At 40.7% G+C, this 44,179-nt stretch carries 34 protein-coding genes and 1 pseudogene; 21 read left to right on the top strand and 14 right to left on the bottom strand.

Annotation, left to right across the window (positions count from 1 at the left end):
- Positions 1–114: 114 nt before the first annotated feature.
- The 5 genes from JMY09_RS12310 to kdpF form a co-directional block, all read right to left on the bottom strand.
- Positions 115–990 (bottom strand): histidine kinase, encoded by an 876-nt coding sequence (locus JMY09_RS12310; RefSeq protein WP_265088022.1) that lies wholly within the window; start codon positions 988–990, stop codon positions 115–117.
- Positions 991–1,239: 249 nt separating this feature from the next.
- On the bottom strand, positions 1,240–1,902 hold the full coding sequence (gene kdpC, locus JMY09_RS12305; RefSeq protein ID WP_201623951.1) for a potassium-transporting ATPase subunit KdpC: 663 nt from the start codon (positions 1,900–1,902) through the stop codon (positions 1,240–1,242).
- 21 nt (positions 1,903–1,923) lie between these two features.
- Positions 1,924–4,062, bottom strand: a complete 2,139-nt coding sequence (gene kdpB, locus JMY09_RS12300) for a potassium-transporting ATPase subunit KdpB (RefSeq protein ID WP_227677310.1) — start codon at positions 4,060–4,062, stop codon at positions 1,924–1,926.
- Between the two features lie 99 nt (positions 4,063–4,161).
- A complete protein-coding gene (gene kdpA / locus JMY09_RS12295) occupies positions 4,162–5,868 on the bottom strand; it encodes a potassium-transporting ATPase subunit KdpA (RefSeq protein WP_265088021.1) in 1,707 nt (568 codons plus the stop codon).
- A 5-nt stretch (positions 5,869–5,873) separates the two neighbouring features.
- Positions 5,874–5,954, bottom strand: coding sequence for a K(+)-transporting ATPase subunit F (gene kdpF, locus JMY09_RS14830; RefSeq protein WP_193032053.1), 81 nt, complete (start codon positions 5,952–5,954; stop codon positions 5,874–5,876).
- Positions 5,955–6,584: 630 nt separating this feature from the next.
- On the opposite strand from kdpF, the gene JMY09_RS12285 reads away from it, so the two are divergent.
- The 7 genes from JMY09_RS12285 to JMY09_RS12255 all read left to right on the top strand — a co-directional run bounded on the left by JMY09_RS12285 (position 6,585) and on the right by JMY09_RS12255 (position 15,838).
- Complete coding sequence (locus JMY09_RS12285; protein WP_201623947.1) at positions 6,585–6,755, top strand: hypothetical protein; 171 nt, start codon at positions 6,585–6,587, stop codon at positions 6,753–6,755.
- Between the two features lie 741 nt (positions 6,756–7,496).
- A complete protein-coding gene (locus tag JMY09_RS12280; protein WP_201623945.1) occupies positions 7,497–7,916 on the top strand; it encodes an arginase family protein in 420 nt (139 codons plus the stop codon).
- A 237-nt stretch (positions 7,917–8,153) separates the two neighbouring features.
- Positions 8,154–9,410: a Zn-dependent hydrolase gene (locus JMY09_RS12275; RefSeq protein ID WP_201623944.1), complete on the top strand. Its 1,257-nt coding sequence runs from the start codon at positions 8,154–8,156 to the stop codon at positions 9,408–9,410.
- A 125-nt stretch (positions 9,411–9,535) separates the two neighbouring features.
- Entirely contained in the window at positions 9,536–10,558 is a 1,023-nt protein-coding gene (locus JMY09_RS12270) for a histone deacetylase family protein (protein ID WP_201623942.1), read from the top strand.
- An 83-nt stretch (positions 10,559–10,641) separates the two neighbouring features.
- A complete protein-coding gene (locus JMY09_RS12265; protein ID WP_201623940.1) occupies positions 10,642–12,069 on the top strand; it encodes a sodium:solute symporter family protein in 1,428 nt (475 codons plus the stop codon).
- Positions 12,070–12,242: 173 nt separating this feature from the next.
- Positions 12,243–13,898 (top strand): thiamine pyrophosphate-binding protein, encoded by a 1,656-nt coding sequence (locus JMY09_RS12260; protein WP_201623939.1) that lies wholly within the window; start codon positions 12,243–12,245, stop codon positions 13,896–13,898.
- Between the two features lie 998 nt (positions 13,899–14,896).
- The gene (locus JMY09_RS12255; protein ID WP_201623937.1) at positions 14,897–15,838 is read left to right on the top strand and encodes a LysR family transcriptional regulator; all 942 of its coding nucleotides are present in this window, start codon (positions 14,897–14,899) and stop codon (positions 15,836–15,838) included.
- A gap of 460 nt (positions 15,839–16,298) precedes the next feature.
- On the opposite strand, the gene JMY09_RS12250 is transcribed toward JMY09_RS12255, so the two are convergent.
- The 3 genes from JMY09_RS12250 to JMY09_RS12240 all read right to left on the bottom strand — a co-directional run bounded on the left by JMY09_RS12250 (position 16,299) and on the right by JMY09_RS12240 (position 19,865).
- The gene (locus JMY09_RS12250; protein WP_201623935.1) at positions 16,299–17,144 is read right to left on the bottom strand and encodes an IclR family transcriptional regulator; all 846 of its coding nucleotides are present in this window, start codon (positions 17,142–17,144) and stop codon (positions 16,299–16,301) included.
- A 191-nt stretch (positions 17,145–17,335) separates the two neighbouring features.
- Positions 17,336–18,601 (bottom strand): MFS transporter, encoded by a 1,266-nt coding sequence (locus JMY09_RS12245; RefSeq protein WP_201623933.1) that lies wholly within the window; start codon positions 18,599–18,601, stop codon positions 17,336–17,338.
- A 109-nt stretch (positions 18,602–18,710) separates the two neighbouring features.
- Complete coding sequence (locus JMY09_RS12240) at positions 18,711–19,865, bottom strand: acyl-CoA dehydrogenase family protein (protein WP_201623931.1); 1,155 nt, start codon at positions 19,863–19,865, stop codon at positions 18,711–18,713.
- A gap of 313 nt (positions 19,866–20,178) precedes the next feature.
- On the opposite strand from JMY09_RS12240, the gene JMY09_RS12235 reads away from it, so the two are divergent.
- From JMY09_RS12235 to JMY09_RS12210, 6 genes are all read left to right on the top strand, one after another.
- The gene (locus JMY09_RS12235) at positions 20,179–20,955 is read left to right on the top strand and encodes an enoyl-CoA hydratase (protein WP_201623929.1); all 777 of its coding nucleotides are present in this window, start codon (positions 20,179–20,181) and stop codon (positions 20,953–20,955) included.
- 89 nt (positions 20,956–21,044) lie between these two features.
- Positions 21,045–22,646: a 3-hydroxyacyl-CoA dehydrogenase gene (locus JMY09_RS12230; protein WP_201623955.1), complete on the top strand. Its 1,602-nt coding sequence runs from the start codon at positions 21,045–21,047 to the stop codon at positions 22,644–22,646.
- Between the two features lie 77 nt (positions 22,647–22,723).
- Positions 22,724–23,926, top strand: coding sequence for a 3-oxoadipyl-CoA thiolase (locus JMY09_RS12225; protein WP_201623927.1), 1,203 nt, complete (start codon positions 22,724–22,726; stop codon positions 23,924–23,926).
- 47 nt (positions 23,927–23,973) lie between these two features.
- The gene (locus JMY09_RS12220; RefSeq protein ID WP_201623925.1) at positions 23,974–25,668 is read left to right on the top strand and encodes a fatty acid--CoA ligase; all 1,695 of its coding nucleotides are present in this window, start codon (positions 23,974–23,976) and stop codon (positions 25,666–25,668) included.
- A 113-nt stretch (positions 25,669–25,781) separates the two neighbouring features.
- On the top strand, positions 25,782–26,252 hold the full coding sequence (locus JMY09_RS12215) for an acyl-CoA thioesterase (protein ID WP_201623923.1): 471 nt from the start codon (positions 25,782–25,784) through the stop codon (positions 26,250–26,252).
- 126 nt (positions 26,253–26,378) lie between these two features.
- Entirely contained in the window at positions 26,379–27,410 is a 1,032-nt protein-coding gene (locus JMY09_RS12210; RefSeq protein ID WP_201623921.1) for a hypothetical protein, read from the top strand.
- 243 nt (positions 27,411–27,653) lie between these two features.
- On the opposite strand, the gene maiA is transcribed toward JMY09_RS12210, so the two are convergent.
- Positions 27,654–28,298: a maleylacetoacetate isomerase gene (maiA, locus tag JMY09_RS12205; protein WP_201623953.1), complete on the bottom strand. Its 645-nt coding sequence runs from the start codon at positions 28,296–28,298 to the stop codon at positions 27,654–27,656.
- A 250-nt stretch (positions 28,299–28,548) separates the two neighbouring features.
- Here maiA and JMY09_RS12200 point away from each other — a divergent pair, with 250 nt between their 5' ends.
- Positions 28,549–29,403: an IclR family transcriptional regulator gene (locus JMY09_RS12200; protein ID WP_201623919.1), complete on the top strand. Its 855-nt coding sequence runs from the start codon at positions 28,549–28,551 to the stop codon at positions 29,401–29,403.
- Positions 29,404–29,461: 58 nt separating this feature from the next.
- Here JMY09_RS12200 and JMY09_RS12195 read toward each other — a convergent pair whose 3' ends face one another.
- The 4 genes from JMY09_RS12195 to JMY09_RS12180 form a co-directional block, all read right to left on the bottom strand.
- Positions 29,462–30,037 carry a VOC family protein gene (locus tag JMY09_RS12195; protein WP_201623917.1) on the bottom strand — a complete coding sequence of 192 codons (576 nt, stop codon included), beginning with the start codon at positions 30,035–30,037 and terminating at the stop codon, positions 29,462–29,464.
- A 160-nt stretch (positions 30,038–30,197) separates the two neighbouring features.
- Complete coding sequence (gene fahA, locus JMY09_RS12190) at positions 30,198–31,487, bottom strand: fumarylacetoacetase (RefSeq protein ID WP_201623915.1); 1,290 nt, start codon at positions 31,485–31,487, stop codon at positions 30,198–30,200.
- Positions 31,488–32,166: 679 nt separating this feature from the next.
- Positions 32,167–34,224: an autotransporter domain-containing protein gene (locus JMY09_RS12185; protein ID WP_201623913.1), complete on the bottom strand. Its 2,058-nt coding sequence runs from the start codon at positions 34,222–34,224 to the stop codon at positions 32,167–32,169.
- A gap of 330 nt (positions 34,225–34,554) precedes the next feature.
- The gene (locus tag JMY09_RS12180) at positions 34,555–34,986 is read right to left on the bottom strand and encodes an Lrp/AsnC family transcriptional regulator (protein WP_201623911.1); all 432 of its coding nucleotides are present in this window, start codon (positions 34,984–34,986) and stop codon (positions 34,555–34,557) included.
- A 163-nt stretch (positions 34,987–35,149) separates the two neighbouring features.
- Between JMY09_RS12180 and JMY09_RS12175 the strand changes: the two genes are divergently transcribed.
- From JMY09_RS12175 to JMY09_RS12165, 3 genes are all read left to right on the top strand, one after another.
- Complete coding sequence (locus JMY09_RS12175; protein WP_201623909.1) at positions 35,150–36,232, top strand: ornithine cyclodeaminase; 1,083 nt, start codon at positions 35,150–35,152, stop codon at positions 36,230–36,232.
- Positions 36,233–36,307: 75 nt separating this feature from the next.
- Complete coding sequence (locus JMY09_RS12170) at positions 36,308–37,267, top strand: arginase (RefSeq protein ID WP_201623907.1); 960 nt, start codon at positions 36,308–36,310, stop codon at positions 37,265–37,267.
- 94 nt (positions 37,268–37,361) lie between these two features.
- Positions 37,362–38,774 carry a YjiH family protein gene (locus tag JMY09_RS12165; protein ID WP_201623905.1) on the top strand — a complete coding sequence of 471 codons (1,413 nt, stop codon included), beginning with the start codon at positions 37,362–37,364 and terminating at the stop codon, positions 38,772–38,774.
- Positions 38,775–39,257: 483 nt separating this feature from the next.
- On the opposite strand, the gene JMY09_RS12160 is transcribed toward JMY09_RS12165, so the two are convergent.
- Positions 39,258–40,187 (bottom strand): LysR family transcriptional regulator, encoded by a 930-nt coding sequence (locus tag JMY09_RS12160; protein ID WP_201623903.1) that lies wholly within the window; start codon positions 40,185–40,187, stop codon positions 39,258–39,260.
- 159 nt (positions 40,188–40,346) lie between these two features.
- On the opposite strand from JMY09_RS12160, the gene hppD reads away from it, so the two are divergent.
- From hppD to JMY09_RS12140, 4 genes and pseudogenes are all read left to right on the top strand, one after another.
- Positions 40,347–41,450 carry a 4-hydroxyphenylpyruvate dioxygenase gene (hppD, locus tag JMY09_RS12155; RefSeq protein WP_201623901.1) on the top strand — a complete coding sequence of 368 codons (1,104 nt, stop codon included), beginning with the start codon at positions 40,347–40,349 and terminating at the stop codon, positions 41,448–41,450.
- 300 nt (positions 41,451–41,750) lie between these two features.
- On the top strand, positions 41,751–42,650 hold the full coding sequence (gene phhA, locus JMY09_RS12150; protein WP_201623899.1) for a phenylalanine 4-monooxygenase: 900 nt from the start codon (positions 41,751–41,753) through the stop codon (positions 42,648–42,650).
- 93 nt (positions 42,651–42,743) lie between these two features.
- A complete protein-coding gene (locus tag JMY09_RS12145; RefSeq protein WP_201623897.1) occupies positions 42,744–43,085 on the top strand; it encodes a 4a-hydroxytetrahydrobiopterin dehydratase in 342 nt (113 codons plus the stop codon).
- Between the two features lie 58 nt (positions 43,086–43,143).
- A pseudogene (locus JMY09_RS12140) lies at positions 43,144–44,052 on the top strand (Na+/H+ antiporter NhaC family protein); the annotation flags it as partial.
- Between the last annotated feature and the right edge of the window lie 127 nt (positions 44,053–44,179).

Genomic DNA, 44,179 nt, shown 5'->3' with positions numbered 1-44,179 from the left:
ACAACTAAGCTAATCGCTTCTAATTTAAATTCTCGGGTATATTGATTGCGTTTGTTGGTCATACTATTTTCCTTCTTTGGGTTAGTATAACCTCTTAGCAGCTGTCCAATTTTATTATGCCACTACAACATGCACCACATACCACTGCGAATGTAAGCTGCTGGCGAGTCTGGCGGCATGACGAATAAGACGTTCACTGTGATCTCTAGTGCTAATGCCGACCAATAACTGATCGGCTGTATTCCAGATCGGTGCGATGCGGGACTGATTGCGATAATCTTGCATGTCAGCGTCGACTAAGTCTGCGGTTCTACGCAATGCCAGCTCACGCAGGGCCATCAGATTGCCCTTACGAAAGAAGTTTTTGATCGCATGTTTAGCTTGGCTTGGGATATATACTTTGCCTTCGTGAAGCCGAGCTAATAGCTCCTCTGCTGGCAAGTCAACTAACACCACCTCATTGGCCTGATCAAAGAACCAATCGGGTAAGGTTTCTTGAACCACTACGCCAGTAATTTGGTTAACCACATCGTTTAAGCTTTCTAGGTGCTGAACATTCAAAGTAGTATAGACCGTAATACCCGCTTTTAGCAGCTCTTCGACATCGTGCCAGCGCTTGGGATGGCGAGACCCTGAGACGTTACTATGCGCTAACTCGTCCACCAGTAAAATGTCCGGATGAATAGCCAACGCCGCATCGATATCGAACTCTTCTAAAATCTTGCCTCTATACTCAATCTTCTGCAAAGGCAGTAAGGTAAGCCCTTCTAGTAGCGCTGCTGTTTCACTACGGCCATGAGTTTCTACAATACCTACTAATACATTGAGCCCATGAGCCTGCGCTTGATGAGCGGAGGACAGCATGTCATAAGTCTTACCTACGCCGGCAGATGAGCCAAAAAATATTTTTAATTTGCCTCTACTAAGAGCATTTTCTTGCTGCTTTATTTGCTGCAATAACTGTTCTGGAGTAGGCCGAATATCATGCATAGCAACCCTCATCAATGACGGATTTAAAGCGTCAATGTCTAATTAGTAATGTGCTCTAGTCATTGCATTGCAAAAACCATACAGCGAGATTGAGAGCCGTTTTTTGTAGCCTCTGTCGGCATCGGCACAGCAAGCCCAAAAGATTTAATCCAGTCTCGCGTCATAAAGCGGTTGATAGTATTTTACTTAGCGTCAACTTTACTTAGCGTCAACTTTACTTAGCGTCAACTTTACTTAGCGTCGATCCTGTTATTCAGCTGAGGCAGCTGAGATCTCATCTAAGGCTAAGTTCACCGACAAGACATTCACCCGTGATTCTCCAAACAACTTAAACTGCTTACCTTCAGTATGATCGTCGATAGCGGTCTGTACTTGTTCAGTACTTAGTCCCCGTACGCGCGCCACTCGGTTCACTTGCCATTGTGCTGCTGCAGGCGAGATATGGGGGTCTAGGCCACTGGCAGACATAGTCACTAAGTCGAGGGGAATAGGGGCTTGATTCTGTGGATCAGCAGCTTTTAGTTTTTGTACTTGTGCGGTGACAGAAGTCGCCAGCTCAGGATTTAAAGGCCCTAGATTGCTACCTGAAGATTGAGTAGCATCATAGCCTTCACCAGCGGCAGAAGGACGAGTCCATAGGTATTGCGCTTCATCAAACTGTTGTCCGATAAGTGCCGAGCCAATCAAGGTGCCGTTTTTTTCTATTAAGCTACCATTAGCCTGGTTTGGCATAGCCACTTGGGCAATAGCGGTCATAACTAAGGGATAGCATAATCCCAAAATGATGCTGAGCAGGATAAACAATAATATAGCAGGTTTAAGCATGGGCATATCAGTAGCAACATTATTTAATGGGTCTGTAGACTCAGTATCTGCCGCTGGCTGGTTATCTAGATAAGAATGGGTTTTCATAGCAGTATTCCTTAGAAATGATTATGCCAAGTGCATTAAATTAATGAGCATATCGATAAGTTTGATACCTATAAAGGGTAGGATTAGACCCCCTAAGCCGTATATCATTAGGTTTCGGCGCAACAGGTTAATAGCAGAGTCTGGTCGATAGGTGACCCCTCGTAGCGCTAATGGAATTAAGAACACGATGATCAAGGCATTAAAAATAACCGCTGATAAAATAGCGCTCTTTGGACTACCTAATTGCATAATATTTAGAACGTTAAGCGCAGGGTAAGTCCCGGCAAAGGCCGCAGGAATAATGGCGAAATACTTAGCAACGTCATTGGCTAAACTAAAAGTGGTCAGGGCACCACGTGTCATCAGCATCTGCTTACCGGTTTGCACCACTTCAATAAGCTTAGTTGGATTGGAGTCTAAGTCCACCATATTGGCCGCTTCTTTAGCCGCTTGCGTGCCACTATTCATAGCGACGGCCACATCAGCTTGGGCAAGTGCTGGCGCGTCATTGGTTCCATCGCCAGTCATGGCAACTAGCTTACCTTGGCGTTGGTAACTACGGATCAGCTCAAGCTTTTGTTCTGGTGTGGCTTCTGCCATGAAATCATCAACCCCAGCTTCAGCAGCGATAGCAGCAGCCGTCAAGGGATTGTCACCAGTGATCATTACTGTGGTGATGCCGATTTTACGCAGTTCAGCAAAGCGCTCCTTGATACCTGACTTAACCACGTCTTTGAGCTCAATAACGCCTAGTATTTGCTGACCTTCTGCGACCAGAAGCGGGGTGCTGCCACGGCGTGCTACATCTTCTACTTGTTGCTCTAAATTACTAGGGAGGCTGCCTCCTTGTTGTTGTACCCATTTTACAATAGCGTCAAAAGCCCCTTTGCGAATATGGCGTTGATCAATATCAGTGCCACTCATCCGAGTTTGTGCAGTAAATTCGATAGTCTCGAACGGCTTTGATTTCCAAACATTCTCATCTATCTCAAAACGGCTTTGCGCTAACTTGACGATACTACGACCTTCTGGGGTCTCATCGGTTAATGAGCTGATAAGCGCTACTTGCGCTAGCAAGCTCTCGCTAATACCGTTAGACGGCAGGAACAAGGAGGCTTGACGGTTACCATAAGTAATAGTGCCGGTCTTATCGAGTAATAGCACATCGACATCACCAGCGGCTTCTACGGCCCGCCCAGAGGTTGCAATCACATTGGCTTGCATCATGCGACTCATGCCAGCTACGCCTATTGCCGATAATAAGCCGCCGATGGTGGTAGGTATCAGACACACCAATAAGGCCACTAAAATGACTATAGAGATGGGTTCGCCCTGATTAGATACCAGCACTGCAAACTGGGAGAATGGCATCAAGGTTACGCATACTATTAAGAATATTAGCGTTAGCGCAACTAGCAAAATAGTCAGGGCAATCTCATTAGGCGTTTTGGTACGTTTAGCACCTTCTACTAAGGCGATCATCCGATCCAAAAATCCTTGACCAGGCGCTTGCGTGATACGGATTATCAACCAGTCAGACAGCACTTTGGTACCACCAGTGACCGCATTAAAATCGCCACCGCTTTCACGAATAACAGGCGCTGACTCCCCAGTAATGGCTGATTCATCGACCGAAGCAAGGCCTTCTATCACTTCGCCATCTGCTGGAATAGTTTCACCCATTTGTACTAAAACAATATCATCTTGATTGAGCTCAGTAGCTTGAACCATAGTAGCCGCTGATAGTTTATCGCTACTAGCAAGCCTACGCGCTTGCACCTCTTGACGAGCCTGTTTTAAGCTCGATGCTTGGGCTTTACTGCGTCCTTCTGCCAAAGCTTCGGCAAAATTTGCGAACAGCAAGGTGAACCAAAGCCAAAAGGCAATCGCTAAAGTAAAGCCAACCCCAGATTGTCCCTCAATTATCATATTGATGGCCAATATGCTCGTCAGCCATGACCCAATATAGACCACGAACATTACCGGATTGCGCCACTGCACTCGTGGATCAAGCTTAAGTAAGGCATCTTTTAGTGCCGGTTTTACTAGCGCAGGATCAAGAATGCCTTGAACCGGTTTTTTTGGTAAATCAGATTGATTAGGGTCTTGTTGCGGTGGCAAACTTATAGTCTGAGTATTAGAATCTAGTGAAATGCTCATGGTCTGTTTTCCTAACATAATCATAAAATTGGGTGCATTCACCCTTAGTTAGGGGAATGCTCGCTTGCCTAGCTCGTTAAACATAAAGCCACTAAGCCCCTAGCTTCCTAACATCCAAATCTGCTCTATGATAGGTCCAAGAGCTAATGCTGGAATAAAAGTCAAGGCGCCAATAATCAGCACTGTGCCCACTAATAGGCCCACAAACAGCGGTGTCGTCGTTGGTAAAGTGCCGTTATTGACTTCAAGTCTTGGCTTATTAGCCAATGACCCTGCTAAAGCCAGTACTGGAATGATCACCCCAAAGCGTCCAAATATCATGGCCAACCCAAGCATAGAGTTATAAAACACTGAATCGCCCGCCAATCCTGCAAAAGCGGAGCCGTTGTTGTTAGCCGCTGAGCTAAAGGCATACAGCACTTCACTAAAGCCATGCGCGCTAGGATTGAATATTCCTGCTTGACCGCTACTAGTCATGACACTAATAGCTGTGCCTAATAACACCGTCATCGGGCCTGCAAGCAAGCCTAGTACTACCATTTTTATCTCGAATGGCTCGATCTTTTTACCCAAATATTCTGGAGTGCGTCCAATCATTAGTCCTGAGACAAATACCGCCAATATGGCAAATAAAAGCATACCGTAAAGACCTGCTCCGACACCTCCAAACACTACTTCACCTAACTGCATCTGCAACATCAACCCAAAGCTACCCATAGGCGTGAATGAATCATGCATAGCATTTACAGCACCACAAGAGGCGGCAGTAGTAATAGTGGCAAACAACGAGGAGGCCACGATACCAAAGCGCACTTCTTTGCCTTCCATATTGCCACTGACATCAGCAGCAGTTAAGCCCGAAACTTGTGAGGTTAACCAAAGGTTGCCAGCAAGTTCGCTACTCACAGTTAACGAGTACATACCTATGAATAACAAGCTCATAGCCGCTAATATTGCCAACCCTTGTTTGAGGTTACCGCTTATTTTACCCAGACAAAAACACAGCGAAGTTGGAATAAGAAAAATAGCTAACATTTGAATTAGATTAGAAAAAGGGGTGGGGTTCTCAAAGGGGTGCGCAGAGTTAGCGTTAAAGAAGCCGCCGCCATTTGTACCTAACATCTTGATGGCTTCTTGTGATGCGACTGGTCCTAAAGCGATAGTCTGAGTATCACCTTGTAGGGTTTGCACATCGATATAGGCTGATAGGGTTTGTACTACCCCTTGGCTCATTAATAACAGCGCAATCACTGTGGCTATCGGTAGTAGGATATAGAGGTTACAACGCCATAAATCTATCCAAGCATTACCGATATGAGCACTTTTTTTGGCTATCAGGCCACGCATTAGTGCAAAAGCGACGGCAATCCCAGTGGCTGCTGATAAAAAGTTTTGTAGAGACATGCCCATCATCTGAGTCAAGTAGCTCATCGTGCTCTCACCACCATAAGCCTGCCAGTTGGTATTGGTCATAAAACTAATGGCAGTGTTCATAGCCAAATCCCAACTAACTGCGCTCATGTTAGCGGGGTTTAGCGGTAGATTGCCTTGCATAAGCTGCAATACAAACAATGCCAAAAAACCAATGATATTAAAAAGTACGATAGCAAGAGCATACTGTTTCCAAGTCATACCCTCAGCACGGTTACCTTGAGCATTACGCCCAAGCATACCCAGCGCCCCAAAAATTCGCGATTCAAAACGCGATATGGGCGCCTGCATTTTTTGCATGATATACCCTGATAAAAAATAGCCTAGGGTGAATAAAATCAGCAGATAAATGATCAGTTGTGATGCGGCGTACATGGTCATCAGAAGGCCTCCGGTTTAATCAATACATATAGCAAATACACGAACAAACCGAGGGCAATAAACCCTGCAAACACTTCCATAGCACACTCCTAAAATCATAGTAGAGATCAGCTAATAGCTAGTTAGCAGGCAGCAACTATCAGGATCATAACTGGGCTAAAGATTAAGATAACTTTTTAGCTTATTAACGGCTTATGAGGGCCCACTGATAGATGCTACAAGCTCACTAAAACCTTGCTGCTTAGTGATTAATTTAAGCGCTTAGTATGCTCACAGAGGTATAAAAGTGTTGTCAAGATGATCAAGCAGGATATAAAGAAAGTATAAAGATGAGGATGGAGGTCATTGGCAAGAAAAAATATTTGAGAAATTGTATACTTCTAGTCATCATCTAGCTTAGAAGCATTTTTGACGAAATATGTGACGAAATAAGCCAAGCGGCGAGTAACAAAGTTGTTTTTGACTTACTAGGCGATGATATAAGAACACAGAGGCTCGACTATACTGGATAGTACGACAGGTCATCTTGCAAGCTTAGAGTTAGCTACGGTGCTTTGGGCTTTTATTGACTTGAAGAGCGTAAGCTATATAAGGTTAAGAATAGAAAATACCATTTCATGATTTCACTCGTTCACTAGGCCACTAAACGGCTCCAGCGAGCTTTAGTGTTAGCAGCATGTTTTCTTCATAATAGTTATAAGGAATATTTTATGTCAAAAAAAGTAGTAGTGTTTGAATACGAGAAAGAAACTAAGAATAGTGTTCGCTACAAGGAAGTGCCTGATGAAGGTACGGCACCTATCGTAGGCACTCTATATGTTCAGAAGTGGTTTGCTGGAGATAGTAAATCTATTGAAATAACCATAGATAAAAAAGACTAGCTAAGCGACTTATTAGCCTCGTATTTTTTAGTTTATTCCATGGTTTTGATCAAGCTATACGGATTTTCTAGAAGCGCCAAAATTGCTATTTTCTCGTTTTATAATGCCTTCACGTAATGGTGCTGATGAATCAGTGAAGAACGCAAAAATTTCGGTAAACACTTGAAATTATTATGCTTTAACAACTAAATAGCTTTAACCTAGTAATGGCTATATATATTACTAACAATATATATAGTCGATCCAAAATGACATTAATACCTCTCATATTATGGAATAGTTTTTCAAATTATTCTTTATCCAGCCGCGGCGCAGGAATTTTGCCTGTGCCCACTTCTTCTATACTCAAATATAGCTTTTTGTCCTGTATTTCAGGCAAGTATCTACGGCACCTTTGCTTATCCTCGTTCTGGATTCAGATCACGAAGGTAAGGGGCAGCCATAGGATGAGATGACTCTGTCTATTAATTCTTTTTGCCTTTTACTGTAATTAAGAGATAGCTCTAAATAACTTTAAAGAAGAATAAACCTCTAGATATTAGCTGTGCTTATAACTCCTATTAATTTATAACGTTTGACTGAAATTATCGGGCCACCTATATTATAGATAAGCCAGTAAACGTAATGGATTAAAGGGTATTGGTAGCTTATAGCTAGATATTTATTATCTAAGCTATTAGTATTTTTAATAATTATTACTAGTCTTTAAGAGTTATTTCTAGAAGCAAGGGAATGTAACAAATGAAAATATACAGTCATGAAAAGCAAAAACTACATCATCCTAAAAGTTACTTCTCTCGCGGGCAAATGCGTGAACCACAAGAGAAGCCTGAGCGCTTGGTTGAGCTTTTAAAAGCACCAGAAGCTTTAGGTTTAACAGTCATTACCGCTAAAGATATAGGTATTGAGCCGATTGTAGCGGTGCATGATCTGGATTATGTTGATTTCTTAAAACATATCTATGATCAATGGATGGCGGTAGATGAAGAAATGGGAGAAGAAGTTCAAACGACCATTTATATGGCAAATAATAATGATGGTCTTGGTATTTTGGCAAAAGCGGCTAAATATCAAGCTGATGGTAGTGCTCCAATCGGCAAGCACTCATGGACTTCTATCTACTGGTCCGCTCAAACCGCACTCAATGCGGCTGATCTTTGAGTTTACTGCAGACAAAATCATCATTGATAAATGATATCTGTCAAAAGCAGTTTAATGGATAAGAAAATATAAGAAGCTAAGTATGTATATTCGATTCCTTATATAAGTTATTACTAACTCTTTTAGATGAATTATCCATAGAAGGCTTAGCGATTATTAAAGAGTCGCTATAGTCAGTGATTGATTGTTGATTAAGCTATCTAGCGAAATTAGAACCTAATTAAAGGTGGGACTAAAATGATTAAAACTATTGATATTACTGCCAACGAGAGTCGCCTATGGGCATCTTTGATGGATATGGCGAAGGTTGGTCCAGGTATTGCTGGTGGCAGCAATAGACAGGCACTAACAGATGAGGATAGTCAAGGTCGCACCCTTTTCAAAAATTGGTGTGAAACTGAAAATATGGTCGTAAAAATTGATGAACTTGGTTCTATGTTTGCTTTTAGAAAGGGTGTTGATCCAAATGCACTACCCGTTATGATAGGTTCTCATCTCGATACGCAACCTACGGGCGGTAGATATGATGGTATTTTAGGCGTTTTAGCTGGATTAGAAGTTGTGCGTTCACTTAATGAGCATAATATTAAAACTAAGCATCCAATCGTCGTCGCAAACTGGACAAATGAAGAAGGTTCACGATTTGCACCATCCATGATTGCATCAGGCGTCTATGCTGGTAAATATGATCTCGAATACGCATACAGTTGCACAGATCCAGAAGGCGTTAGCATAAAAGATGAGTTAATACGTACAGGTTGGCTCGGCGATATGCCCGTAGGAAAACCCAAAATACATGCTTATTATGAATATCATATTGAACAAGGTCCCATCTTAGAGGCAGAAGGTAAGTTGATAGGGGTAGTGACGCATGGTCAAGGTTTGGCTGCTCTTGAAGTGACATTGATAGGTAAGGCTGCACATACTGGCTCGACACCAATGACGATGAGGTCAAACGCTTCTCTAGCAATGGGTAAAATTATTCATGTCACCCATGATTTGGTCATGGGCAATCAACCTAATACCGCAGTTTCAGTTGGTAAGATTGACGTTTCTCCAAACTCTCGTAATGTTATTCCAAGTAAAGTGGTATTTACTATAGATATCAGGGCAGCTTCGCAAGATAAATTTGATGAGTTATGTAATCAGATAAAAGCTAGAGTTTATCAAATATCATCAGAGCTTGATGTAGGTTGTTCAATTGAAATAGTAGGGCACAAAGATCCTGTAGTCTTTGACAGTAAATTAGTGAATATAATTCGGGATTCAGCTAATAAGTTGAGTTACTCGAACATTAATATTTGCTCTGGTGCTGGACATGATGCTTTTTGGATAGCAGATATAGCGCCTTCTGCGATGATTATGTGCCCTTGTGTAGATGGTATATCGCATAATGAAAATGAAGAGATTTCCTCTGAATGGGCAGTCGCAGGCACTAATGTGTTGTTACATGCTGTTTTAGAGACAGCTATCGTAGACACTAGTGATAACTAAAATATTCAAGCTATTAGCAATAGTATGATGTTTATAGACAACTATTGTTTGTTTAATAAATTAACTTAGTATGTTGATTTATGCACTAATGAAACGAGTATAAACAATACAAGGGAATGTAAGAAATGAAAATATACAGTCATGAAAAGCAAAAACTACATCATCCTAAAAGTTACTTCTCTCGCGGGCAAATGCGTGAACCACAAGAGAAGCCTGAGCGCTTGGTTGAGCTTTTAAAAGCACCAGAAGCTTTAGGTTTAACAGTCATCACCGCTAAAGATATAGGTATTGAGCCGATTCTAGCGGTGCATGATCTGGATTATGTTGATTTCTTAAAACATAGCTATGATCAATGGATGGCGGTAGATGAAGAAATGGGAGAAGAAGTTCAAACGACCATTTATATGGCAAATAATAATGATGGTCTTGGTATTTTGGCAAAAGCGGCTAAATATCAAGCTGATGGTAGTGCTCCAATCGGCAAGCACTCATGGACTTCTATCTACTGGTCCGCTCAAACCGCACTCAATGCGGCGGACTCGCTATTAAACGATGAGGATGATCAAAATAATATCCAAATATGTCTGACTAGACCTGCAGGTCATCATGCTCGTAAGAACGCAGCAGGTGGCTTTTGCTACTTAAACAACGCAGCAATCATCGCTCAGCATCTTCGTCAGAAATTCAAAAAAATCGCTATTATCGATACTGATATGCATCATGGTCAGGGTATTCAAGAAATATTCTACGACCGTAAAGATGTACTTTACACGTCAGTTCATGGCAGCCCTATTGATTTTTATCCGGTTGTAGCAGGTCACGAACATGAAAGGGGTACAGGTGAAGGTTATGGTTATAACGTCAACTTTCCTATGCCCCATGGTACCGATGAAGTAGGTTTCTTTCATTATGTCGATCAATCTATCGAAACTTTAAAATTATTTAACCCAGATGTTATCGTCCATGTATTAGGCTTTGATGTTTATAAAGACGACCCACAGGCCAAATGTCATGTCAGTACCGAAGGTTTTCAGGTTTTAGCACAAAAGCTAAAAGAATTAAATAAGCCACTGATTGTTTTAGTTGAAGGTGGCTATTGTATTGAAAAACTTAATGATAATTTTCAATCCTTTTTATCAGGTTTATAGGAGTTTTATTACACTCCGTTATTACTAGTTTTTTTTGTTGAAAGCTGTTTTATTACGATCAAAATATTCCAAGGAGGGACATTATGTACGATTCAGGAGAAAGACTGATATTAGGGTCTTTGGTTATTATTTACTTTATCTTTTTATTTGGTATTTCCTTTTACATTAATAAAAAAAGTATTAAGACTTACGACGATTATAACGTCGCTGGTAGATCAGTCAAACTATTCCCACTTATCTTAACCTTTACAGGTACTGCTGTCGGTGGTGCAATCCTTTTAGGTTATATGGAGCAAGGTTTTATACGTGGCATGGGGCCACAATGGCTAAACTTTGGTATATTTCTAGCTGGTATTTGTATACTGGCATTTTATCTAAAGCGTGTTCGAGCATTAGGTGAAAAATATAATATGGTGACCATTGCAGATTTCACAGTATTAAGGTTTGGAGAAGGGGCAAGAATTCCTACAGTGGTAAGTCTATTGGTAGCGTATAGCGCTATTACCGGTATGCAGTTTGTAGCAATTGCGACAATCCTTAACTTGACTTTGGGTACCAGTATTACTACAGGCGTTATAGTGAGCGGCTTATTGATCACGTTAAAGACTTATTTTGGTGGTATGAAGTCTGTTATTTGGCAAGATGCATTTCATGGCACTATACAAACCGTAGGTATCTTCGTATTATTTTGTACTGTTCTCATCGCAGCTGGTGGTCTTGAGGGAGTACAGACACAAGTTGAACTGTCTGGCGAAAGCGATTTTTTAAGTTTTTTCAATATTCCAGCGTCTGAAGTTATGGTTTATGTACTAACCATAGGCGGTTATCAATTTGTGCGACAGGATTTATGGCAGAGATTTTGGGCAGCAGATAGTGCCAAAACAGCACAAACTGGGTTCTGGATCGCTATTGTTCTGGCATTTTTAACAGGATTTGTTGTTATCCTAATCGGCATTATGGGTCGTTTTGGTCTCAATCTACCGATAGAAGATGCCTCTTTAACCTATTTTGCTATTATTGGCGATGTGTTTAGCTTCCCGATGATTGTTGTAATGGTGCTTGCACTTCTAGCTACCGTTATTTCTACAGCAGATTCATTTTTTATGGCAGGTGCGTCATCGATTATTAATGACATTATCAAACCAAGATTAAAACCTTCAGAAGATATTGATCAACGCCTTTTAAAGTACAGTCGTTACTCAGTTCTTGGCGTAGCGGTTATCGCCTTGATGTTAGCCATTTTTATTCCACACTTAATTGTATTGTGGGTAATGGGCTCCGCTATGCTGGTATCGAGCCTATTGGCCCCCATTACTGCAGGGTTGTTTTGGAAGAGAGCGACACGTTTAGGTGGTACTGTAGCAATGTGGGTCGGACTTTTGATTGCAGTAATTTGGCAGGTTCTTGGTCATCCTTTTGGTGTGCATCCAATATTTATTGGCTTACCAGTTTCAATATTTTTAGTGATAGTTGTCTCATTAATGACTAGAGACAATAGTAGTAACATTTAGTAACTGTAACACTCTCTGCTCAAGTAGAGTTTAATAATCAAAAACGATAACTAGTATTTGAAGTGGCTGTCCTATGATTATGCTAATAAGGAATGTCATAGGATAATCAGACAATTCATTATTTCCATAATGGTAGTACGGCTAACATTTTTAAAATAATTTAGGAGTAAATGATGAGCGATTTAAAACATGGCGGTCAAGCCATTGTAGATAGCCTTAAGCAACACGGAGTAGATCGAGTTTTTATAGTACCAGGTGAAAGCTATTTAGCAGTACTTGATGGCCTTTATAACTCTGATATTCAAACTATTGTTTGTCGTCACGAAGCTGCGTGCACTTATATGGCTGATGCACATGGTAAATTTACGGGTAAACCAGGTATTGCTATGGTGACCCGTGGTCCAGGCGCAGCGCAAGCTTATACTGGCATTCATACGGCTTGGCAAGACGGTGTGCCGTTGATACTATTTGTCGGACTTATACCGATTGCTGATAGGCAGCGTGAGTCATTCCAAGAGTTTGATCCGATACAGTGGTTCGGTAGTCAATGTAAACAAGTCTTCATTCTTGACGAAGTCTCTAGGGCCTCAGAAATTGTTGCCAAAGCATTTCATGCCGCTTTAGAAGGTCGGCCAGGACCTGTTGTAATTGGATTGCCTGAAGATATTATTCAGCAGCAGTTTGAAGGTAAAAAGCACCCTGTTATTCCTGTCGCTCAAGGCGCAGTTACACAATCGGAGTTGCAATCAATAATTGATGCACTATCTGTTGCTAAAAAACCTTTAATGTTTGTTGGTGGTCAAAATTGGAATGCTCAAACATGTCAAAAATTAACTAAGTTTGCCGAAGATAACCATATCCCCATCATACATGATTGGCGAGCCTCTGACAGGATACCATTTGATTCGCCCGCTCATGCAGGTTACTTGGGATATGGTAGAGCAGATGGATGTGCAGATTTACTAGATTCAGCTGATATGTTGTTGACGATAGGTACTGTGCTTGGCGATGTGGCTAGTGATGGGTACACCTTGCGTCAATCATTCGATCAAATCAATCATGTTGTCAATTTAGATACCAGTTTACGCGGTCATAGCGGAGCTACCACTTCTCATATTGTCGCAAGTCCTATTAGTTTTATAAAGGCAATTGCTGAGTGTAAATTCGACGAACTTGATGCTAAATCGCGTCTTTCATGGTTCAACCACTGTCATAAACAACAGCGTCAAGATAGTGCTTTCCCAGAAATCATTATTTCTTCTAATAGTGATGCACAGTATGCCAGTATGACTTTGGTGATGAAAGAGCTAGTCAAAATTATTCCAGAAGATGCCGTATATAGCTTCGGTGCAGGCAACCATTGTTTGTGGGCGCAGAAGTTTCTACCAACGAAGGTATTTCCCAGTCAGTTAAGTAGTAGGAATGGGGCAATGGGTTATAGTGTGCCAGCGGGTATTGCTGCTGCGTTAGAGTCTCCTAAGCGTTTGTCCGTTGTTGTTACTGGCGATGGTGAATTTATGATGAATGAGGCAGAATTATCTACTTCGGTACGTTATAAGGCTCCTATTTTGATTATCGTTATGGATAATGGTCAATTTGGTACTATTCGTCAGCATCAGGAGGTTCATTATCCGGATCGTGTGTCAGGTACACAGCTTCAAAATCCTGATTTTGCTTTGATGGCGAAGTCTTTTGGCGCTCATGGTATTACAGTGAATAGTAATGAGCGAGTCAAAGAGCAAGTTGCACAGGCAATGAAAGTCGTAAGTAAAGATTGCAAAACTGTAGTAATGCATGTGATTACTGATCCTGCTGAGTTAAATCCTTAGTGATTTTATTTATCAGATAACTCTTTTAGAATTATTGTTAATCGCAAGTTGTTGAATTTATAAAAGTAAGCTAGTAATACTGTTAAATATCTTCAAAAAAAAGCCTAACATCAAGTGTTAGGCTTCCTTTTTTTTAAAAAAGGTCTTAGAATTTTATTAAGGCATATCACAAATAGAAAGCTTTTCTTGGAGAAATATTTAAGAATGAGTTGGTATATTATCAGGACCATAAAACAATATTCGAAGTCATCAGCGATATATCAAGCTTGGGTACAACGAGGAACGATTAGCAAAGCACTGTTTTGCAGCGATGCAAGAAAAGAGCTGTGCTCGCAGTGGAACGAGATATAGGTTGTTAAGATAGATGTAGTTCAATTATTATCGTCAAGCTGCGAAACTAAAGTCTTTCAAGTTTAGTTGTGAGGATTGGACATTAGGGAGCCTAGGACAAACTGATTACTTTATCGCTGATAAAGGGTATGATCCAGAAGCTGCTAGAGACAAATATCTAATGCATGAGATGACACCTATCATTCCCAAAAGAGCAAACGCTAAACAGTCTAACTCAGAGTTTGATAGCTATTTGTACAAGTTGACCTATTCAGTAGAGAGCATGTTTGCGAGACTCAAGCATTTTTGCAGTTGGTGCACACAGCATACGAGTCGCTAATAATAAGAACATTGCAACCAGTGTGATCAATGCGCTGAGAATTGTTGCAAAAGATCATAGGACAGTATTGCTGCATGTGATTACATACCCTGATGAGTTAACAATCTAGATATCAATATCTTGTCATGACAAAGAGATGTTATGACAAGCAACACAATAGATAGGTATTTATACTGCGCCATTATCTCTAGCTATATTGTATTATGGAGTCAGGTCAATAATGAAAGGTGTGCTGAGAGCTTAAAGGATGAATACGTATTGCGAAGACTAAGCCGTACATATTTTTGGCAAGCCTTTCATACTGATTGGTTATCAATATGTTTATAATATGAGTGCTGAAATTATCATGATACAACGAAAATTAGCAGACAATTTAAATTGGACATTACTCCATGTGTTAATTGCTATATATGAAGAGGGGAGTATTAGTGCGGCAGCTAATCGTCTGAATATTACCCAATCTGCAGTGAGCCAAAGTCTCAAAAAGCTTGAAGAGCAACTCGAAAGTCAGCTTGTTATTCGTAATACAAAGCCGCTAGAGCTCACACCGATCGGTCGCTATTGTCTTCAGGTTGCTCAAACAATATTCACAGAGATTACTTCTATTGAAGCAATGAAAGGCAGTAATCTACACCTTCTAGAAGGTAATATTAAACTATTAGTCGTTAGTCGACTTCATAATCCTAAATACAATGATTTTTTAGTATATTTCAAAAAAAAATATCCAAATATTACGTTAGATTTGACGGTCAAATCAAGTATGGACATTTTAAATGATTTAAAGCAAAAAAATCCTGCTATTGGTATTTGTTTAGCAAAGCATACATCCAATACCCTTAATCAAAAGATACTCTTCAATCAACGCTATTACCTATATTGTGGATATCACCATCCTCTGTTCTCGGTGAAAGAGTTGAGTGTCAGTAATATATTAGAAGAAAATTTTATTGCATTTAATAGTGAAGCTATTGGTAATGTTCTTTCACCAATAACGTTATTTAAAGAAGCCCATGATTTTACTGGTCATGTTAGTGCCTATACAAATAATTTAGATGAGCTGGTTCGTCTGATATACACCGGATATGGTATCGGCGCGCTACCTGACCAGTTTATTGCTGCCACTCATCTAGAATCTAAACTCAGGCGTCTACCGCCAAAAGAAGGTATTGCTGATATACCGGTTTATCTTTTCTGGCATAAGCATCGCGCTTTGTCTGCTATCGAATCCAAATTTATTGAAGAAATTTTAGATTTTGATATTTCTTTCTAATCCAACTGTAATACTGATAATATTCACTAAGTAAAACCCTTGTAAGCTTTATGTTGCAAAAGTTTTATTGTCGGTAGTTATATTGGTTGGTGCGCCTATTATGCCTAGTTTTTCATTAACAATAGCGCGTTAGAAATAGAGTAGAGTAAAAGTAGTCGGCCACACCTAAATCATGATTCGCCTGTTGTTTAATAAAGCTGTATGAAACAATAGTAAGGCATACAGTATTAATTATAGGTATAAAATTTCTAGAATAGAGATTTACTTTAATCAACACCTTTTAGTAGTGGCTCTGAATTAGTTGACCATTACCATAACTATAATTCGCAGTATTTCGGTAACCGCTAATATAGAAGACAAAGTAATATATCTGAGATATAAGAAAAACTATTCCTATCCTTACTAAGGCTTAGATATAGATATTGCGTCAATACGTGAATATCCCAAGTAACGCTATCTCTTAGCTTATGTAAAGATTACTTTCAATGCTGTTTTTCATATGTAGTAAGCGCGGGGCAACATCCTCTTCTAATTTTGTACGGCTCAAAACAAAATTGGGCGCTCCACAGTTAAAAGTCAGCAAGCCCTCAGTGGGATGCATTAAAGCTGTAGCAACCGCATTAACATCTTTTTGCCATTCGCTAATTGAAAAACAGTATCCATAATCCTCATAATCTTTAAAGGCTTTATCTAGTCCTCTCCTAATCTTTATCCAATCATCTTTGTATTTACTGCGAATAGCATCAAGAATAAACTCTTGCTCAGCTTGCGGCATGCTTGCTAAACAGGCCCTTCCCATTGAACTTAAGTGAATAGGCAGGTACGAGCCGACATTACGGCGCATAGTAGTAGTACCGTCACCTTGCACGACATTTAGATATACCATCGTTAGTCGATCACGAGTAGCCATGGCAACAGCACTATTAGCATATTCTGCTAACGCTTCCATATACGGCGTTACTAGGTTGTTGATAGAGATGTTTGCCATCATCGTATATCCAAATCCCAATACACCCGCAGACAGTTGGTATTTACTACTGTTAGTCGATTGCTTTAAATAACCCAGTTTAACTAAGGTATAAGTGAGGCGAGTAATTGTTCCTTTAGGTAAACCTGTTAATTGACTTAAGTCTTGATTGCCTAAATAAGGACGTTGTGGCGTGAAGCAGCGTAGCAGCTCTAGCCCTCGAGCTAAAGCTGTAACAAACTGCCGATCATTCTTATCGCGCATCTCTGCAATTGGCTCTAACAATTCGATGTGTGTTGTGTTATCAGTACATTCGTCTGCAAGGTTTTTGGTTGTCATATATTATCTTTATTCTCAAATAAGTTAATACAGATATGATGATCAACACACTTCTTATTGTGCATTTATCATCAAAATAAATTATTAAAGACAGTAGCCTGCACCTTTATGAATAGTGATTTAAAGGTGCATTTAAATGCTTAATACAGCTATTATAATCTATTTCGCTGTGTGGTATATCTTGAATATTATTATGCCTTTTGTGGGTCATACTGTTGTTCTTTAATGAACAATGTCGGAATAAGACCACATAAGAAGTATGCTCCTGCCATTAGTAATAAGCCGGCACCAATAGAATTGTGCATGGCCATATAACCAATAGCTACAGGTGCAATAACTGAACCAAGTCTTCCAATATTGAATGCTCCACCGATGGCTGTACCTCGAATAGCAGTCGGAAAGCTTTCGGTCAAATAGGTGGCGTTTATAGCATAAGGAATACCATATAAGAACCCAAAGGTTATCATTAACCAACCAATATTTTCTGCAGTATGCATATAGACCAATACAGGTATAAATAGCGCCGTACCCATGGTGCCGAAAGCAAATACTATCTTGCGACCTATCTTATCAGCTACTAGGCCAGCAACCACTTTAGCAAACATCATAGTCAAATAAGTACCTGCCATATATAGTGCCATCTCCTTAAACTTGATACCCAATTCAGTTTCTAGATAAGAAGGTAGCCAGTTGCTGACGCCAAAATAACCGAATAATAAAAGCCCTGAACTCATAGACCATAAAATAAACATGATGCGATGCTTTGGATTTTCAAATATAGCTTTATATGGATTTTCAGGTTTCTGCAGCGAGTCCATTGCACCACTAAGTTTAAGGGCACGTGATTCTTTCCAAGACTGCGGCTCAGACACTAGAAAGTACATTGCTATCGAAAGAATAATGGGTATAAAGGTTAGAAGATACAGAGTTCGCCAGCCATAACTTGGAATAATCCAAGCTGAAATACTAGTGATAACTAAAGACCCTAATGTAAAGCCTGTCATCAGTGCTGCAAGTACTGTCGTTCTATGCTTGGTAGGCACCATCTCAGACATCAAGGTATTAGTCGCAATGTATAAGCTACCAAGACCTAAACAAGCGGTAAACCGTAATGCTATAAATTGCTCATAGCTTTGTACAAACCCACTAAAACCGGATAAAATAGAGAAGAGTGCAGTTGCAATCACGATAACCCGTACTCGTCCAAAACGATCACACGCCCAACCGCCAAAGAATCCACCGATGGCCATACCAAATAATGACCAACTGCCTAAAGCACCCGCTTGTACATTGGTCAATCCAAACTCTAGTTTTAGACTTGAAAGTGTAAAGGCAAGAATACCGATGTCAGCCCCATCACATAATAAGACTAAAAAACAAAATACAAAAGCCAGTTTCCAAGGTTGCTTCTGAACAGAATCTAAACTTGGATTTGAAGTTATAGCCGCACTTTTCACAATACATATCCTTATCGTTGTGAGAATAAAAAACTATCTTGATAGGGTCTTGGTTACGGTATTTACATCCTAGCAAATACCGATATTGCCTTGTTGTTCAAACAAAAAGCTATTCACTTACTTCTTTAATCATATTGCGGGCGATAATAATTTGCTGAATCTGAGTTGTGCCTTCATATAGACGATATAAACGCACATCACGGTAAAAACGCTCAATACCATAATCGGCAATATAACCCGCACCGCCATGAATTTGTACGGCTCTATCAGCAACGCGGCCACACATTTCAGTGGCAAACATCTTGGCACAGGAAGACTCAGTGACGACATTCTTCCCTTCGTCACGCAGGCGCGAGGCGTCTAATACCATAGATTTAGCTGCATAAATCTCTGCTTTTGAGTCAGCGAGCATCGCCTGAATAAGCTGAAAATTGGCAATTGGCTGTCCAAACTGCTTACGCTCAACAGCATAGTGCAAAGCATCATCTAGCATTCGAGTAGCGGCTCCGGTACTTGCTGCAGCAATATGTAAACGTCCTTTATCCAGTACTTTCATCGCAGTTTTGAAACCTACACCTTCAACACCACCAATCAAAGCATCAGCAGGCACGACACAATTATCAAAAATCACATCACAGGTATGAGCGCCTTTTTGCCCCATTTTTTTATCAATTTTACCCAAAGTAATACCAGGGGTATCGCTCTCAACGATAAAGGCTGAAATACCGCCCGATCTTTTATTTTTTGGATCAGTACGCGCCATTACAGTAAATACACCAGCTTGAGGAGCGTTGGTAATATAGCGTTTAGTACCGTTAATAATATAGGTATCACCATCTTTGATGGCAGTGGTCTTTAATGACGCGGCATCTGAGCCAGAATCCGGCTCAGTCAGACAGAATGAGCCGATGATTTCACCGCTGGCGAGTCTTGGTAGGTATTTCTGTTTTTGTGCTTCAGTACCATCAATGACTAGACCAGATGAGCCTATACCATTGTTTGTTCCAATTAGTGAACGAAAAGCAGGCGATGTGCGCCCTAATTCAAATGCTAGTGTGACCTCTTCCTCCATCGTAACGCCAAGCCCGCCATATTCTTCAGGAATAGTCAGCCCAAACAGTCCTAACTCACGCATTTGATTAATGATGTCATCTGGAAGGCGGTCATTTTCGGCTACCCAATGTTCCATCGGTATTAATTGGTTATTAACGAATTGACGAATAGTATCGGTAATTTGGTTAAGAACTTCCTTATCTCTGATCATGTGACTCTTCCTTGTTTGGTTAATACTTAGACTAATAGCGGCTTCGTGACGGCCTTGAACAAACAGCATAATTGATAGTTTCTTAAATTACAATACTTTTGGTTTAAAATACCGCATTGCGGTATTTTTAAAAACATGAAAGCGCAAATATTCTGATTTTTTCTAAAATTAACTCGGTTTTACTCTTCACAAAGGAAAATAAACAGTATATATTGGTCTTAAATATCGCTATGCGGTATTAATTATCATAAATATCAATATTTTTTAGGTCTTGCAGTACTTTACCTAAGGACATTGCTTAAGGGATAGCACCATGGAAGAGCCAATCGTTATTTGTGAGCAACAAGAAAATGGCGTTAGTGTAATAAGACTTAACCGTCCTAAAGTTCGCAATGCTTTAAACACTGAAGTACGCGAAAAAATGGCAGAGATTTTCAATAGGTTAAACGACGATGTGAATACTAAGGCTATTGTGCTGACAGGTGGCGATAAGGTGTTCGCAGCCGGTGCTGACATTAATGATTTTTTAACCGCAAAAACAGTCGATGTGTATTTACGCCATAGCGAACGTTATTGGGATGCTATCACTAATTGTCGTAAGCCGATCATAGCGGCAGTAAATGGCTATGCGCTTGGCGGTGGCTGTGAGCTCGCTATGCACGCCGATATTATTGTCGCTGGAAAGTCTGCTAAGTTTGGACAACCAGAGATCAAAATTGGACTGATGCCAGGAGCAGGGGGTACGCAGCGGCTCTTTCGAGTAATTGGCAAACATAAAGCCATGAAGATGATATTAACGGGTGACATGATAAGCGCTGATGACGCTGATCAAATGGGGCTGGTCTCTGAAGTCGTTGAGGATGAAGCGACTATCAAACGCGCCATCGAGATTGCAGAGCAACTAGCGCATTACTCGCCTATTGCCTTAGCCCAGATCAAAGAAGTTGCTAGTCTTGGCGTAGACATGCCCCTACAAGCCGCATTGGCTTTAGAGCGTAAAGCCTTTCAAATTTTATTCGATACTGAAGACCAAAAAGAAGGGGCAAAAGCCTTTTTGGAAAAACGTAGTGCTGAATACAAAGGACAGTAGCTTGTCAAATTATAGATAGGTAGAGCTAATTAACTCTGAAAACCACACTATTCGACAAGAGCATTCAAAGTAACGAGAGTATATAAAGGATTATTATGACCGTGAACACATTAGCCATTATTGGCACTGGTATTATGGGTATGGGAATCGCCCAAATCGCTGCTCAAGCGGGTATTCAAGTGCTCTTGTTTGATGCGAAGGCAGGAGCTGCTGAGCAAGGGCGACAATCTCTTCAAACCATGCTCGAAAAACTAACCGCTAAAGGTAAGTTTACCGATCAACAGCTACAGTCGACTTTAACTAATTTGACTGTAATCGAGGACCTGACCCAAATTGCGAAGGCTGACCTCGTAATCGAAGCAATCATAGAGAATTTAGAAATAAAAAAACAGCTTTTTAAACAGGTGGAAAGTATTGTCTCTGCTAATACGATTTTGGCAACCAATACCTCATCCCTAGCGGTGACTGCGATTGCCTCTGATTGCGATCATCCAGAGCGCGTGGCAGGATTTCACTTTTTTAATCCAGTGCCGCTAATGAAAATCGTTGAAGTTATTCCGGGTATCTCCACTAAAGCTTCAGTGGTAGAAACGCTTAAAGAGTTAGCCAAGCGCATCGGACATTTAGGTGTGATAGCGAAAGATACGCCAGGTTTTATTGTTAATCATGGTGGTAGAGCTTATAGCACCGAAGCCTTAAAAATATTAGGCGAGGGGGTCGCAAGTTTCGAGGACATCGATTGCATCTTGCGTGAAGGAGCAGGCTTTCGAATGGGACCATTTGAGCTACTTGATCTCACCGGTATTGATGTGTCCCATCCCGTTATGGAGTCAATCTATAACCAGTTCTATCATGAAGACCGCTATCGCCCCCATCCGCTAACTCGTCAGATGCTAATGGGGAAAAAGCTTGGACGTAAAGTTGGTGAAGGCTTTTACCACTACTCAGAAAATAAAAAACAAGACGGTCAAAAACAGACAGCAGATACCTCTAAACAATTACCTTATAAGACAGATTCCAATATCTCGAACATATCAGTTTGGATTGGGGCAGATTTAGCAGAAGATAAGCAACAGCTTGTTAATTACCTAAATGCCAACAATATTACGATTGATAAAAATGACGAACCACAATCTGACAGTTTGGTATTGCTGGCAATCTATGGCGAGGATACCACCAATGCTGCTATTCGCTATCAAGTAAATCCTAAACAAGCAGTCGCCATTGATATGCTGACTGAATTATCTAAGCATCGTACCCTGATGCCAAGTATCGTCACCCAGGATGATTTTGTGGCTCAAGCCTATACTTTATTTGGTAAAGGGTTAGATAACCGCTTAGTTGAGGATAAAGCAACCCCACAGGCAGCTGTTGATGCCACACTCATTACTGAAAGCACCGGCTTTGTGGCGCAACGAGTCATTGCAATGATCGTTAATCTTGGATGTGATATTGCCATGCAAGGTATTGCCACACCAAAGGATATCGATAATGCCGTAAAGCTAGGATTAGGCTATCCGTATGGTCCTATCTCATGGGGCAATGAGCTTGGTGCTCAGCGAATCTTACTTATCCTAGAACGCATTTATGGGTTAACTGGTGATCCACGTTATCGTCCTAGTCCATGGCTACAACGCCGTGCCAAACTAGGCATCTCCTTGTTCACCAAGCAGAGCACCTATTCAGGCTAATGACTTAGTTATTTAACCATATTACTAAACCCTATCTTTTAATAAGACAAACTCTCAAAACACAACAAGGAACAGTTATGTTAAACGCCTATATTTATGATGGATTAAGAAGTCCTTTTGGTCGTCACGGTGGAGCATTAGCAACGGTTCGTCCTGATGACTTAATTGCCACAGTGATCAAGACCTTAGTTGCAAAGCACCAATTGCCTAATGATATTTTTGATGAAGTGTTGATCGGTAATACTAATCAAGCTGGTGAGGACTCACGCAATATCGCCCGTAATGCTGCGTTGTTAGCAGGCCTAGATGTCAAAACTCCTGGTCAAACCGTCAACCGTCTATGCGCTTCAGGATTATCGACTATCATTGATGCTGCTCGTAGTATTACTTGTAATGAGGGAGACATCATTTTAGCAGGGGGCGTTGAGTCAATGACCCGAGCACCCTTCGTATTTGCTAAGACCGAGCAGCCTTTTAGCCGTGAATTCAAAGTATTTGATACGACCATTGGCAGTCGCTTCCCCAATCCAATCATCGAAAAACAGTTCGGTAGCGATAGTATGCCGCAAACGGGTGATAACGTTGCTCAAAAATACGGCATTACTCGTGAAGAAGCGGATAAATTTGCAGCGGCATCGCAGGCTAAGTATCAAATGGCAAAAAAAGCTGGGTTCTTTGATGATGAAATAACCCCAATTATGGTATCGCAAGGTAGAAAATTACCAGAAAAATCAATATCAGAAGATGAACATCCTCGTGCCAGCTCAACTGTTGAGGCACTACAAAAACTCAAGCCTTTAAATAACGAAGGTGTAGTCACAGCAGGCAACGCATCAGGTATTAATGATGGTGCAGCTGCTCTTATCATTGGCTCAAAGCAAGCAGAGGAAAAGCTAGGTTTTAAGCCTATTGCCAAGATTCTTTCATCCGGTGCTATGGGTGTTGAGCCTAATATTATGGGTGTTGGTCCCGTTGAGGCGATTAAGCTGGCATTGAAACGTGCTGACTTGACGCTTGATGATATGTCTATTATTGAAATTAATGAAGCGTTTGCGTCGCAAGTGCTTGGCTGTCTAAAAGGTTTGGATATTGATTTTGATGACAAACGTGTCAATCCTAATGGTGGAGCGATTGCTATTGGACATCCGCTAGGTGCATCAGGCGCCAGAATCGCCTTAAGTACTGCTCGCGAGCTACAGCGTACGGGTGAGAAATATGCGGTAGTCAGTTTATGCATTGGCATCGGGCAAGGGCTTGCCATGGTGATAGAACGAGTCTAACTCTTTCAATACTTGCACCATAATATTTATTATCAAGGACGACAATAATGACTACGATACTTAATCAACATGAGGACTATCAGCAAGCTCAAGAAGCTTATGGTTTTCCTTTGATTATTAAACAGCTACTAAACCGCGCAAAAATTGCCTCTAAAGAGCAAACTATCAGTTATGCAGATAAGGTTACTTATACCTATGCTGAATTTTTTAAGCGTATTAACCGCCTGGCAAACGTATTAAAAAATATGGGTTTGCAAGCAGGTGATGTGGTTGCTGTTATGGATTGGGACAGTCATCGTTACCTTGAAGCCTATTTTGCAGTACCGATGTCTGGAATGATTCTACAAACCGTCAATGTACGCTTGGCTGAAGATAAAGTGCTCTATACCATCAACCATTCCAAACCTAAAGCTTTGTTATTAAATGCTGAATTTGAGCCAATGGCTAAAAATTATCTTTATGAAGCTCCTTCTATTGAAAAAATTATTTGGCTGGATGACGCTCAATATAGTGAAGAGAATATAAAAACTCAGCAAGCTAGTATGCCAGATTATGTCGAAGGTGAGTACGAAGCAATGTTAGCCGAAGTCAGCGATGAGTTTGATTTTCCCGACTTTGATGAAAATACCATCGCCACGACCTTTTATACCAGTGGCACGACCGGAGATCCAAAGGGCGTCTTTTTTACCCATCGACAAATCGTATTACAAACTCTATCGAGTACGTTAGCATCTGCACTTAGTGCCGAGGGTCAAGGTGCTCGCTACAATGATGTCTATATGCCGATGACGCCCTTATTCCATGTGCATGCATGGTGTTGGCCTTATGGCGCAACCATGATAGGGCTTAAACAAGTATATCCAGGGCGCTATGTATCCGAAGTACTGGTTGACCTGATTGAACGGCACAAAGTAACCCTCTCACATGGCGTGCCAACTATTTTACAAATGTTAATCAAAGAAATGGCAACGCGAGGACGCAAGTTTAATGGTCTTAAGTTATCAGTAGGGGGCTCCAAACTAAATGAAGGTCTGGCTGAAGCCGCTATTGAAAGTGGCATAGAGTTTATCTCGGGGTTTGGAATGTCAGAGTCCTGTCCTGTCCTCGCCAGAATGGCATTCGGTGATCAGACAAATGATATGACGATAACTGAACAGATCAATTATCGTTGTCTTTCTGGCTCACCCATTATGCTCGTTTCAATGGAACTATGGGATGCGAACGGCAAAGCTCTACCTATGGATGGTCAGTCGACAGGGGAGCTTGTGGTCCGAGCGCCTTGGCTAACCCAAAGCTATTTCAAAAATTCAGATGCTGGCGATGAGTTATGGCGCGGTGGTTGGATGCATACCCAAGATATTGCCTGCATTACCGCTGATGGCACTCTAAAAATTACTGATAGGCTCAAAGATGTTATTAAGTCAGGTGGCGAGTGGGTATCCTCGCTTGAAGTCGAAAATATTTTATCCTTTCATCCTTGTGTTGCTGAGGTGGCCGTCATTGGAGTAGCGGACGAAAAGTGGGGTGAACGCCCTCTAGCGTTAGTAGTTCTAAAGCCTGAGCATGTTGATATCAAAGCGGAGGAGATTTTAGCGTTAGGTCACCAAGCAGTTGAAAAAGGCTATTTACCAAAGTATGGCGTCCCAAGTGAAATAAAATTCTTAACAGAAATGCCAAAAACTAGTGTGGGCAAGCTCGATAAGAAAAAAATGCGGATGATGTACGCAGAAAAATTGATTTAATCCGCAAATTCCTATTGATAACGGCAACTCTATAGTCGAATGAGCTTACTAATAAATGAGCTTACTAATAATTGCAATGATTATGCGCATTGCCATGACTGAACGAGGCAACTATGAAAGCTTTAGCAAAATTACCAGAAATACAAGAGACGTTGAATAAAGATAGTGATCATCCTATGCATGGTTTTGCCGTTATTTACTCTCAACAAGTAGAGTGGGGTGATATGGATTCTTTCGGGCATGTCAATAATGTGGTCTATTATACCTATGCCCAAAACGCTCGTATTCACTACAACAGTCAATTAAATTTATTTAATGAAAAGACTTTCTCAGTCATGGCTGCGTCATCCTGTCAATATTTCAAGCCAGTGATCTACCCTGATATCTTGTGGATTGGGGTTCGAATCAAGAAAGTTGGCAATGCCAGCTTGATTCATGAATATACCTATTATAGTACGGCTATGAATACTATTGTCGCTAGCGGTGAGTCAGTATTGGTCTATCTTGACAAAGCCAGTGGACAAAAGAAAAATATCGATGATATGAAAAAAGCCGCAATTAGCGCTTTTGAAAGTGTCAGCTAGAGTAGAAAATACATGTTTTTGTACAAGGAAATCGTACTGGCATTTATGAGTTGAAAAAATAAAGTAGCGATATGAACTTAAAGAGCTTTAAAGGGATTTTTAAATAATACAAGGAATGTATAGATCATGCTTTATATCAAAAATTTGTCTTTTAGTTTAGCGGTTCTTGGCGTATGTACACAGGTACAAGCCATAGATCTGGTCACAAATGGAAGCACTACTCTAAGTATCGGCGGGTATGTTAAAGCTGAGGGTATCTATTATTCTCCAGATAAAGGTGACTCCGAGTTCAAAGGTAGTGCACGGCAGTCTCGTATTAACCTTAAAACTACCAAGCAGGTGGATGCTAAAAAATTAACGGGTTTTATTGAAGGGGATTTTTATGGTAATGCAGCAAATGGCGGTTCAGAATTGCGACTTCGCCACGCTTATGTTCAGATCAATGATTTAACCGTAGGAAAGACATGGAATGGACAGTTTTTGGCTGTCTATCCACTTTTGACTGAACAGCTTGATTTTCGGGGTACGGGGTTGGGAACCATCTCTGGTGGGGGCGCTGATATTCGTCCAGATTTGACGGTGCATTATACTCATAAAGGGCTTCGTTTTACCGCTCAACAACCTGTTTACGAGGAAGCTAACCTGCCTGATATGGTGGTTAGCTACAAAAACAACCTATCTGATCTTAGCTACAACTTAGCAGTTACTGCCCGTGAAACTAAAAACGGAAACGATTCAGATGTAGGCGTCGGTGCTTCTTTAGCGGGCAAACTCAAACTGGGTAATGACTCATTACATGCAAGCGTATTCAACGGTAAAGGGATGGGTGCCTATTCAACAATATGTGTTGGACGAGTGCTTGGGGCGACTGGGTCGTTAGATTGTGATGCTGAAAACGGCGAGCTTGTGTCGCAAACCGGTTTCACTGTAGGATATAGGCATAAATTTACAGAAAAGCTTCTTGGTAACATGCGTTATGGTGAGATTAATGTAGACGATGCAGCTGATACTTCTGTAAATGTAAAAAGTGTAAATCTTATCTATAATTATTTACCAGATCTCGATTTTGGCATTGAATGGAGAGATCGAAGCAACAAGACCCTGTCACAAGTAAAAAAAGGTCAGCAAGTTGAAGTAATGGCCAAATACAGTTTCTAACCTAACCTAACCTAACTGCGCCTAAAAATTCAAACCCCAAGATTTGCAACACTGCCTAATTAAAGTTCTGAACAGAAAAAGTTGCTAGTGATATATATAATATAAGACATTAAGATCACAGTGAATAAGAAACAGCTTAACTAGGCTGGCAAGTGGACTCATGCCAGCTGTTAAGTGTTTGAGTGTACAGCAACTAATAAACAGCTTAGTAAGATATGATAAAACTCGTGTAAAAAAACAGTATCAAAGATTTGGCGCATCAGGTTGCTTTACAGGATCAGCATCATCAAAAGCTTTAAGCGAGCGGCAATGCTCATCAATAGCAACGATATTAGGATAAGGTGTCAAATCTACTTTAAAGCGGCGGGCAGAGGAGACTTGGGGTACTAAATAGCAGTCTGCAAACGTTGGACTGTCGCCGTAGCAAAATTTCCCAGTTGATCTGTTTTCTGCTAATAGTTTCTCTAAAGCCGCAAAGCCCTCAGTCATCCAATGTTGGCACCAGAGCATCACCTCATCTTCACCAACCGTTAACTCGTTGCGCAGATACTGCAAGATACGACGATTATTAAGGGGATGGATATCACAGCCAATCATAGCGCTAAGTGCTCGTATTTGCATACGCCCTGCAGCATCTTTAGGTAATAGAGGGTTCTGCGTATAAGTCTCCTCTAACCACTCCAAAATAGCAGGGCTTTGATATAGTAGTAAATCATCTGTCTGCAATACAGGCACTAAACCTTGTGGATTAATAGCTTTAAATGCTGTTTCTAACTGTTCATCTTGGGCCAAATTAACCGCGATATAGTCGTAATCCAAACCTTTGAGGTTCATGGCAATACGAGTACGGTAAGAGGTACTACTGCGAAAGTAATTAAAAAGCTTCATCATCATTATTCTCCATTTTGGGCAGGTATCAAACGCTCATCATTATGTATATAATCAGTCACGATCATAAACCTGCTAAACTTAAGAAGGTGTTATGAGTCGTCACAAGCAGGTTTTAAACCAATATGCTTAAACTGAATGCTTAGACTGATAAGCGGAAAAGGAAAATCTGGCTTATTTCAACTGTCAGATATAAGCATCAAGTCGTATCTTCATTTAACTGAGTAAAAAATAGGCAACTGAGCAAATAATGTCATCATCAGATAACGCTTCAACCTTAAGTAATCCTTTAACATCGAACAAGAGTCAAGGTGGTGTACAGTCCCTTGAGATTGGGTTATCGATATTAGATGTACTCATCGCCTATAACGAGCCTATGATGCTAAAAGCCATAGCTCAAGAGATGCAGATGCATCCAGCCAAATCTCATCGTTATTTGGTTAGCCTGATTCGCAAAGGCTATGCTCGTCAGCTCGATGATGGACGCTATGGGCTGGGCGAACGGATTAACGCTCTAGGCCAGACAAGTGTCGACCAAAACAACATCTTGCAGCGCTTGACTACGGTGGCCAATGACATTAAAGAGGCTCTAAACTGCGGGGTACAAATTGCCAAGTGGTTTAGTGAAGGCCCTATTATTATTCAGTCCGTTGAACCAGATAGCCCAATCAGTATTATTACGCGTATCGGCTCACGTATGCCGCTTACAACTTCTGCCACAGGTCAGTTGTTTGCCAGCTATCAACCAGAGGCGATCATCAAACCATTAGTAATGGCAGAGTGGCAAGGGGAATCTGCTACCGTCAGCAGCGCTGAAATATTGGCTAAGTGGCTGCACTTTAAGCAGCTACAAGCTGATGTTCGCACCCAAGGTTATGCGACGGTCACCGGTGACATGCTAATAGGTATTAACGCTATTACTATTCCAGTACTATTGCCGAAATCGGCTAACAATAAAGATGGCGCTACAGAGGCCCTTGTCAAAGATTTGCCATTAGACTATGCCATTACTATTATTGGTACTTCAGAGCAGCTGCCTATGAGTAAGCAGCATGAAGTGGCGGATAAAGTACGGGCGATAGCTCAACGCTATCAAATTGCTTAGCGAATATTGTGTTTAAAGGTTAAGGATTTAAAAGTTAACTTTTGCTTTTTACCTTCTGTTATTCTCCAACAGGAAAATGCTCTTTTGCTTGGGTAAGTTCTTCGGCATGCAAAAAGTGCGTATGGGCAGGGGCACGTTTGGTCCGCGTCCATTCATCGAGCATATCTTGCTTGATTTCTTCAGTAATCATCGAGACTTTTTCTTCTGAAGTAATATCATCGTAGGTCAGTTCCATACGATGACCATTAGGATCGAAGAAATAAATAGAATGGAAGATACCGTGATTGGTAACTCCGATAACGTCAATACCGCCGTCCTCTAAATGCTTCTTAGCAGTCATTAAAGTATCACGGTCTTTTACTTTCATCGCTAAATGCTGCACCCAGTCTGGAGTATTAGGATCAAAGCCCATCTCAGGTTGATTAGGCACTTCAAAAAATGCCAATACGTTGCCATTACCAGCATCTAAAAACACATGCATATAGGGATCAAAGGCTTTGGTCGAAGGCACATGGTCTTCAGCAAATGCCAAGATAAAGTCCATATTTAGGTGCTTTTTATACCATTCGACGGTTTCTTTGGCGTCTTTGCAACGATAAGCAACGTGATGGATTTGTTCTATTTTAAAGGTCATTATCAATATCCTTTTGATAAATAATCAACAGAGTGCAGTTACAGCAACCGTAGGTTTATAATAATAAAAATACAGTGGCTGCTTTGCTTGCTTGAACTGCAATTTATAAAAATTTATTTATAAAGTAGAGCAGGGTTTTAAATTTATATTAGAGCCCTGCTTAGTCTGAAAAATTAAACTCTAAAGCGGGTAATACAGTACCGCGTACCTCACCGAAGCCCACACGAATGCCATCCTTCTCAGAATAACCTTTCATAATCACAGTGTCGCCATCTTCGATAAAGCTACGTGTCTCACCATTATTAAGTTTAACTGGTTTGGTTGCGTTCCAAGCCAGCTCCAGCATTGAGCCGAACGTATCTGGCGTTGGCCCTGAAATCGTACCAGAACCCATCATGTCACCAACTTCTACTTTGCAACCAGAGATGGTGTGATGCGTCAGCTGCTGAGTCATCGACCAATACATATATTTAAAGTTACTCTTACAGATAACAGTTGCGGTATCAGCGTCTGCAGTTAACAGCTCTACTGATAAGTTAATATCAAAGCTGTTATCGCCAGCTTTCTCACGTAAATAGGCTAACGGCTGTGGATCTTGAGTAGGAATTGAGGTTTTAAAAGGTTGTAGAGCGTCTAAAGTGACAATCCAAGGTGAAATCTCAGACGCAAAAGTTTTGGCGTTAAACGGACCTAAGGGTACGTATTCCCATTTTTGAATGTCACGAGCTGACCAATCGTTAAATAACACCATGCCAAAGATATGATCCCAAGCGTTTTCAATGGCGATAGGCTGACCGATTTTGTTAGGCTTCCCAACGATAAAAGCGGTCTCAAGCTCGAAGTCTAGGCGCTTACAAGGTGAGAAGATAGGACGCTCATCAGGACTGGGTTTTAGCTGACCTGAGGGACGGATAATATCGGTACCGCTAACGATGACAGTGCTGGCGCGACCGTTGTAAGCAACAGGCATCTCTTTCCAGTTGGGCAATAAGGCATTGTCAGGATCACGGAACATGGTGCCAACATTGGTGGCATGTTCTTTAGAAGAATAAAAGTCAGTATAGCCAGGTACGCGTACTGGCAAATGCATGGTGACGTCTGCTTGCTTGAACAGTGCCTTGCTCATTAAGTCTTGATTGTCACTTAAGGCTTTGCTGTCGGTACAGAGTAGGGTTTGGATAGTTTTACGAGCTTTTGTCCAGTTGTTGCGACCAGATTCAATAAAGGGATTTAACGTAGGCTGATCAAAATAGGGGCCACCTTCTAGGGTCAGTAGACCTTCAGTTTCAACAACTGATAAGTCCAATACTTGATCGCCAATGGCCACACCAGCACGGCGTTCGCCGTCTTCGGTTTCACTAAAGATGCCGTAAGGAAGGTTATGAATTGAGAAATCAGAATCGCTAGCGATATCGATAAATGAAGTGAGGTTTTTGTCAATCGTTGACATGAAATGCTCCTTGCTAAATGTTTATAAGTGGCTTAATTAATATAATATTTGCTTAGTCTGTATTATAACAATCAGCTCAATAAATTACGATATGTTTAACTACTTACGAATAATGTAATTTATAACCAAGCATATTGCAAGGAGTTTTGGTAACTTAGCCGCTCTGTACTTCGATCTATAGTTCGCTCTGTAATTCGATCTGTGGTTAGCGGTATGGTTTGCTATCGGGCTGGTATAAATCAGTCTTTTTTCTTTTGCGCATTAGTCTTTGAGGACTTCTACTATCGCATTAGCACCATATCAATATTACTGACATTGAGTCCGGCCACACATATGTGTGAGCTAGCTATTAGCTATTAGCTATTAGCTATTAGCTACTAGGTCGCTAATAGGCAGAAACCCTGTAGATGCCAAGCTCTGTTTGTAGGCGTTGGGCTTGCTCAGGCGTCAGTCCGGTAAAGCTAACCCTGCCGTTTTGTCGAGTGATATATAATGAATTCACGCACCAGTTATAGAGTAGACTGCGGTTAATATTGTGCTCAAGCTATTTGATGGGGCTGCTAATGTTGAAATAGTTACCAGCACTCTTAAAAGGGTATTTAACCCTATTAATTAACAAAAAAAGCGCTACTTAATTTAATAAGTAACGCCTTTCTTGTTGATTAGTGATCCCGATAACTTAGAACTGGTACTGTAAACCTACTTGTACCGCACTTTGTTTATTATCACGAGCAAAGGTAGTATCGCCATTTAAATAAGCATGTACTTTTTTATGGACCTTACTGCTTACGCTTAGACCCAAACGACCGTAGCTGTCATCATTATCTAACTGACCGATCTTGACATCGCGTCTTTGGCCGTCAGCTGAAGAAGTGGTTGTCAAACTATCAAGCATGCCATCCTCAATAACATTGACGTATGCAAGCTTACCTTGAAGCTTAGTAGGAGCACCTTTGAAATTGAAATTATACTGCATTTGATAGCCAAGCTCAGCATCGAACGCATCACTAGAGGTACTATTAACGGTTAAAGCAGTACGAGAATCAACGGCACCCGTGTTATAACCGTCAATATCTACTTTGCTGTAGTTAAGAGCTAAAAAAGCGCCGTGTTTAACCTTTTCGTTCATCAAGAAATTATAACCTAGTTCGTTATAGGCACTGAATACGTCAGCATCGGCACGGTCTTGATGGCTGTTGTTAATGATATTAATACCATCATGGGTGTCAAGTTTTACCGTTCTGTTGGTATCTAAGTTGTGCTTAGAATAGTTCAGCGAGGTGGTATTCCACCAAGCAGAGTTCTTATTGCCAAGTAGAGAGTAGGCTTGGACGCCGTAGTTTGTATCTGTCTTGATACCGTTATCAATATCACTATTGTACTGATTGGCAGCTTGCAAACCTAAACCGACACGCCAGTTTGGATTGGAGGCATATTCACCGTACACACCCACTTGGGCGCGGTGACCATTATCTATGTCATCTGCATCAACATAGCTTTGGGAACCGTCGACCCAAAAATTTATACCTGATTCAGATGGCTCAGATGTAGTTAATGCTACAGAGTTAGCGCGTTCAACTATCGCAGAATGCGAACCAGTTGCCGCTTCTTTCAACTGTAATCCCATCATATTTTGGAGACTGATAGCGCTTTTGTTCGATTGAATGATGTCGGCATTGGTCTGCTCAACAAGCAGACGAGTGATAATACGAGAGTAGTCTGCCATTCTTTGAGAGATATGATCTTTCCCAAAGGCTTCTGTGAGGTACTTCTCATTATCTTTACTAGGGTCATGCCAAGTATAGCCATCTTCTATTTTTGGGTTATCAGTCTGGGTATAGCCATCTAAGTCGTCACCAAGCTCCCAGTTTGTTGACTCAAAACCAACCACTTGCATTAGGCCATCAAACGAGTCTTGATCACTACAGCAACCAACGCCAGCGGGACGATAAGGCTTAGTTTGGCCTTCTGGGATAAGACCTGGATTCATTTTTAATTCTATGCCAAGCTCTTTAGCGATACGATGAGCATTATCACGTAAAGTGGTATTTTCAGGGACAGCGTTACCGTTTTTATCGTAGGAGTTACGACCTGAGTGCGCGTACATAAAGTCGCCAGTGATTAGACTATCTAGGTTGACCATACCCAATGCAGATGCTTTTTGCGCATCAGTCAAGTCGCGGGCAAACGCTTTAGAGCCTTTAAGACCGTCTTCCTCAGCACCAAAAGCGATAAATTGTAAATTATGCTCTAAATCAATACCACTAAGGTTCTTGGTTAACTCTGCTAACACACCAGAACCTGATGCATTATCATCAAGTGCTTCAAGCGTTTTGTAATTAGGATATGCGATTGCAGAATCGTAATGAGCGCCGACATATAAAGTTTTGTCAGTAGTGCCTTTTTGGGTAACTACCACGTTATGACTGGTAATATCTTGATCTTTAAAGATACCGCGTGTTGGCTTCACTTTAAAAGGGCGTATCTCAGCTTGATTGTCGCTAGCATTGCTGATAGTCATGCGATCTTGCATGTACTTAGCAGCCTCTAATTCCATATTGCCGCCTGTATACCTGCCAGCATGCTCACGAATAAGCGTATAGGCAGTTTCCTCTCCATAAGCACCGTATTTAGCATCAGCATTGATAGCGCTAATTTGAGCAGTTGCTTGTGAGCTTGCAAGCATAGTGAGTGCGGCAATAACTGAAAGCGTAAGTGGGGATAATTTAATAGTCAAAATTACATCTCCAAGACTCATAAAGTGTTTTAGTTGAGAGAAAAGTAAAAGATATAATTACTGATATTAAAATACTTTACAAGCGCTATTTTTACATTTTGAAATATTTCTGTAAGTTAATACCCATTCTATCGCCATGGTATTTGAAGCCAAGATGGAGTGCAATCTTAGCGTTACATATGATGTCAATAAAGGATTGCATAGGCGGCTTCTAACATTCTTTAACGGCCTCAAAGCCGTTATCACGTGGGCGACAATTTAAGGTTTAAGCCCCACTAAGGAATGGCATTGTTACACTGTACGGAGCATATGTTCCTGAGCATGGTCATATTAAAAACTCGAAAGTAAGACACTTGTTTCACTATTTAAAATACCCTCGACCTCCCGCACTTGACGTAGCACTTCATCAAACTCACTTAGAGTTGGCGTGTTTATTTCAGCAATAAGGTCCCAAGCCCCATTTGTGGTATGCAACTTTACTAGTTCTGGTATGCCTCGTAGTTTTCTGATGACTTGAGAGGTGGAGTGTCCAGATATTTCGATCATCATAAGAGCTTTTACAGTTCTTTGATCTAAAGTTTCGTTCACTCGAATAGTAAAGCCAAGAATCGCACCGTTAGATATCAGTCTATCGATCCGATTTTGTATCGTTGCACGAGATACTTTTAGCCTTTGGGCAAGATGTGAAATAGTCGCTCGACCATCTCCTCTCAACTCTGAGATAAGCTCACTATCCAAATTATCGTAAATATATCTTCTCATTAGATTTCTTACCTACTGTGCGTTGTGTTTATCAAAATGTACAGTGTGCGTTAGCAAAATGCAAAATAATTGTGCTTATTTAGTAATTTTTTTGCATTTTAACCAACACTCAGCCTTGCTAAGATATTTAACATCGTTCACAAAGACCGTCTAGGAGTAAAATATGTCGAATTTTATCGTATCGCCCAAGCAAGGAGTTCCATTCGTTAGTGTACAAGCGATGGCTAAAATGATTCATGATTATGGCATTGAGCAATGTATTACCGATCTAGTAGATGCTTTAGAGCAAGACTTCCTTCGTTGGGAGCAATTTGAAAAGTCTTCTCGCTTTGCTTCGCATTCCAAAAACGGTGTTATAGAGTTAATGCCAGTAAGTGATGGAGATATGTTTGCTTGTAAATATGTAAATGGTCATCCCATTAATACCAAACGCAATCTACAGACCGTGGCGGCTATGGGTATCTTGTCTGATGTTGAAACCGGATATCCTATTTTGCTTACAGAAATGTGTATCCTTACGGCATTACGTACTGCTGCTACATCCGCTATGTTGGCCAAACATTGTGCGCCAAAAGGTGCTAAAACACTGGCATTAATAGGGAACGGAGCGCAGTCTGAATTCCAAGCATTAGGTATGAAAGCCATAATAGGTATCTGCGAAGTTCGTTTGTATGATATTGATTCAGCGGCGTCGCAGAAAACGGCTCATAACCTTTCAGACTCAGGTTTGAAAGTCATTGTTTGTCGCACGTTAGAGGAAGCTGTTTTAGGTGCAGACATCATCACTACTTGTACAGCTGACAAAACAAATGCCATTATTTTACGAGACGATATAATCGAAAAAGGTGTTTATATTAATGCGATAGGCGGTGATTGTCCGGGCAAGACAGAGCTGGATAGCAATATATTAATGCGAGCAGATCATGTGATTGTGGAGTTTGAACCTCAGACACGCATTGAAGGTGAGATTCAAAAATTATCAAGCGACTTCCCTGTGACTGAATTCCATCGCATCTTGAAAGGCGAAGTACCAGCTCGAAAGTCAGCTGATGATCTGGTAGTGTTTGATGGCGTTGGTTTTGCATCAGAAGACTTTACCGCTTTAGTCTTTTTACGAGACTTAATCAAAGAGCAACAAGGATATGAAATTTTAGATTTGATACCTCAGCAAGCTGACCCTAAAAATCTATATTCGGTAGTGAAAGAACCTAGCGTAGTAACCAATGAAGCGATGGCTGTGTCGTAACCATATAAAAAAAGATGAATGTAATTTTAAACTCAAACTATGTAAAAATTTATTTTCTTTAATAGAGACAAAATAATGACTGATTTGATGAAAAACATAACAATAGTAGAAGTTTATTCAGATATTGCAGGGTATAAAAAAGGTGCCTCTCTAGGTATCGAGGCATTAAAAGCGTCATCAAAAGAACTCAATGCAGATTATTTTGAAAAATTGCAACTCGAAAGTATTGAAGATGATAGTAATCATGAAGGAGAGTCACAATTTTTGCATGCAAAATATGCTGATGTGATTGAACCGATCATATCTAAGCTAGCCCATAAAGTGAAAGATATAAGAAATCAGAATAAGTTTCCAATTATCTTAGCTGGAGATCATTCTAGTTGTGCAGGAACTATGCATGGTCTTAAGATGGCGCACCCTGATTCTGAAATTGGTGTGGTTTATATAGATGCCCATGCTGATTTTCATTCACCCTATACCAGTGGGTCAGGGAATATGCATGGGATGCCTTTGGCAATGGCTTGTGCCATTGACAATTTGGAATGTAAGCGCAATGAGCTCTCCGAAAAAGAAAAACAGTACTGGGAGAAATTAAAGTTTCTAGCTTCTGATGAACCATCAATCAAACCGGAGAATATAGTTTTTTGTGCCGTTAGAGATTACCAAGAAGAGGAGATGGCCTTAATTAAAAAACATAAAATCCCCTTATATTCAGTTGCTGAAATAACTCAAAAAGGCATTAGTTCTACAGTAGAGGAAATCTTCAAAAAACTGGAATACTGTGATCATATTTATGTCTCATTCGATGTTGATAGTGTTGATCCTTTATATGTTCCAGGAACAGGCACTCCTGCAAAGAATGGCCTTTCCTATGAGCAAGCAATGCAACTCAATATAGAATTAATTAAAAATGAGAAAGTATGCTGTTGGGAAATGGCAGAAATTAATCCCCTTTATAATAATTCAAAAGACGATTCAACTAGAATATTTAAAATTTTAGAAAAAGTCACCCAGTCTCTTTTAAATAATTATTAGTACAAAATACCTAAAATGGAGCTAAAACATCCAACATAAAAATTTATTATATAAATTTTTATGTTGGTTAAAAAGGGACTGCGAGTAAAATAATATGGATATTAAATTAAATACCTCGGATCAAGTGGTTAGCAGTGCGAATACTAATATAAGTATAAAACAGTTTTTAAAATTTTTTATACCCTCTATGCTGGGTTTAATTATTTTTATACTTCCCATTCCCTATGTAGATGGTAAGTTTGTATCCTATACAGAAGGATTTGCCATTCCTATATCTGTCATGAAGGATTATATACAAGGTTATATGAGTGACTTTTTGCCACTATTGGTGGTAATTTCGATTATGGTTACTCTTGTTTTTACCTTATATACCAAAATCATGAAACCTTCGTTTATTTTAAATAATAAATTTTTAAATAATTTACTTAATGTCACAATGCCTTGGGTTACGCTCAGAATACTAGGGGCGTTTTTTGTTATAGTGACCTATTTTAAATATTCTTATGAAGTAATATATTCAGATAGTAGTGGCGGGTTAGTACTATATGAGTTAATGCCAATACTTTTTATTGTGTTTTTTTTAGCTGGATTATTGCTACCGCTACTACTTGATTTTGGCTTATTAGAGTTTGTTGGGGTCTTATTAAGTAAAGTAATGCGACCGTTATTTGGTTTACCAGGTAGATCATCTGTAGATTGCTTAGCCTCATGGTTGGGTGACGGCACTATTGGCGTATTATTGACTGATAAACAATTACAAGGTGGCTTCTATACTAAAAAAGAAGCGGCAGTTATTGCTACTAGTTTTTCCGCAGTTTCGATTACATTTTGTTTAGTAGTGATTTCTCAGGTTAAGCTGGAAAATTACTTTATCAATATGATTGGGGTAGTCGCATTATGTGGCATTGTTTGTGCTTTTATATTACCAAAACTGTTCCCTTTATCTAAAATTGAAAATACCTATATAGTAGAAAATGATGATAAGGATCATGAAACTATTCCTGAAGGAAAAACATTATTTACCTACAGCTTACATAAAGCGGTGCAAAAAGCTGATGATAGTCCAAGCTTTTCTTCTTTCTTAAAAGACGGATCAAAAAATGTTTTGGATATGTGGATTGGAATATTACCTATAGTTATGGCAATTGGCACTATGGGTTTGATCGTTGCAGAAGAAACCCCAGTATTTGATTACTTAGGCATGCCATTTATTCCATTGCTAGAGTTATTAAATATACCTTTTGCGCAAGAAATGTCAAAAACCATCATGGTGGGTTTTGCAGATATGTTTTTACCTGCTATCATCGGCTCTTCAATAGAATCAGAGTTAACCCGATTTGTAATAGCTTGCTTGTCAGTTTCTCAGCTGATCTATATGTCAGAAGTAGGCGGATTGATTTTAGGAACAAAAATTCCAGTTAGCTTTTTTCAGTTATTAATAATATTTTTATTAAGAACCATTATTTCATTACCGATTATTGCATTATGTGCTCATGTTATTTTTTGATAATATCAAAATTTAAATTTATCTTTGTAACAGAATTCTTTTTAATGGGATTTTCTTAAAGTTATCGACACTATATGTGGACAGAAAATTAATAGCAAAAACCACCTTTATAGGTGGTTTTTGCTATTAAGATTAAGCTGTTTGTAAGACTATCGTTTTGCAAAGCCAGCTGCCCTTTTGAGCATAATACGCTCATCAACTGCTTAATGCAGAGGCACTGATGATCTATAGCTTAGTAGAGCAAAGAGTAAACAAGGCTGTTCTACCTTAGCTTTTTAAGAAAGCTGATCTTGTCATGCAATCTGACACTACTCGTGGCTTTGTTATATTAACAGTAAGTGCCTACTTCGACATCAGCGTCTATTTTTAAGGGGCCAAAGCCGCCAAAAAGGCTTAGACCCGTTTAATTATTCACTCAGCGTTAGATTCTCCTACAAGCATTACTTCGCTCATTTAGCTCTTAAAGCATGCTTCAAAGCCCTCTCAAAAACTCTGTAAATCATTGAAATAGCTGTGAAAATAGGTTTGTAAAAACTGTTTAAAGACAATACTAGCAGGCGACAGCCCTCGAGATGAGCGCTGATAGATAAAGAATCGGCGCATTTTAACAGGTTGTGCTAGCGGCCGCATTTGTAACCCATTGGCGCTTACCCAATCGATAACCTCAGGCATATAGGGTAGGCATAAGGTGATGCCAAAGCCTTGACGAGTCATCTCAAGGGCTGTGGACATAAAGTTCACTTTATAGCGCGCTTGCTGTATGTGATTAGCAACGGCTTCCTCCAGTTCCGCCGTTACTTGCTCGTTAATGGGACCATTTAGAGTAATCAGCGGAGTACCTAGGAGCTGCTGCCAAGTGATCTCGCTTTGCTTAGCCAGTTCATGATCATCAGGCATCACCACACAAAAAGGCAACTGATATAACAAGTCGGCGCTGATGTCATCGTCCGCCTCCATATAACTGAGCTCTACGCCTACGCCCAAATCTACCTCAATGTTCTGGATGTACTCCAGCACATTCTCTGCTGAGCAATCTAATAATGACACGCTAATGTCAGGGTACGCTTTAGTAAATTGCGCCACCACTGCCGGCATGGATGAGGCGGCAAATTGTGATACCGCCAAACGTACTTGACCTTGGGCCAAGCTGGTCAAGCTGCTCGCTTCATTGACAAACAAGTGCATTTCGTTGAGGACTCTACGAGCTTGTGGCAGCAGATTTCGCCCCACCGTAGATAACGACAGCTGCCGAGTAGTGCGATCAAACAATACGATCTCAAGGTTGCTCTCTAACTCTTTAATCAATCCGCTGACCGCAGACTGGGTCAAATGCATCTGCTCACTGGCACGAGTGAAGCTGCCGTTGTCAGCGACTTTGATAAATGCATCTAACTGACGAATACTCACATTCATAAGGAAACCTGATAAATAAATCATTAAATACAATTAGTCTTATAAATCAAGCTAATCTAATATAAATGCATCGTCAATAAGAATTATTGATTACCGCTATTTTTTAGCATTATATTTTTATCGTTTTTATACCACCAATTGAAATTAAGGATAATGACAATGGCAGATTTATTTGAAAACCCAATGGGACTAAACGGGTTTGATTTTGTTGAATTCGCCTCACCTAAACCTGAAGCGGTATCCGCACTTTTTGAGCAGCTGGGCTTTGCTCATGTTGCCAATCATAGATCTAAAGATGTCGCTCTATACCGTCAAGGTGACATTAACCTCATACTAAACCGTGAACCCAAGAGCCCAGCCAGCTATTTTGTTGAAGAGCATGGAGCAGGGGCGACTAGCATGGGATTTCGTGTCAAAGATGCCAAGAAAGCTTACGAGTTAGCAATTGAGAACGGTGCGCAGCCAGTAGACGTACCAACTGGGGTAATGGAGCTTAGACTACCAGCTATCAAAGGTATCGGCGGCTCACTTATCTATTTGATTGATCGTTTTGAAGACGGTAAATCTATTTATGACGTCGATTTTGAGTTTCTTCCAGAAGTAGACAAGTACCCTGTGGGTCATGGTTTTAAAGTTATCGATCACTTAACGCATAACGTTTACCGTGGTCGCATGGCTTATTGGGCAAGCTTTTATGAGCGCATATTTAATTTCCGCGAAATTCGCTTTTTTGATATCAAAGGTGAACATACCGGCTTGACCAGCAAAGCAATGACTGCTCCTGATGGCAAGATTCGTATTCCACTAAATGAAGAATCTAAGCAAGGCGGTGGACAAATCGAAGAGTATTTAATGCACTTTAACGGTGAAGGTATTCAGCATATTGCCTTAGCAAGTGATGATTTATTTGCCAGTATCGATAAACTTAAAGCGGCAGGTATTCCGTTAATGACTGCGCCAATAGATACTTATTATAAAATGCTTGATGAGCGTTTACCGGGTCATGGTGAGAATATCTCTGACCTACAGATGCGTGGTATCTTGCTAGATGGGACAACCGAAGGCGGTACACCGCGTCTGCTACTACAAATTTTCTCTGAGACCATTTTGGGTAGCCCCGTATTCTTTGAATTCATTCAGCGTAAAGGTGATTATGAAGATGGCTTCGGTGAAGGTAACTTTAAGGCGCTATTTGAATCGATAGAACGGGATCAAATTAGCCGCGGAGTTATTGGTGAAGTTGAAAGCACTACAGAGATCTAAACAGTAATACAGTAAATAGATCAGTCAGTAACCGGCAGGACAGCAAGGATTTTGTCCTGCCACTATGAATAGCAAGGTATCTTTATTGAGATTCCAGCAATCGAACATCAATAATAAGACAGCATTCATAAAATGTTGCTAATAAAGAATCAGTCATGAATGACTGTAAAAATTTAAGATAACAATGAGTTCAATATAAAACTACCACCAATAACTCTAGTGAAGACATTAGCATCAATACCTGTAGCGAGGATAGCACAGTACCAACTATAGCGAATTGACTTCAGAAGGACAGTAGGCATGGAACGCACAGCTTCTAATATTCAAAGCCCCAATTCTAATAATGGCAAGACTAACAGCAACAAGACTAGCAGCGACCAAATTAATAATGAAAAGCAACCCTATATATCACATCAAATTGATGTCAATGGTCACATTGATTATAGTGACGACGAGCACGCCATATGGCAAACGCTGCTTGAGGGTCAAGCCAAGCAAATACCCAATCGCGCCTGCTCAGAGTATCTAATAGGGCTGGACAAACTAAACCTCCCTACCACCCAAATCCCACAACTTTATGATATCGACGCGGTACTACAAGACGCCACAGGTTGGCAGACTGCCGCTGTGCCTGCATTGATTAGCTTCGGTAAGTTTTTTAAACTCTTAGCAAATAAACGCTTTCCGGTAGCCACTTTTATCCGGCGCTCTGAGGATATGAACTATATTGAAGAGCCTGATATTTTCCATGAAATCGTAGGCCACTGTCCGCTGCTTACTCATCCTGCTTTTGCCGCTTTTAACGAGACTTATGGCAAGCTGGGGTTGAATGCTAGTAAAGAAGAGCGCATGTGTCTGGCGCGGTTGTACTGGTTTACCATTGAGTTTGGCTTGGTCGGGCAGAGCGGTGACCAAGGTAAGGCGTCGCGTAGGATTTATGGCGGCGGTATATTAAGCTCACCCTCTGAGACCATATATGCGCTAAGCGATGAGCCCCAACATCAACCAGAGTGCCGAGAGTTTGATTTGCTCGATGTCTTACGCACCCCTTATCGTATAGATCAAATTCAGCCTATTTACTATGCTATTGATCATCTAGACACTTTATTTGACATCGTCGATAGTGACATCATGAGTGTGGTCAAAAAAGCCTTGTCACTAGGTCTATTTGAGCCTACCTACCCAACAAAGAATGCCTAGATAGTTTATTGGATAGATCAAACCATTTAATAAATTAGATCAGCTTAAATTAAAACAATCTAGCACAATCCAAAATAATTATAGGAGAATACCATGACCGAGTTATCACAATCTAGCTGTGAAGTCTGCCGTATCGGTGCACCAACAGTCAGCGCTGCAGAGGCAAGCGAGCTGTTACAACAGATTCCTGATTGGTCATTGATTAATGTTGATGGCATCAATCAGTTGCAGCGTGAATATAAGTTCAAGAACTTCGTTAAGGCTATGGCATTTGCCAATCAACTGGCAGAGGTTGCCGAAGCGCAAGGGCATCACCCTGGAATTTTGGTGGAATGGGGCAAGGTTACCGTTACTTGGTGGTCGCACAGTATCAAAGGCCTACATAGTAATGACTTTATCATGGCAGCAAAAACCGACAAGTTGCTCGATAAATAACAACAACTCAATAAAACCTTTAAAAATCTAAATCAAATTGGCAACATAAGGATGTGTTATGCCTCCACAAGTACTTACCGAGCTATCTGCTAAGGTAGCCTTTATCGTTGCTAGCGTTGTCATCGCGATTATGGGGGTTACCATGATCGGCTTTGGCTGGGTGCCACACCTATCATTGATGCTAGCTATTGCTGTCTTGCTGGCCCTAGGTATGTTCAAGGGCTTAAGCTTTGAGAAGATGCAGGAGCAGATGTCCTCAGGCGTCTCCAGTGGTATCGGTGCGATTTATCTATTGTTCTTTATTGGCTTGCTGGTCGCCGCTCTTATGATGTCGGGCGCTATTCCCACCATTATGTACTATGGTTTTGAGCTAATATCTCCGCAGTATTATTATATCTCCGCCTTTGTCTTGACCTCTATTATTGGGGTGGCGCTGGGCAGTAGTTTGACCACGGCAGCGACGATAGGTGTGGCCTTTATTGGGATGAGTAATGCCTTTGATGCCAACGTCGCTATTGCTGCAGGTGCTATCGTCTCAGGCGCATTCTTTGCTGATAAAATGTCCCCACTATCAGATACTTGTACCCTTGCTTCTTCTGTTGTGGGCATTGATTTGTTTGAGCATATTAGTAATATGATGTATACCACGGTACCTGCGTGGCTCATTACTGCGGGGCTGTTTTGGTTCTTCTCTGGGCAGGCGGGTAGCGGCGATTTAGCTCAAGTTACCCTGTTGCAGTCGCAGCTGCTTGATAGCGGCTTAGTACATGCTTATTCAGTACTACCATTTGTTGTATTGATGGTGTTAGCGTTATGCCGAGTAAATGCTATCTATACCATCATTTACACCATCGCTAGCGCTTTAATCATTACCTACTTTCATAGCACTCCTAGTATTGGACAATTAGGCAGCTACATGTTTAACGGCTATACTCCTGCCGAAAGCTTAGAGCTAGGCGAAGTCGGTGTATAGTGGTCAACTAATTTAGGACACCTGATAAGAGGTTTTTGTTGAAGTAGCGTTTCTCTTTTTCTAGCGGTGTTAAATAGTCATTAAAACGGTGTGGTCTCACTGACTGATAATAGCCCCAAAT

The organism is Psychrobacter urativorans, assembly GCF_904846695.1.
Taxonomy (GTDB): Bacteria; Pseudomonadota; Gammaproteobacteria; order Pseudomonadales; family Moraxellaceae; genus Psychrobacter; species Psychrobacter urativorans.
Note: the sequence above shows the minus strand (reverse complement) of the source record. Positions and strands in the feature narration are given on the sequence as shown.

Bases quoted from the DNA above. Each gene is read 5' to 3' on its own strand.
- JMY09_RS12310 (WP_265088022.1), bottom strand. From the start codon at position 990: ATGCATGATATTCGGCCTACTCCAGAACAGTTATTGCAGCAAATAAAG.
- kdpC (WP_201623951.1), bottom strand. From the start codon at position 1,902: ATGAAAACCCATTCTTATCTAGATAACCAGCCAGCGGCAGATACTGAG.
- kdpB (WP_227677310.1), bottom strand. From the start codon at position 4,062: ATGAGCATTTCACTAGATTCTAATACTCAGACTATAAGTTTGCCACCG.
- kdpA (WP_265088021.1), bottom strand. From the start codon at position 5,868: ATGTACGCCGCATCACAACTGATCATTTATCTGCTGATTTTATTCACC.
- kdpF (WP_193032053.1), bottom strand. From the start codon at position 5,954: ATGGAAGTGTTTGCAGGGTTTATTGCCCTCGGTTTGTTCGTGTATTTG.
- JMY09_RS12285 (WP_201623947.1), top strand. From the start codon at position 6,585: ATGTCAAAAAAAGTAGTAGTGTTTGAATACGAGAAAGAAACTAAGAAT.
- JMY09_RS12280 (WP_201623945.1), top strand. From the start codon at position 7,497: ATGAAAATATACAGTCATGAAAAGCAAAAACTACATCATCCTAAAAGT.
- JMY09_RS12275 (WP_201623944.1), top strand. From the start codon at position 8,154: ATGATTAAAACTATTGATATTACTGCCAACGAGAGTCGCCTATGGGCA.
- JMY09_RS12270 (WP_201623942.1), top strand. From the start codon at position 9,536: ATGAAAATATACAGTCATGAAAAGCAAAAACTACATCATCCTAAAAGT.
- JMY09_RS12265 (WP_201623940.1), top strand. From the start codon at position 10,642: ATGTACGATTCAGGAGAAAGACTGATATTAGGGTCTTTGGTTATTATT.
- JMY09_RS12260 (WP_201623939.1), top strand. From the start codon at position 12,243: ATGAGCGATTTAAAACATGGCGGTCAAGCCATTGTAGATAGCCTTAAG.
- JMY09_RS12255 (WP_201623937.1), top strand. From the start codon at position 14,897: ATGAGTGCTGAAATTATCATGATACAACGAAAATTAGCAGACAATTTA.
- JMY09_RS12250 (WP_201623935.1), bottom strand. From the start codon at position 17,144: ATGACAACCAAAAACCTTGCAGACGAATGTACTGATAACACAACACAC.
- JMY09_RS12240 (WP_201623931.1), bottom strand. From the start codon at position 19,865: ATGATCAGAGATAAGGAAGTTCTTAACCAAATTACCGATACTATTCGT.
- JMY09_RS12235 (WP_201623929.1), top strand. From the start codon at position 20,179: ATGGAAGAGCCAATCGTTATTTGTGAGCAACAAGAAAATGGCGTTAGT.
- JMY09_RS12225 (WP_201623927.1), top strand. From the start codon at position 22,724: ATGTTAAACGCCTATATTTATGATGGATTAAGAAGTCCTTTTGGTCGT.
- JMY09_RS12220 (WP_201623925.1), top strand. From the start codon at position 23,974: ATGACTACGATACTTAATCAACATGAGGACTATCAGCAAGCTCAAGAA.
- JMY09_RS12215 (WP_201623923.1), top strand. From the start codon at position 25,782: ATGAAAGCTTTAGCAAAATTACCAGAAATACAAGAGACGTTGAATAAA.
- JMY09_RS12210 (WP_201623921.1), top strand. From the start codon at position 26,379: ATGCTTTATATCAAAAATTTGTCTTTTAGTTTAGCGGTTCTTGGCGTA.
- maiA (WP_201623953.1), bottom strand. From the start codon at position 28,298: ATGAAGCTTTTTAATTACTTTCGCAGTAGTACCTCTTACCGTACTCGT.
- JMY09_RS12200 (WP_201623919.1), top strand. From the start codon at position 28,549: ATGTCATCATCAGATAACGCTTCAACCTTAAGTAATCCTTTAACATCG.
- JMY09_RS12195 (WP_201623917.1), bottom strand. From the start codon at position 30,037: ATGACCTTTAAAATAGAACAAATCCATCACGTTGCTTATCGTTGCAAA.
- fahA (WP_201623915.1), bottom strand. From the start codon at position 31,487: ATGTCAACGATTGACAAAAACCTCACTTCATTTATCGATATCGCTAGC.
- JMY09_RS12180 (WP_201623911.1), bottom strand. From the start codon at position 34,986: ATGAGAAGATATATTTACGATAATTTGGATAGTGAGCTTATCTCAGAG.
- JMY09_RS12175 (WP_201623909.1), top strand. From the start codon at position 35,150: ATGTCGAATTTTATCGTATCGCCCAAGCAAGGAGTTCCATTCGTTAGT.
- JMY09_RS12170 (WP_201623907.1), top strand. From the start codon at position 36,308: ATGACTGATTTGATGAAAAACATAACAATAGTAGAAGTTTATTCAGAT.
- JMY09_RS12165 (WP_201623905.1), top strand. From the start codon at position 37,362: ATGGATATTAAATTAAATACCTCGGATCAAGTGGTTAGCAGTGCGAAT.
- JMY09_RS12160 (WP_201623903.1), bottom strand. From the start codon at position 40,187: ATGAATGTGAGTATTCGTCAGTTAGATGCATTTATCAAAGTCGCTGAC.
- hppD (WP_201623901.1), top strand. From the start codon at position 40,347: ATGGCAGATTTATTTGAAAACCCAATGGGACTAAACGGGTTTGATTTT.
- phhA (WP_201623899.1), top strand. From the start codon at position 41,751: ATGGAACGCACAGCTTCTAATATTCAAAGCCCCAATTCTAATAATGGC.
- JMY09_RS12145 (WP_201623897.1), top strand. From the start codon at position 42,744: ATGACCGAGTTATCACAATCTAGCTGTGAAGTCTGCCGTATCGGTGCA.